Source organism: Methylosinus sp. LW4, assembly GCF_000379125.1.
GTDB lineage: Bacteria > Pseudomonadota > Alphaproteobacteria > Rhizobiales > Beijerinckiaceae > Methylosinus.
This window is the reverse complement of the sequence record NZ_KB900626.1, coordinates 1,136,378-1,191,708: the sequence shown is the minus strand read 5'-3', so window position 1 is coordinate 1,191,708 and position 55,331 is coordinate 1,136,378. Positions and strand designations below refer to the sequence as shown.

Sequence of the window (55,331 nt, the reverse complement as noted above, 5' to 3'; positions counted from 1 at the left end):
GGAGGCGCTCGAACATTACGCACGGGAGGGCGCGCGGACGCGCTATCCGAACGGCGTTCCCGAAAAGGTCGAGGCGCTGCTGCGCCATGAGCTGCAGCTGATCGCCGAGCTCGGCTACGCGGCCTATTTCCTCACCGTGCACGACATTGTGCGCTTCGCGCGCGCAAAGGACATTCTCGCGCAGGGGCGCGGCTCGGCCGCCAATTCCGTCGTCTGCTTCTGCCTCGGCGTCACCGAGGTCGATCCGGCGAAGCACGATCTCCTCTTCGAGCGCTTCGTCTCCGCCGCGCGCAACGAGCCGCCCGACATAGACGTCGATTTCGAGCATGAGCGGCGCGAGGAGGTGATGCAATATATCTACGCGCGCTATGGCCGCGAGCGCGCCGGCCTCACCGCGACGGTCGTCTCCTATCGCTCGCGCTCGGCCGTTCGCGAGGTCGGCAAGGCTTTCGGCCTTTCCGCCGATGTCGTCTCGCGGCTTTCCGGCAATGTGTGGGGAGGAACGGTGCAAGGAGAGGCGTCCCCACCTCCCCCTCGAGGGGGGAGGTCGAGCGCCGAAGGCGATCGGGAGGGGGTGAAACCCCGAGTCTTTGCCGTTGAACCCCACCCCGTCCGGCTATCGCCGGCCGACCCTCCCCCTAAAGGGGAGGGTGTGCGCGAGCCGCGTCTCGCCAAGGCCCTCGAGCTGACGCGCGAGCTGACCGGCTTTCCGCGCCATCTGTCGCAGCATACGGGCGGCTTCGTCATCACGCGCGATCGGCTGGACGAGATCGTCCCGCTCGCGCCCGCCGCCATGGAAGGCCGCACGACGATCGAATGGGACAAGGACGATCTCGACGCTCTGCGCATATTGAAGATCGATGTGCTGGCGCTCGGAATGCTCACCTGCCTGCGCAAGGGCCTCGCTTTGCTGGCCGAGCGCTACGGCGTCACGCATTGTCTGTCGTCGATCCCGCCGGAAGAAGCGGGCGTCTATGACATGATCTCGCGCGCCGACACGATCGGCGTTTTCCAGGTCGAGAGCCGCGCGCAAATGTCCATGCTACCGCGGCTGCGGCCGCGCGAGTTCTACGATCTCGTCATCGAGGTTGCGATCGTGCGCCCCGGCCCTATTCAGGGCGATATGGTTCACCCATATCTCCGCCGTCGCATCGGCAAGGAGGAGGTCTCCTTTCCCTCGGTGGAGCTCGAGCAAGTGCTGCGCAAGACGCTCGGCGTGCCCTTGTTCCAGGAGCAGGCGATGCGCATCGCCATTGTCGCCGGCGGCTTCACGCCGGACGAGGCGGACCGTCTGCGCCGCGCCATGGCGACCTTCAAGCGCGTCGGCACGATCGGAACCTTCCGCGCCAAAATGCTCGCGGGCATGGAGGCGCGCGGCTATAGCCGCGATTTCGCCGAGCGCTGCTGGAGCCAGATCGAAGGCTTCGGCTCCTATGGCTTCCCCGAGAGTCACGCGGCCTCTTTCGCCCTGCTCGTCTACGCCTCCGCCTGGCTCAAATGCCGCTACCCGGACGTGTTCTGCTGCGCCTTGTTGAATTCGCAGCCCATGGGCTTCTATGCGCCGGCGCAGATCGTGCGGGATGCGCAGGAGCATGGCGTCGGCGTGCATGAGGTCGACGTGAATTTCTCCGATTGGGATTGCGCGCTGGAGACGCGCGCGCAGACGACGCCGCCGCATTCGCGCCACGCCTGCATGGCCGGCGACATTCGCGCCACGCATGACGTGCGGCTCGGCTTCCGCCAGATCATCGGCCTGCGCGACACGGATATGAAGCGCCTCGTGGCGCGGCGCGGCGCCGGCTATGATTCCGTGCGCGATCTGTGGCTGCGCGGCGAGCTCGAGCCGGCGACGCTTGAGCGTTTGGCGGAGGCCGGCGCCTTCGCCTCGCTCGGCCTGCCGCGCCGCGACGCGCTCTGGGCCGTGCAGGCGCTCAACCGCGCCGGCGACAAGGACGAGCTACCCCTGCTGCGCGCGCTCTCCTTCGCGCCGCAGGAGGAGGACGCGAACCTTCCGCCCATGCCGCTCGGGGCGGAGGTGGTGGAGGATTATCGCTTTTTGTCGCTGTCACTGAAGGCGCATCCCATGGCGTTTCTGCGTGGGCGGCTGCAGGCGAAGGGGATCACGCCCTGCGCGATGCTCGGCGGCGGCCCTCTCCCCAACCCTCCCCCGCAAGCGGGAGAGGGAGCAGGCTCCGCGCTTCATCGAGATTCCGCGCAACGCCGGCCGCTCCCCTCTCCCGTGCAGCGGAGGGAAGGGGCAACGGGCCAAGGCGCGCGCGAGGGCGCGCGCGTGACGGTCGCCGGCCTCGTGCTGGTGCGGCAGAGGCCGGGCTCGGCGAGCGGCGTGATCTTCATGACGATCGAGGACGAGACCGGAATCGCCAATATCGTCGTCTGGCCGAAACTGTTCGAGCGGCAGCGTCCCGAGGTCATCGGCGCGCGGCTGGTGTCGGTCACGGGGCGCGTGCAGAATGAATCCGGCGTCGTCCATGTGATCGCGCAGAAGATCGAGGATCTGAGCGCCGATCTGCGCCTGCTCGAGCAATCGCGCGGCGCCAAGGCGCGCGAGCCCATTCCGAAGGGACGCAATTTTCAATGAGCCCAGATGATTTTCTCACCGCCTTCGACTCTCCGCCGGGCGCGCTGCAACGCGTTTCGCGGCTGACGCGCCGCATTGTCGCGCCCAATCCCGGCGCCTTCACCTATACGGGCACATGCAGCTACATCATCGGCGAGGGCGAGGTGGCGATCATCGACCCTGGCCCGGCGGATGCTTCGCACATAGAGGCGCTGCTCGCCGCGGTAGCGGGCGAGAGGCTGCGCTACGTGCTCGTCACCCATACGCATCGCGATCATTCGCCGGCCGCGCGCATTCTGGCGGAGAAGACTGGCGCGACCATCGCCGGCTGCGCGCCCTATGCGCCGCCGCCCGATCTCGCGGTCACAGGACCCGGCCTCGACGCCTCGCATGACAAAAGCTACGCGCCGGACCTTCTCCTCGCCGATGGCGGTCAGCTCAGTTTCGGCGGCCTCTCGATCGAAGCCGTCGCGACGCCGGGCCATACGACCAATCATCTCTGCTTCGCGCTGGCCGAGGAGGCGACGCTCTTCACCGGCGATCATGTGATGGGCTGGGCCACGACCGTCATCGCGCCGCCGGATGGCTCCATGAGCGAATATTTCGCCTCGTTGGAAAAGCTGCGCTGGCGCAACGATCGCCTCTACTGGCCGGCCCATGGCGGACCGGTGAAGGAGCCGCAGCGCTATTTGCGCGCCCTGCTCCACCATCGTCGGCAACGCGAGGCCGCCATCCTCGAGCGCCTCGAGGCCGGCGACGAGACGATCGCCGTCATTGTCGCGCGCATCTATGAGGGCTTCGACGCGCGGCTGCAAAGGGCGGCGGCGCTCTCCGTCTTCGCGCATCTCGAAGATTTGATCGAGCGCGGCCTCGCCCGCTGCGACGGTCCGGCGACATTGGAAGCGCGGTATTTCAGAGGGGAGCGAGTAGCGAATAGCGAGTAGAACCACGCTACCCATTACTCGCTACTCGCTCACTTCTCGTTCAGCCCCGCCTGCAGCTCCTCCGCGAATTGCCGGATACGCTTGGCGTTGGCGCCGAAATCATGGCGCCCGTAGCGCGAGGCGGAGCGCACGTCTATGCGCGTCTGGCCGGCGAGCGGACGCAGCCGCACGGCGATGTCGTCGGCGAAGCCCATCACCAATGTGCGGTCGAGAAAATCGAGATGGCCGACGCCGGAGCGGCCGCCGGGCGGGCGCTGGTCGATGACGCGCCAGCCGCGGCTCTGCGCCGTCTCCAGCACCAGCTGATAGGCCTCGTCCGGCTCGAGATCGACGACGATCGGCTCAATGTCGGGATAGCCGTCCCTCTGCCGCTCCGCAGTGTCGGCGTCGAAGCCGGCGGGCGTGAAGCCGGCGCGCGCCGCCACCGCCGCGCGCGAGGTGGAGAAGCGCGGCGGATCGGCCGTGTCGGTCGAGACGTCCGAGAGCACGGGCAGGCGCACGGCCTGGACGGCAAGATAGGCCGGATAGCCGAGCGTCGCCGCCGCGAGAAAGGCGCCGCCGAGCGCCTCGCCCAGCCCGCGCCGGCCCTCCTGCCAGATGACGACGCAAGCGGCGAGAAACAGCAGCAGCGCGACGAGCGCCACCACGATCGCGCCGCCCAGCACGGCGAGCGAGGCCTGCGGCTCCACCGCATTGGCGCGCGCGAGGATCACGGCGATCGCCGCGACCGGGAGAGAGAAAACGGCGAGCCGCCGGCACCAGACCGCGGCGTTGGAGACGGGCTCTTCTGGGATATGGCGCAGCATGGGGCGATCATAGCATCGATCGCGGCCCGGCTCATCCACAGCCGCATGCGGAAGATGCGCGGCGGGCTCCGCGATTTTACGAATAGTTTACCGGGGTAAGGGAGACTTTAAATCAAATGCACGCATTCCTCGAGCGTCCCTCAACCATTCAGTAGAGAGTAGCCGCCATGTCGAAGCTCGTCGCCACCGATTTCAGCGAAGCGCAATCTGCCGACCGTCCGCATGATCTGCTCGCCCGCCTCTATCGCGAGATCGGCATTTCGGCTGTCGCCGCGGCGCTCGAGGTGATGCATCCGAGCCAGGATGAGACCGAGGCCTCCGAGGATGCGCGCCTGCCGGCGATCCTCCTCGAGGAGCAGCTCGCGGCCTGACGGCCCGCAACTCTCTTCTCCCCGACTTGGGACCGCGAGCTATCTCGGCTCGCAGTCCCTTTTTTCGAAGCGAGCCCTAAAGGCTCGCTTTTTTATTCGATGATCGAAGCGACGACGCCGGCGCCGACGGTGCGGCCGCCTTCGCGGATGGCGAAGCGCAGCTTCTCCTCCATGGCGATCGGAACGATGAGGTTCACCTCCATCGCCACATTATCGCCCGGCATCACCATCTCCACGCCCTCGGGGAGCGTCACGATGCCGGTCACGTCCGTCGTGCGGAAGTAGAACTGCGGACGATAGTTGGTGAAGAACGGCGTATGACGGCCGCCCTCTTCCTTCGTCAGAATATAGGCTTCCGCCTTGAACTTGGTGTGCGGCTTCACAGAGCCCGGCTTCGACAGAACCTGGCCGCGCTCCACGTCCTCGCGCTTGGTGCCGCGCAGCAACGCGCCGATATTGTCGCCCGCCTCGCCCTGATCGAGCAGCTTGCGGAACATTTCCACGCCGGTCACGGTCGTCTTCACCGTCGGGCGAATGCCGACGATCTCGACTTCCTCGCCGACCTTGACGATGCCGCGCTCCACGCGGCCCGTCACCACCGTGCCGCGGCCGGAAATCGAGAACACGTCCTCGACCGGCATCAGGAAGGGCTGATCCTTCGGGCGCTCCGGCTGCGGGATATATTCGTCGACCGTCTGCATCAGCTTCAGGATCGCGTCATGACCGATCTCGGGCGTCTTATTCTCGAGCGCCGCCAGGGCCGAGCCCTTGGTGATCGGAATATCGTCGCCGGGGAACTCGTATTTCGACAGAAGCTCGCGAACCTCGAGCTCGACGAGCTCGAGCAGCTCGGGATCGTCGACCATGTCGACCTTGTTCAGGAACACGACCAGCGCCGGCACGCCGACCTGACGGGCGAGCAGGATGTGCTCACGGGTCTGCGGCATCGGGCCATCGGCGGCGGAGACGACGAGGATGGCGCCGTCCATCTGCGCGGCGCCGGTGATCATGTTCTTCACATAATCGGCGTGGCCGGGGCAGTCGACGTGGGCGTAGTGACGATTGGCGGTCTCATACTCGACATGCGCCGTCGAGATGGTGATGCCGCGCGCGCGCTCTTCCGGGGCCTTGTCGATCTGGTCATAGGCCGTGAAGGTCGCGCCGCCCGTCTCGGCCAGAACCTTGGTGATCGCCGCCGTCAGCGACGTCTTGCCATGGTCCACGTGACCGATCGTGCCGATGTTGCAATGCGGCTTCGTGCGTGAGAATTTTTCCTTGGCCATGCTTTCTGGTTCCCGGTTGCGGCGCGTCTCGCGCGCGCGAGCCTTTAAGGCGGTTGCCGCTTTTCTTCAAGAGCGTTCGCGATTCCGCCGGGCCGCCCAAACAAGATAGGGGAGGCGCCGCTGATCGCCGCCTCCCCCTTCGATAAAGAATATTCTCTTTTCTGTCTGAGCCTTAGCGCTCAGAACTTGACCTTGACGCCGCCATAGACCGAGACCGGCGCGCCCGGAACATAAGTGCGCGCATTGGTGAAGCCGCCGGCCGAGGCGGTCGCATTGCCGCTGTTGTCGAAATAGGTCCCGAAAGTATAGTAGCGCCGATCGAAGAGGTTCTGCGCGAGCGCATAGACCTCTATATTCTCGGTGACCTTATAGGAGGTCTTCAGATTGACGACGCCCCAGGAGGGCAGCGGCTTGTCGAGATTGGACTCGTCGCCGCGCAGCCGCACCCCGCTGGTGAAGATGTAATCGGCGCCGAACTTCCACTCGGGCGTGATGAAGTAATCAAAGCCGAGCTTCACGCGATGGCGCGGCACGCCCGGCATCACATTGCCCGGCCGCACATGGATGAGGCCATTGGCGTCGGCATAGGGATTGTTGCCCGACTCGACGTCGAAGGCGCTGCGGAAGGTGGCGTCGATCAGCGCATAATCGGCATAGAGGCTCAGCTGGTCGTTGCGCCAGGCGACGCCGGCTTCGAGGCCCTGGCGGCGGGTGGCGCCGACATTGGCGAAATAGCCCCTGCCCTGGATCACATTCGACGGCAGCGAGATGATGTCGTCGCTGTTCACGGCGCGGAAGATATCGACCTTCCACTCCAGCCGGCCGTGATCCGGCCCGATGTCGTGATAGCCGCGGAAGCCGATCTCGCCCGAGCGCGTCACCACCTGCTTCAGCGGCGGATCGGCGACGAGGAAGTTGTCGATGGTGCAGGGATGATTCGCGTCGGCACAGCCGTTCTCGAGCGCGGTCGGCGCGCGATTGGCCTCCGAATAATTGCCGTAGACCGTGAATTCCGGGATGAAAGTATAAGTGAGGCCCGCGACCGGATTGACGCGCTGATAGCTCTTGTCGCTGTTGAGGCGCACGCCGAGACGATCATAGAGCGTGATTTCCGCGCTGTTGAAGCGCAGGCCGGCGGTGAGGGTGAGCTTATCGGTCAGATCGAGCGTGTCGAGCGCATAGACGCCGTAATAGAGGTTGCGCGCGAAGACCGACGAGGGCTGGAAGCCGCCTTCCTGAACCGAGTTGAAATATTGCAGCCCGGTCGATGTCACATTGAAATCGCCCTGCAGAATGCCGAGCTCGGAATAGCCGCGGAAGTCGGTGAACTGGCGATCGAAGGAGCCGCCGACGATGAGCTTGTTCTTGAAGTCGGCGATCTTCTCGTCATAGGTCCCTTGGATCGCGCCGCCATAGGAGCGCGAATGGGTGCGCGAATAATCGATCGTCGCCGGCAGGCCCCCGGCGAGCACCGAGGACGGAATATAGGCCCCATTGGGTCCGATCAGACGACGCTGCGCATTGGTCGGCACATTGCCGATGAAGGGGTCGTTGTCCTGGCAGACGAAGGCTTTGGCGCTGCAGGTCTCCATATCGGCGATATTGCCGTCGATATGCGCCTGCTGATAGTCGCGGTAATAGAAGTTGCCGTTGAGCTTCAGCGCGCTCGAAACGTCGTAGGAGCCCTTCAGATTGAGGAAGTGCAGCTCATTGGTCGAGCTCTGCGGCGTCGTATAGACGGAGCTGTAGTCGCGCTGGAGCATTTCGACCGGCGTCGCCGCGGCGGCGCCGAGGCGCGTCGTGGCGCCGGTATAGTTCAGATGGAACTCGCTCTTGTCGCCCTTATAGCCGAGATCGAGATAGCCGCGCAGCAGCTCCGAGCCGGAGCGCTGGCGCCAGCCGCTGTCGCCGAGCGCCTCGAACGCCGAGTAGATGGCGAAATCGCCGTATTTCTGGCCGACCTGCGCCGCGCCATAGCGGCGGCCGAAGGAGCCGCCGCGTCCCTCCAGCTCATAGCCCTGCCAGGTGAAGCCGTTCTTCATCTCCAGCGTCAGAGCGCCGCCGAGCGCATTGAGGCCGAACAGCGGATTGCCGCTGACCAGCTCGCTATTGGCGATGGCGACCGTGGGAATGAGATCGAAATTGACGACGTCGCCGAAGGCCTCGTTGATGCGCACGCCGTCCTGATAGACGGCGAGACCCTGCGGCGTGCCGGACACCGGCGAGGCCGTGAAGCCGCGATAGGTGAGATCGGGCTGGAAAGGATTGCCCGCGACATCGACGATGGAGACCGAAGCGTTGCGGCGCTGCAGCGTGTCGGTGATGACGAGCGCGCGGTCGCGATCGAGATCGCTACGCTTGGTGGTGATGGGATTGGTCGGGACCTTCGACCTCTCGATTCCCGCGCCCGCCTCCGGGGCCGCCGCGATAATGTCGATGTCGGGCAGCGCCTCCTGGGCGCGCGCCTGCAGCGCAGGCGCCGCGGCCACCATCAGCGCGACGAGGGAAATTCGGGAACCAAGCATCGTTTCTCTTCCACATGACGGCCCGGCCGCTCGGGCGATTTTCTCGTCGAAGGCGGCGCGCCGCGGGAAAACGAACGCAGAATCAGGGATAACGCCCCGCCTTCGGTTTGCGGAAGTTACGGGCAGTTAACCTACGTACCTATTGCAAAGATTCACAATCTGCTTGCCGCTTTTTCCCGAAATTGGCGAAATCGCGGCGGCAAGACGCTTTTTTCGTTATTGCCCCGCTCTAGGCGTCCGGCCGCTCGAAGACGGATTCTCCCGCGACGAATGTCGATTTCACCCGACCTTGGAGGCGCGCCGTGTCGAAGGGCGTGTTCTTGCAGCGGGAATGCAATTCGGACGGATCGACGACGAAGGGCTCGTCCGGGTCGAAGCGGATGAGATCGGCCGGCGCGCCCTTGGCGAGACGCCCCTGCTCCAGGCGCAGAATCTCGGCCGGCCGCGTGGACATGGCCCGCAGCAGCGTCGGCAGCGGCACATCGCCCGAATGGACGAGCCGCAGCCCCGCCGCCAGCATGGTCTCGAGGCCGACGGCGCCGGCCTCCGCCTCGGCGAAAGGCAGGCGCTTCATCTCGACGTCCTGCGGGTCGTGATCGGAGAGAATGACGTCGATGAGCCCGCTCGCCACCGCCTCAACCAGCAGACGGCGCTCGTCCTCATGGCGCAGCGGCGGGCGCAGCTTCAGGAAGGTGCGGTAGTCGCCGATGTCGTTCTCATTGAGCGTCAGATGATTGATCGTGGTCCCGCACGTCACCGGCAGGCCGCGCGCCTTCGCCTCCTGAAGCGCCGCCAGCGACAGGCCATTGGCCACGATGGAGGCGTGGTAGCGCGCGCCGGTCAGCTCGACGAGGCGCAGATCGCGATCGACGATAATGGCCTCCGCCTCCTTGGGCACGCCGGCGAGGCCGAGCCGCGTCGCCAATTCGCCGTCATTCATGACGCCCTCGCCGACGAGATCGCGATCCTCCGGGAAATGGATGATGAGCGCGTCAAAATCGCGGGCGTAGGTCAAAGCCCGGCGCATGGTCTGGGCGTTGCGCAGCGAGCGCTTGCCGTCAGAGAATGCGATGGCGCCGGCCTCGCGCAGCAGGCCGAATTCGGAGATTTCCTTGCCCTCGCGCCCTTTGGTGAGCGCGGCCATGGGCAGGACGCGGACGCGGCCGGTGTCTCGGGCGCGGCGCAGGACAAAGTCCACGACCGCCGGATCGTCGATCGGCGGCGAAGTGCCGGGGGCGGCGACAATGGTGGTGACGCCGCCGGCCGCGGCCGCCGCCGTGGCGGTGGCGATGGTCTCGCGATGCTCGGCGCCCGGCTCGCCGAGAAAGGCCTGCATGTCGATGAGTCCGGGCGCGAGCACATCGCCCGCGCAATCGACGATTCGCGCGCCCTGCGGGGCGGTCTCGGCCTTCAGAGCCGGGCCGAGATCGGCGATTTTTCCGTCGAGGACGAGGAGCCCTCCGCGCGTCTCCACGCCAGAGGCGGGATCGACGAGGCGGGCGTTCACGAAAAGGAGAGGCGCATGCGTCGGCATGAGGCCTGCTTAGGCCATTTCGCGCGCCAAGGGAACGCGCTGAGGGAACGCGGCGCGGCTATCGCTCCGCTTTCTCCGCATCCTCGAGCGCGGCGAAGCGCACCTGCACATCGGCGCCATCGGCGGGCGGCGAGGCGAGGCGCGCGCGGAACTGCACGCTCTCCCCGGCCGCGAGCCGCACTTTCGGCGCGGCAGCGGTCCAGCTGTAGCGCTCGCGGCCGTCGGCGCCGCGAATGGCCAGCGCCATGGGCGGCACGCGATTGGCGGCGCGCCGCAGATTGACGATCTCGCCCTCGACGGTCAGCACCTTGCGCGTCCCTTCGGTGACGATCTTGGAGGTGACGCCGCGCAGATCGAGCCCGGCGGCGTTGACCTTCAGCCCCATGGCCGAATAGAGCGCCGTCGCGAAGGGCATGACCCGCACGATCTTCTCGCGCATGCCGATCAGCGCCATGGCCCCGAAAACGACGGCGATGATCGCCGCGATCAGCGGCAGCAGGCGCTGGCGCCGCTCGTCGACGAGATCGCTCTCATGCGGCGGCTCCCGCCACAGCGGGCTCTCGTCCAAGTCATGAGCCTTCGGGGCCGAGCCGACCGGGGAGTTGTGCGGGGCGAGGTCGTTGCGCATGGCCGGTCTCCGAACCGTGGGCGGCCGCTTTTGAATCGGCCGCCGACATGTCGTCGATTAGCCGCCGATATGGTTAATGGGCGGTGAACTGCTAATCTCCCGGCAGCGCGATTCTGAGCCCGCCAATGGATACACGCCTTTGCTGACCTTCGAGAACGTCGGCCTGCGCTATGGAAACGGCAGCGAGATATTGAGCGATCTCGCTTTTTCCATCACGCCGCGCTCGTTCCAATTCCTCACCGGACCCTCGGGCGCCGGCAAGACGACGCTTTTGAAGCTCGTCTTGCTGTCGCTGAAGCCGACGCGCGGGCGAATCACCCTCTTCGGCAAGGATACGGAGACGCTGGACAAGGACTCCGTCACCGACATTCGTCGGCGCATCGGCGTCGTCTTCCAGGACTTCCGCCTGCTGGAGCATCTCAATTTATACGAGAATGTCGCTTTGCCGCTGCGCGTCATCGGCCGCGAGGAGACGAGCTATCGCGCCGAGGTGCTGGAGCTCTTGCGCTGGGTCGGCCTCGACGAGCGCATCGCCAGCCGGCCGAGCGTGCTCTCGGGCGGCGAGAAGCAGCGCGCCGCCATCGCCCGCGCGCTGATCGTGCGGCCGGAGCTGCTGCTCGCCGACGAGCCGACCGGCAATCTCGACCCCACTCTGGCGCGGCGGCTGCTGCGGCTGTTCGTGGAATTGCACAAGAGCGGCACCTCGGTGGTCATCGCCACCCATGATCTCGCTCTGATGGATCAATATGAGAGCGCGCGCCGCCTGGTGCTCGCGGATGGGCGGCTGCATGTCTTCGAATGACGCCAAGCCTCGCCCGGAGCCCCGCCTCGGCCTGCGCCCCGCCGCCGCGGCGGCCAAGGAGGCCGCGCCCGAGGAGGCGCTCGGGCGGGAGACGCCGCTCGTTCCCACCTCCTCTATCGCCGGACGCTCGCTCGTCATCGTCATCGCCATCATGACCTTTCTGGCGGCGCTCTCGGCCGGGGCGGCGCTGATGGTCGCCGACGCCAGCGTCGACTGGCGGCGCGAGGTGGCGCGCGAGGCCAGCGTGCAGATCCGCCCTTTGCCCGGCCGCGACATAGAAGCCGACGTCAGCAAGGCGACCTCGGTCCTCGTCGCCGCCGAGGGCGTGCGCGACGTGCGCGTCTATACGAAGGCGGAGTCGGAGGCGCTGCTCGCGCCCTGGCTCGGCCAGGGCCTCGATTTCGCCGAGCTGCCGGCCCCGCGCATGATCGTCGTGAAGCTGGACGACAGCCGCCGCGCCGATCTCGACGCGCTGCGCCGCGAGCTGGCCCAGGCGCTGCCGAGCGCGGCGCTGGACGATCACCGGCTGTGGGTGGAGCGGCTCGGCCAGATGGCGCGCACAGTTGTGGCGGTCGCCGCGCTGGTCTTCGTGCTGATCGTCGTCGCCATGGGCCTCGCCGTCGCCTTCGCCACACGCGCGGCCATGGTCGGCAATCGCGAGATCATCGAGGTGCTGCATCTCGTCGGCGCGGCGGACAAATATATCGCCCAGCAGTTCCAGCGCCGCTTCCTGGTGCTGGGCCTGCGCGGCGGCCTCATCGGCGGCGCCTCGGCCATGGGCTTTTTTCTCTTCGCCGGCTATCTCGCCAGCCGCTGGACGGCGACGCCGGACGGCGATCAGCTGGAGGCCATGTTCGGCAGCTTCTCGCTGGGGCCGCTCGGCTTCACCGTCGTCGGCCTCATCTCGGCCGCGGCCGGGCTGCTCACCGGCTTCATGTCTCAGGAGATCGTGTTCCGCCAATTGCGGCGGCTGGACGGGGCCGAGTAAACTCTAACCGGGCATAAATTCCGCCCGGCCCTGGACGGCCTCGAGCGCCGCTTCCATCTTGTCGAGGATTCGCGGCCGGGGACGGCGACGAGACGGGGACCGGCGACGAGGTGGACGCTTGCGAGCGCATGCGCGATACGGGAAAGCAAGAGGATGGGCCGCGCCCGGACGCTGGCGCCTCGCGGTCCTCGCTCTTTTCTGCTTTCTGGCCTCCGCCTTCGTAGCCGGCTTCATCGGCTTCGCCCTCTCGCTGGAGCGGACCGAATCGACCCTGACCGTGCAGGCCGATGGCGTCGTCGTGCTGACCGGCGGCTCCGACCGCGTCTATGAGGCGGGCGGGCTCTTAGCTCGCGGCCAGGCGCGCCGGCTGCTCATCACCGGGGTCAATCGGGCGACGCGCGGCCATGAGATCGCCAAGCTGCTGCCGGTCTCCCGGGAGCTGTTCGAATGCTGCGTCGATCTCGGCTACCGCGCCCAGGACACGATCGGCAATGCGCGGGAGACGCGCGACTGGGCGCAGGCGCATGGCATCGGCAGAGGCTCGCTCATCATCGTCACCTCCAATTATCATATGCCCCGCGCTCTGGCCGAGCTCTCGGCGGCGCTGCCGGGGGCGGAACTCTATCCTTTCGCCGTGGTCAGCGACCATCTTCGCGTCGAGGACTGGCTCGGCGATCTCGCCGTGACGCGGCTCATCGCGGCCGAATATGTCAAATATCTCTATGTCCTGCTGCGCACCCGGCTGCTGGAGCCGGGTCTCTCCGCGACCGCTCTCGCCCCGGCCGAGACCGCCCGCCTCACGGCGCAAGCGCGCTGAATCGGTCGGCGCAGCGCCCGAGAAAGCGCGCCGGCCCGACCGAGCGGCGGTTCCGTTCGACGAAAAAGCGCATTAGAAGGCTTTCGCGTCCCACCTTTTCGCGAAACCCGACGGGCGACCAAAGCATGCTCTTCCTGCGCTCGCTGCTGTTCCACATCGCTTTCTACGTCAGCCTCATGACGCTGCAGATCATCTGGCTGCCCGCGCTGCTGATGAAGCGGCACGCCTCCATGACGCTCGGCCGCGTCTGGGGGAGAACGTCGCTCTTCTGGCTCGAGAAGATCGTCGGGCTGAAATTCGAGTTTCGCGGCCTCGAGAATATTCCGAAAGGGCCGGTCATCGTCGCCTGCAAGCATCAGTCGACTTGGGAGACCTTCGTCCTGCCGCTGCATTCGCCGGATTTCTCCTATATTCTCAAGCGCGAGCTGGTGTTCATCCCCTTTTTCGGCTGGTATCTGATGGGCGCCGAGCAGATCGGCATTGATCGCGCCAAGGGCGGCAAGCTGCTGCCGCAGCTGATCGAGAAGACCAAGGCGCTGTTCGCCCAAGGCCGGCAATTGTTCATCTTTCCCGAGGGGACGCGGCGTCCGGCGGGCGCGCCGCCGCTCTATAAGTTCGGCGTCGCGATGCTCTATCGCGAGACCGGCGCGGCCTGTCTGCCCGTGGCGCTGAATTCCGGCCTGTTCTGGGGGCGCCGCGCCTTCATCGTGCGGCCGGGAACCGTGGTCATCGAATATCTGCCGATCATCCCGCCGGGGCTCGAGCCGCGGGACTTCTTCGAGCGCATGCAGAACACGATCGAAAGCGCCTCCGACCGCCTCATCGCGGAGGCGGTGGCGCGAGATCCCTCGCTCGCCGCCGTCGTCGAGCGCGGCCGCAAGACGGCGCCGGCGAGCGCCTGAGCCTACCGGCCGTAGGCGGTCAGCTCGCGAGCGCCGGCGGAAAGCGCCTTGCGGTCGCGCAGCGGATAGTCGGCCTCGACGATGTAAGGCCCGCCGCCGACCGAATCGCGCGAGGAGAACAGCACGAAGCGCGCCGCCTCGAAGCGCATGGGCGGAAAATAGCCGCGCGCGCCGAGATAGGCCGCGACTGAGGAGCTGGACGCCCCGCGCAGGCGCGCGAGCGTCACATGCGGCACGAATTTGCGCGGCTCGGGCGGAATGCCGATGCGCCGCAGCAGGCGCTCCTGCTCCGCCTGTAGCTCGGCCAGCGCCGAATCGGCGCGCGCCTTCACCACTATGGCGCGCGGCTTGTCGCCACCGAAGCTCGACAGCTCTTCCAGCGTGATCGAGACGGGAGGACGGCGGATGGCGGCCAGCGTCATGGCCGCGTCATGGCCGAGCGCATCGTCCACATCGCCGATGAAGCGCAGCGTGATGTGATAATTTTCCGCGTCGATCCAGCGGGCTCCCGGAACGCCTCCGCGCAGAGCGGCGAGATCGCCGGCGACGAGAGGGGGGATTTCGAGGGCGGTGAACAGTCTGGGCATCGCAGGTCCTCCATCCTGGCCTCGCAAGGCGCTCGGGGAGTGGGAAAGGCGAAGTCGCTGTCTGCTCGCTCGGCCCCTTGCCCGGCCGCGAATACGGCGGAGCGACGGGGCCGTTGTCGGCGCCTCCTCGCGGATCGGCGCGCCGCAATGGCGCGCGCTAAGGATGGTGTCGGCACTATATCGAGAATGCGACGGCTGTAACGAAAATCCGGCGTGTGAACGGATTTTTTCTCACGGCCTCGCTCGCGGCCTCGCTCAGCGCTGCGCGGCGCCCTGACGCGTCGATCGCAGGGAATCGAGGCGCTTCTCCACCAGAGGCGCGACGCCGGCGACGATCCGCGCCACGCCGGCCCGGCTCGGATGCAATCCGTCGACGAGGGTCATGCCCTTCTCTCCGACGACGCCCTCGAGAAAGAAGGGATAGAGCGGCAGGCCGCGCCGCGCCGAGAGATCGGGGAAAATGGCGTCGAAGGCTTTTTTCTGCTCCTCGCCGAAATTGGCGTTGGCCAGCATTCCGGCGAGCACCACGGCGAGCCCCTTCTCCTCGGCGGCGGCGATGATTTTTTCCAGATTGCCGCGCGTCGTCGCCGGATCGAAGCCGAGCAGCATGTCATTGGCGCCGAGCTCGAGAATCATCAGATCGCCGCCGTCGCGCAGCGCATAGGAGACGCGCGCGAGCCCGCCTCTCGTGGTGTCGCCGGAGACGCTGGCGTTGACGACGCGGGCGTCATAGCCGTCATTTTTCAGCCGGGCCTCGAGCTGCGCCGGAAAGGAGGCGTCCGCCGGCAGCTGAAAGCCGGCGCTGAGACTGTCGCCGAAGGCGATGATGCGCAGCGGCTCGGCCGCGGCGGGCAGAGAGATCATGGTGAGAAGCGCCAAAATCGCGGCGGCGCAGAGCAGCGCCACCGGGCCGAGCGGACGAAAGCGCGGCCGCGCACTGGAAACCGGCGGCGCCTTCGCATATGTCGGGGCGGGCGTCTTTGCCGGCTCGCGAGAGCGGCGGCGGGCGCAGCGGCAAACCATTAGGACCTCCAAAGTGCAGCGGCCGGTCATCGAGCTCGAGGACGTCGATCTCACCCTCGGAGCGGGCGCGGCGCGCGTCCATGTGCTCAAGAACATAAGCCTCGCCGTCGCGCCCGGCGAGGCTGTCGGCCTCGTCGGACCCTCGGGCTCGGGGAAATCCACATTGCTGATGACGCTAGCTGGCCTCGAGCGGCCCGATTCCGGCAAGGTGCTGGTCGACGGCAGCGACCTCGCCCGGCTCGATGAAAATGCGCTGGCGCGGTTCCGTGGAGGGAAGATAGGGGTCGTCTTCCAGTCTTTCCAGCTCATCGCGACGATGACGGCGCTGGAGAATGTCGCCATTCCGCTGGAGCTCGCCGGCCGCGCCGACGCTTTCGAGCGCGCCGCGCAGGAGCTGGAGGCCGTGGGCCTTCGCCATCGCCTCTCCCATTATCCGGCGCAAATGTCCGGCGGCGAGCAGCAGCGCGTCGCCATCGCCAGGGCGCTCGCGCCCGACCCCGTGATTCTCGTCGCCGACGAGCCGACCGGCAATCTCGATTCGGAGACCGGCGCGGCCATCGTCGATCTCATCTTCGCGCAAAAGGCGCGGCGCTCGGCGACGCTGGTGCTGGTGACGCACGACCCCTCCCTCGCCGCCCGCTGCGACCGCGCCGTGCGATTGCGCTCCGGCCGCATAGAGGACGAGGCGCCGGCGTCATGAGGGCGAGATTCATCTCGCGCCTGCCGCTGGCGCTGCGTTTCGCCCTGCGCGACCTCTCCGGCGATCTGCGCGGCTTTTCCGTCTTCATCGCCTGCATCGTCATCGGCGTCGCCGCCATTTCCGGCGTCGGCGCCGTGTCGCGCTCGCTCGCCGACGGCCTCGCCCGCGAGGGGCGCACGATTCTGGGCGGCGACGTCTCCGTCGCCACCACAATGCGGCGGCTCTCGCCGCAGGAGCGCGAGTTCTTGGAGCGCGACGGCCGCGTCTGCGAGATCGGCCTGATGCGCGCCATGGCCCGCTCGGCGAGCGGCGAGGCCGCGCTGATCGAAATAAAGGCCGTCGATTCGGCCTATCCCGGCCAAGGCGCGGTCGGGCTCACTCCCGCGCAGCCGCTCGCCGAGGCTCTGGCGCCGCGCGGCGGCGGCTTCGGCCTCGTCGCCGACGCCGGACTTATCGCCCGGCTCGGCCTCGAGATCGGCGACTCTGTGAAGATCGGCTCCGGCTCCTTCACGCTCACAGCCGAGCTTGCGAGCGAGCCGGACAAGCTCGCCGGGGCCTTCGGCTTCGGCGCGCGCGTGCTGATGAGCCAGGAGGCGCTGAAGGCGACCGGGCTGATGCAGCCGGGCGCCGTGGTGCGCTGGCTGACACGCGTCTCGCTCGGCAAGACCGAAGCCGTCGCCAGCGACGCCGAGGTGAAGCGTTTCATCACGGCGCTGACCGCGGCTTTTCCCGACGCCGGCTGGGATTTGCGCGAGCGGGACGCGGTCTCCCCGCAATTCTCGCGCAGTCAGGAACGCTTCACCCAGCTGCTGACGCTGGTGGCGCTGACCGCGCTGGTCGCGGGCGGCGCCGGCGTCGCCAACGCCGTTTCCGGCTTCGTCGCCAGAAAGCGCGACGCTTTCGCAATTTTAAAAGCGCTGGGCGCGCCGGCCTCGCGCGTCTTCGCAATGGCGCTCGTCGAGGTGCTGCTGGTCGCCGGCCTCGCCGTCATCGGCGGCCTCGCCATTGGCGCGACCTTTCCCTATCTCGCCGACCTCTCTCTTTCGGCCTCCATTCCCCTGCCCTTCGCGCCGACGCTCGACGCGCGCTCGCTCGCGGTTGGAGCGGCCTATGGGCTGCTGGTGGCGCTGATCTTCGCCTTGCCGCCGCTCGGCCGCGCCTATGGGACGCCCGTCGCGCGGCTATTGCGCGACGAGGCCGAGGAGAAAGCCCCTCCCCGCGTCTTTCTGCTCGCAGCGCTCGCCGCCGCGGCTGTTCTCGTGGCCCTGGTCATGCTCACCGCCGCCGACAAGAAGCTCGCGGCGACCTATATCGCCGCCACCGCCACGGCCTTCGTGCTGCTGCGCGGCGTCGCGGCTCTCGTCGTCCGTGCGGCGCGGCGCTTCGCCCATGCGCCCGGCGCGCGGCTGCGCCATGCGATCGGCAATATTCGCCGCCCCAAGAGCCTCGCCGCGACATTGATCGTCTCGCTCGGCGTGACTCAGACGCTTCTCGTCGCGCTGGCGCTGATCGAGGGCTCGATTCACGCGGAATTGTTCCAGGCGCAGAAGAGCCGCACACCGAGCTTCTATTTCGTCGACGTCGCCAAGGAGCAGGCGGACGAATTCGCCGCCTTCCTCTCCTCCTTCTCCCCCGACGCCCGCATCGAGCATGTGCCGATGATGCGCGGCCGCATCGTCGCCGTGAAGGGCGTGCGCTCCGAGAATCTGAAGCCCCCGGACGATATCGCCTGGGCGCTGGAGGGCGACCGCGGCGTCACCTTCGCCGCGACGCCGCCCAAGGGCTCGGAGATCGTCGCCGGACAATGGTGGGAGGATGGACGCAGCGGCCCGCCCCTCGTCTCGCTGGAGGCGCGCGTCGCCGAAGGGCTCGGCCTCGCAGTCGGCGACGAGATCGTCGTCAATGTGCTCGGCCGCGATCTCACCGTCCGCATCGCCAATCTGCGCCGCGTCGACTGGCGCAGCTATGGCATTAATTTCATGATGGTGTTCTCGCCCGACGCCTTCGCCGATGCGCCCTTCTCGGAGATTTTCACCGTCGCCTTCGCCGATCGCGACGATCCGCAGCGCGACAAAAGGCTGACGCGCGAGGCGGCGACGCGCTTCCCGCAAGTCGCGGCGCTGCGCGTGAAAGATGCGCTGGAGGCGGTGGAGAAGATCGCCGATCAGCTGACCTTCGCGGCGCGGGCGGCCGCGGGCCTCGCCATTGTGACGGCGGCGCTGGCGCTGGGGAGCGCGGTGGCCGCGAGCCAGCGCGGACGCCAGCGCGACGCCATAATATTGAAGACGCTGGGCGCGACGCGCGCTTGGCTGACCGGCGCCTTCGCGCTGGAATTCGCTCTGCTCGGCCTCGTGGCCGGCCTCTTCTCTGTCATCGCGGGCGCCGGCGCGGCGGCCTTCATATTGGAGGCGCTGATGCGGATGGATTTCGTCTTCCGCCCGTGGCCGGTCGCGCTGACGACGCTCGGCGCTCTGGCCTTCGCCGTCGGCCTCGGCCTCTTGGGCAGCTGGCGCGTGCTCGGCGAGAAGCCCGGCCCGGCTCTGCGCCGCCAATAAAGGCGAAAAACGCCGCTCCGGCGACGTTTTCGGCTATACGAAGCGGGTTTTTCGCGCTTCCACCCTTGCCGGGAGAGATCGCTCGCCTTAAAAGGCGGGCTTCGCCGGCGTTCAGGGGGCTGGACGCGAGATGATCGCGCTCGCCCTCGAACAAGCGTTGAGCCCATGCCCCAGCTTCTACCCGAACGCAAGAAACTGCCCGTTCCCGACAACGGCGACTTTTCGTTCTCGCAGATCTTCGCCTCCATCGGCGGCGGTCTCGCGGGCGCGGCCGTGTTCGCCGTCCTCACCAAGGGCACTTCGGCGTCGGTTCTGTTCGCCTTTCTCGCGCCGCTGCCGATTTCCATCGTCGCGCTCGGCTTCGGCCTGCGCCATGGCGCGACCGCGGGCCTCATCGCGACCGGCCTGCTGTCGATCTGGCCCAATCCGATCTTCGGCCTCGTCTACGCTTTTCTGGTCGCGCTGCCGGCGCTCGCCGCCGCCTATGTCGTCTCTGGAGCCAATTGGCGCGGCCGCGAGCTGGTGACGTCCCATGCGCCGGCCTGGGCGGTGCTCGCCGCCGGCGGCGCGGTCGCAGCCGCCGTTTCGGCGGCGGTCGCCATAGCGGCGATTCGTTTCGGCAGCCTCGACGAGGCGCTGAACCCGCTGCGGGCGCGCGCCTTCATGGCGATCGAGGATCTCATCCGCACGCAGGACCTCGGCGACAAGCTCGACGCCAGCCAGCTTTCGGCGCTCGTCGTCTTCGCCTTTCCGGCGACGCTCGCCGCGCTCACTCTGTTCAGCCATGCGCTCAATCTCTGGGGCGCAGGCCTGCTCGCCCGCGCCTCGGAGGCGCTGCCGCGGCCCTGGCCCGACATTGCGCAGGAATTCGTGCTGCCGCGCGCGGCGGCCGGGGCCTTTCTCGCCGCCTGCGCCCTCGCCTTTCTCGGCGACCTCCCGGGCGAGATCGGTCTGGTGCTCGCCGAGACGCTCGGCCTCGCTCTCGCGATGCAGGGCCTCGCCGTCGTTCACTTTCTGCTGCGCGGCACGCGCATCGGCGGAGTGACGCTCACCGTCATCTATATCGTCATCGGCCTGTTCGCCTGGCCGATCGTCCTATTCACCGTCATCGGCGTCGCCGATGCGGCGTTTTCGTTCCGAAGCCGCAGGCAAGCGGCGCAGGCGCGGCGCGGCTGAGATCGCCGCGGCATCAATTCGAGAGACACGAGGAGAGAGAACCCATGGTCGATGTCATTCTGCTGGAGCGCGTGGCCAAGCTCGGCCAGATGGGCGACACCGTTCGCGTGCGCGACGGCTATGCGCGCAACTTCCTGCTCGCGCGCGGCAAAGCGCTGCGCGCCACGGAAAGCAACAAGAAGCATTTCGAGACGCAGCGCGCTCAGATCGAGGCGCGCAACCTCACCGCCCGCAAGGAGGCCGAGGCCGTCGCCGAGAAGCTCGAGGGTCAGAGCTTCGTCATCATCCGCCAGGCCGGCGAGAGCGGCCATCTCTATGGCTCCGTGGCCCCGCGCGATATTTCCGACGCGGCGACCGCCGGCGGCTTCTCGCTCAATCGCAATCAGATCGAGCTGCAGCATCCGATCAAGGCGCTCGGCCTGCATAATGTGCCGGTGCAGCTGCATCCCGAGATCGAGGTGAAGATCATCGTCAACGTCGCCCGCTCCGCCGAGGAGGCCGAGCGTCAGGCGCGCGGCGAGGCCGCCGCCGTCCGCGAGGAGACGACGCTGGACGATCTCGGCCTCGAGGTCGGCGCCGCTCTGGCCGAGGCCGGCGACGTCGAGCTCTGATCGCTCGCGACCGATTCGTTCTATCGAAAAAGGCCGAAGACGCCCGCGTCTCCGGCCTTTTTCATGCGCCAGCGATTCGCCGTGGCGAAATTGTCACACTCAAATGATTTCACGCAGATACGCCACAAGCTGAGCTGTAGCATGTGGAAATGACTCACAAAGTCGCTGCGCGCCGTCCGATCGGCCTTCGCGCGATCTTTGTCATTGGCGCCGCTCTCTCCTTCGGGCAAATTCGCCGCCGTTCTCGAGTGCCTGTCGCAACGCGTTCACGAGCATCGAAGACATCCATCAGAGGCAATGAGGCGAAAGGCCGGGCGGACGTTCCCGCGATTCGGGGGAGCAGTCGACCGGCCGCCTATGGCGCTCGACTCCCTCGCGCGGGAGCGGAGCTCCGGTCCTTCGGCGATGTTCTTCGCGTCGTGATGACCATGCTCCGTCCCGTTTCAGAGAGAGAGATGCTCGACCAGCCCGCCTATCGCACGCCGCCACATAACATCGAAGCCGAGCAGGCGCTGCTCGGCGCCATATTGGTCAATAATGACGCTTTCGATCGCGTCTCCGATTTCCTGCGCTCCGAGCATTTTTCCGAAGAACTGCACAGGCGCATCTTCGAGGTCGCGTCGCAGATCATTCGCGCCGGCCGCGTCGCCACTGTGGTGACGCTGAAGACGCATCTGGGCGATATGGAGCTGCCCGGCGGCGTCACCATGCAGGCCTATCTCGCGCGGCTCGCCCGCGAGGCGACGACGATCATCAACGCCGAGGATTACGGCCGCACGATCCATGATCTCGCCGTGCGGCGCGAGCTGATCGTCATCGGCGAGGATATCGTCAATTCCGCCTTCGACGCGCCGGTCGATCAGGCGCCGCGCCAGCAGATCGAGGAAGCCGAGCGCAAGCTCTATGCGGTGGCCGAGACCGGCCGCTATGACGGCGGCTTTCAGCGTTTCGCCGACGCGCTCTCCACCGCCATGGATATGGCGAGCAGCGCCTATCAGCGCGATGGGCATCTCTCCGGCGTCGCCACTGGTCTCGTCGATCTCGACGAGAAGATGGGCGGGCTGCAGAAGTCCGATCTCATCATCGTCGCCGGCCGTCCCGGCATGGGCAAGACGGCGCTCGCCACCAATATCGCCTTCAACATCGCCAAGGCCTATGTGCCGGAGCAGTTGCCGGACGGCTCGATCAAGGCGGCGAATGGCGGCATCGTCGGCTTCTTCTCGCTCGAAATGTCGGCCGAGCAATTGGCGACGCGCGTCATCGCCGAGCAATCCGGCGTGCCCTCCTACAAGATCCGCCGCGGCGACATAAACGAGGACGATTTCCGCCGCATCGCCGAGGCGGCGCGCGAGATGCAGAGCGTGCCCTTCTTCATCGATCAGAGCGGCGGCATTTCCATCGCCCAGCTCACCGCGCGAGCGCGGCGCTTGAAGCGCCAGCGCGGGCTCGATCTGCTCGTCGTGGATTATCTCCAGCTGCTCTCCGGCTCCAAATCGCGCGGCGACAATCGCGTGCAGGAGCTGACCGAGATCACCACGGGCCTCAAGGCGCTGGCCAAGGAGCTGGCGGTGCCGGTCATCGCGCTCTCGCAGCTCTCGCGTCAGGTCGAGAGCCGCGACGACAAGCGCCCGCAGCTCTCCGACCTTCGCGAATCGGGCTCGATCGAGCAGGACGCCGACGTGGTGATGTTCGTCTATCGCGAGGAATATTATCTGCGCAATCGCGAGCCGCGCGAGGGCACGGAGGAGCATATCGCCTGGCAGAACGAGATGGAGCGCGTGCATGGGCGCGCCGAGGCGATCCTCGGCAAGCAGCGTCACGGCCCCACGGGAACGGTGACGCTCGCCTTCGAGGCGGAGGTGACGCGCTTCTCCAATCTCGCCGAGGAGGACAAGCTGCCGGCGCGCATGTGAGCCGGACTCACGCTAGGCGACGCGCGTCGCATCGAAGGCCGGAACCTCGCGCGAAAATGCGTCGAGCCAAGCGAGGAGCGCGGGATATTTCGCGCGCCAAGCGCCTTCGAAACGCAGATCGAGATAGCCGAGCGCGGCGGCGACGGCCACATGGCCGATCGTTGTCGGGCCGGCCGGCGGCGCAGCGTCCAGCGCAGCGAGCGCGCGGTCGAGCTTGCCGCTCTGCAAGGCGATCCAATCGGCGGAGCGCAGCGCCTCCGACCGTGTGATTTCGTAACGGATCAGCAGCGCGGCGTCGTTCATGCCGTCGCCGAGCGCCTGCAGCGTCAGCGCTGCGATTCGCGCGGCGGGATCCTGCGGAATGAGCTTGCCGCCGGCGAGAAGATCGAAATATTCGCAGATCACGCGGCTGTCATAGATGGTCTCGCCGCTGTCGAGGATGAGCACGGGCACCTTGCCGAGCGGGTTTTGCGCGCGCAGCGAATCGGCAGGATTTGTCGTGTCGGCGCCGACGAGCTCGACGCTCGCGCCGAGGCCGAGCAGCTCGGCGACGATGCGGCACTTGCGGGCGTAGGGCGAAGCCGCGGAATAGCGTAGAATGGGCATAGGCTCCCTCACGTCGAAAAAGGCGTCGTCGAGCAATAGGACGTAACGAAGATGACCGCCAGTCCCGAAGAGATCGCCGCCGGCCAAGCCGTCTACACGCCCTCGGTTCTGCGGCTCTACGATCTTCTGGTGCTCGGCCTCTCCAACCGCTTCGTCTGGAAATGTCCGACGCCGCGCCTACGCGCGCTCTATGACGCGCATGTGTCGGGCAATCATCTCGATGTCGGCGTCGGCACGGGCTATTACCTCGACCATTGCCGCTTTCCCGCCGCCGCGCCGCGCGTCGCGCTGATGGATTTGAACGCGGACGCTCTGCGCTTCGCGGCGGCGCGCATCGCGCGCTATTCGCCGGAGAGCTACCGGCGCAATGTGCTGGAGCCGATCGCTTTCGACACGCCGAAATTCGACTCTGTCGGCGTCAATTATCTGCTGCATTGCCTGCCGGGCGCGATAGTGGAAAAGGCCGTCGTCTTCGACCATCTGAAGGCGCGGACGAATGAGGGCGCCGTCTTTTTCGGCTCGACCTTGCTGCAAGGCGGCGTCGAGCGCTCCGGCGCGGCGCGGCGGCTGATGGAATTCTACAATCGTAAAGGCGTGTTCTCGAACAGGGACGACGATCTCGTTGGATTGCGCGATGCGCTCCGGGAGCGCTTCCGCAATGTCGAGATCGACGTTGTCGGCTGCGCCGCCGTGTTCGTCGCGCATGATTGACGGATCGCGCGAGCCTTTCGGCTCGCGCCTCCGACGCCGTCACTCGTAGATCGCGCTCAGCACCACATGGAACTTCGCGACCGAATTGCCGATATTCTTGACCTCGTAATGAATCTCGGTCTCGTCCTTCGTGTCGACTGTCTGCGACTGCGGGAAAGGCTTGACCTCCGTCACCGTGTAATGACGCCAAACGCGCGTCACCTCGAGCGAGGTGTCCTGGTTGAAGCCGGTCGCCGTGCTGCCGGTGGCGAAAGGCACGGCCTGCGCGTCCCACACCGCATTGAAGGGCGAGGCGTTGTTCCACCAGCCATGAACGGTCGCGCCCGGCGCGAGGGTGAGCTCGGTCTTGGTGTCGATGAAAAGCACTTTGGACATTTTCAATCTCCTATCTGAAACCGTCGCGTGAAATCATTGCGATCGGATGCAGAGGAGATTAGTCGCGGCGCGCCTTCATCGCCGTGCGTGCGAGCACAGAGCGCGCTTCAACGAGTCTCGCCATAGAGCGCGGACAGCGGAAAGACGAGGCCAGGCGGATCGAGCGTGATATCACCGTCACGAATGATGCGCGTCAGAATATCGCTCCCCTCCCCGCGACGATGATGAATGACGAGCGGCGAATCTGGATCGACGATGAGATAATGCACGACGCTCTCTATGCGAAAATATCCGACGAGCTTGCCGAGAGCGTCATTGCGCCCCGTGGTGGATGACAGCGCCTCGACGATGATGAGAGGAGTCTCGATCAGCATCGTGTCCGGCGGCAGCTCCGGTCCGCAATAGAGCTGCGCATCCGGCTCGAAGACCGTCGTCGCATCGACCCGCACCGCCATTCCGTCCGGCAGCACATGGCACGGCGCACTTGCGCGACGCACAGCGTCCTGCAGCGCGACCAAGACGGCAAGCTTCGCTTTTGCATGCGCGATTCTCTCCGCCGCCTGGACGAAGACCTCGCCGTCGACGAGCTCGTGACGGCCTGATCGTCCTTCGGCCCAGACCACGAACTCTTCGGCGGTCATTTTCGTCTTCGGCGGAACGCTCATGGAAACATCCTCGTCGCCGAGCGCCATTCGGAGCGTCACCCCTTCAGATCGTCGAAGGGCACCATCACATGCTGGCGATAGGCCGGCCGCTCGCACAGACGCGCATACCAAGCCTCGACATTGGGGAGCGACGGCCGCTCTATGTCGAGCGAGAAATAGCGAAACAGCGTCGTTCCGGCGGGAATATCGGCGAGCGTCGGCTCGTCGCCGGCGAGGAAAGGACGATCCGCCAGCCAGCTGTCGAGGAAGCGATAATGCTGCGCGCAGCGCGCGACGGCGGCGTTGATCGCCGGCCAGTCGCGCTTTTCCTCCGGCGTACGGTAATAGCCCATGAACACGCCGTCGACGAAGGCCGGCTGCAGAGTCGTCTGCGCCCAATCCATCCAGCGATCGGGGAAGGAGCGCGTCGCCGGATCCGCCGGCCAGAACGCCTCGCCGCCATGGCGTGCGGCGAGATAGCGCAGAATGGCGTGAGATTCCCACACCACCACGCCCTCGTCGTCGATGACCGGAATGCGGCCATGCGGATTTTTCGCGCGAAATTGCGGATCGTCCAGCCCGCCGAAAGCGCCGCCGAGCGGCACATGGGCGTGATCGAGCGCGAGCTCGCCGACGAGCCACATGACCTTCTGCACATTGAAGGAGTTGCGCCGTCCCCAGATCGTGAGCATGCGTTCGTCTCCTTCTTCGGCAATCTCGGCGTTGCGGCAATCTAGCCCGAGGCGTGGGCGCGCGCCATTGACGTGGGGTTGCGTTTATCGAAGCGGCGTCGCTGCGCGCAGCGAGAGCAATTCATGAAAGCAAATTGCGTTTCGCCGAAAATCCCCCGGCGAAATGCGTCTTCGGCCGCGACGAAGGCTCAGGCTGTCTCGCCGCCCGCGTCGCCGGCCGCCTCGTCCTCGCCAGCGTCGGCCAAATGCTCGACCGAGACGACGCGCTCGCCCTCCGCCGTGTCGAAGACGATGACGCCCTGCGTGCCGCGGCCCGCAATGCGTATGCCTTCCACCGGGCAGCGGATGAGCTGGCCACCATCCGTCACCAGCATGATCTCATCGCCGCGCCCGACGGGGAAGGAGGCGACGAGCTTGCCGTTGCGGGCGTTCACCGCCATGGCGACGATGCCTTTGCCGCCGCGGCCGGTGATGCGATATTCGAACGAGGAGCTTCGCTTGCCATAGCCGTTCTCGGAGACGGTCAGGATGATCTGCTCGGCCTGCTCCATCTCACGATAGCGCGCCTCGGTCAGCTCGATCGCCGTCGAGGCCTCCTCGGTCTCCGCCGCGCCCTCCTCCGCGCCGTCCGCTCCCGCATTGCGGCGCTGCGCGGCGGCTCGCTTGAGATAGGCGGCGCGCTCGTCGCCGACGGCCTCGAAATGCCGCAGGATCGATAGTGAGATCACGCGGTCGTCGCCAGCGAGCGCTATGCCGCGCACGCCCATCGAGGTGCGGCCCTGGAAGACGCGCACGTCGCTGACCGGGAAGCGAATGCACTGCCCCTCGCGCGTCGTCAGCAGAATATCCTCCTGCTCCGCCGCTGTGGCGACATCGACGATGGCCTCGCCTTCATCGAGCTTCATGGCGATGATGCCGGAGCGCCGCACATCGGAGAAGTCCGAGAGCTTGTTGCGGCGCACCGTGCCGCCCGTCGTCGCGAAGATAGCGTCGAGCGTCGCCCAGCTCGATTCGTCCTCCGGCAGCGGCATGATGGTGGTGATGCGCTCGTCCTGCTCCAGCGGCAGCAGATTGACCAGCGCCTTGCCGCGCGCCTGCGGCGCCGCCAGCGGCAGACGCCAGACCTTCTCCTTGTACGCCCTGCCGAGCGAGGAGAAGAACAGCACCGGCGTATGCGTCGAGGCGACGAAGAGGCGCTGAACGAAATCTTCTTCCTTCGTCTGCATGCCGGAGCGGCCCTTGCCGCCACGCCGCTGCGCGCGATAGGTGGAGAGCGGCACGCGCTTGATATAGCCCGCGTGCGAGACGGTGACGACCATATCCTCTCGCGCGATGAGGTCTTCGTCCTCCACATCGCCGTCGCCATCGACGATCTGCGTCCGGCGAGGCGTCGCATAGGCCTCCTTGACCGCGATCATCTCGTCCTTGACGATTCCGAACAGCTTCTCACGCGAGCGCAGAATCTCGAGATATTCGGCGATCTCGGCGGCGAGCTTGTTCAGCGCCTCGGCGATCTCCTCGCGGCCGAGCGCGGTGAGGCGCTGCAGGCGCAGATCGAGTATCGCGCGCGCCTGCGCCTCGGAGAGGCGGATGGTTCCATCCTCGCTGAGCACATGGCGCGGATCGGCGATCAGCGCCACCAGCGGCGCCATGTCCTTGGCGGGCCATTCGCGCTCCATCAGCGCCTCGCGCGCGGCGGCGGCGTCGGCCGACGTGCGGATGAGGCGAATGACCTCGTCGATATTGGCGACGGCGATGGCGAGGCCGACCTGCAGATGCGCCGCGTCGCGCGCCTTGGCGAGGCGGAATTTGGTGCGCCGCGTGACGACGCTCTCGCGGAAATCCACGAAGGCGACGAGAACGTCCTTCAGCGTCAGCAGCTCGGGCCGGCCGCCATTGAGCGCGATCATATTGACCGGGAAGCTCGATTGCAGGGCCGTATGGCGCCAGAGCTGATTGAGCACCACATCCGCCACCGCGTCGCGCTTCAGCTCGACGACGATGCGCATGCCTTGGCGATCGGATTCGTCGCGGAGATCGGAGATGCCCTCGATCTTCTTCTCGCGGACCAGCTCCGCGATGCGCTCGATCAGCGCGGCCTTGTTCACCTGATAGGGAATCTCGGTGAAGATGATCGCCTCGCGCTCCTTGCGGAGCGTCTCGATCTCGGCCTTGGCGCGCATGATGATCGAGCCGCGCCCGGTCGCATAGGCGTTGCGTATGCCGCCGCGGCCGAGAATCGTCGCCGCCGTCGGGAAGTCCGGGCCGGGCACGATCTCCATCAGCTCGGCGACGCCCATGTCGGGCCGGTCGATCAGCGCTATGGCGGCGTCGATCACCTCGCCGAGATTATGCGGCGGAATATTCGTCGCCATGCCGACGGCGATGCCGCCCGCGCCATTGACGAGGAGATTCGGGAAGCGCGCCGGCAGGACCGTCGGCTCCATCTCCTTGTCGTCATAGTTGGGCTTGAAGTCGACCGTGCCTTCGTCGATGTCCTCGAGCAGGGCCAAAGCCGGCTTGGCGAGGCGCGACTCGGTATAGCGCATGGCCGCCGGCGGGTCGTTGTCGACCGAGCCGAAATTGCCCTGGCCGTCGATGAGCGGCAGCCGCATGGAGAAGGGCTGCGCCATGCGCACCAGCGCGTCATAGATCGCGGCGTCGCCATGCGGGTGATATTTACCCATGACGTCGCCGACGATGCGCGCCGATTTCACATAAGGCTTATCGGGCGTATGGCCGTTCTCGTGCATGGAGAACATGATGCGGCGATGCACGGGCTTCAGCCCGTCGCGCACATCGGGCAGCGCGCGGCTCACGATCACGCTCATCGCGTAATCGAGATAGCTGCGCTTCATCTCGTCGGCGATCGAGACCGGGCGAATGTCTGAGCCGTGCGTCGGAGGCTGCGTGTCGTCTGTGTCGTTCTCGGCCAATGGCTCGCCAATCCGCTTCGATCGTCCCGCGCTCCGCGGCGAAATCCTGCCGCGGCAATGTTGCGCCGGCTCTGGGGAAGAGCGCTTCTCGTCGTCGTCCCGTCTCGCCGACGAAGGCGAGGCGGCTTCAGAGTCCGCCGCCTGGGAGAGCGGCGGGACGCGGAGATCGCGCTCGCGGGACGTTTCGAGCGAAGCGCGCCGAGGCAGGCCTGGCGGCAGCCGTCGGCGACGCTCGAAACCGCCGTTTTTCTATAGGCGATTCTCGGCGGCGACGCCAGTTCGCCCCGGCGCGGCGCGCCGCGGTTCTGCTCGAAGAAACACGGGTTTAGAAAAGCTCTTCAAATCTCTTTCGATTCATTTTCGATTCCGGCGTCAGCTCTGCGCCGCGCGCAGCCTGCGTCGCGCGTTCATGACGATCGTCCGCGCGCTGGCGTCGCCGGGCTCCAGCAGTTCCAGCCCGTCGTCCTCGCTCGACTCCCAGGAGTCGGCCACACGTCCCCGAGCCTCGGAATCGACGAGCGCGATCACGCGATTGGACTGCGCCGCCGCCGGCTCTCCCGCGGTCTTGCCGCCACCGAATCGCGCGCGCAGAGCGGCCGCGACCTCGGTCCAGTCCATCGTCTTCGGCTTTTTGGACGCCGCCTTCTTGGCCGCTTCCTGCGGCGCAGCTTCGGCCTTGGGCGCGGTTTCCGCGGCCTTCTTGGCGCGCAACGCGGCAAATTTGGCGAGGAGCGGCTCGAGTTTCGCGCGTGCGGCGGCGAGCATGATGGCGAAGCGGCCAGCCGGCGCCGCTTCGCCCTCTCGCGGGGCGGCGGCTTGGGAGGCGACCGGCTCGGCCGCCTTGGCGACAGCAGGACCACGCCGCAGATATTTCATCACGAGCAGGCCGGCGAGCGCGACAGCGGCGACCAGCGCCTGCCAGAGGGCGAGCGGCGATTCGCTTTCCTCCTGGGCGGGCGGCGCCGCTTCGGCGATCGGCGCGGGAACGGCCTCTGCGGCGGGCGCGTCGCCCTTGGACGCAATAGCGTCGGACGCATCGGCTTTGGGCGCCTCGACGCCGGCCTCGGGCGCGACAATTCGCTCGGCCGAAGGCTCCGCCTGGGGCGCGACGGCGGGCTCCTCTGCCACGACAGGCGATGCGATCCGAGCGGCCGGCGCGGCGGCGCTTTCCGCCTGGGGCGCTGCAGCGGGGGCCGGCTCGGGAGTCTTCGCGGCGACCGGCTCGCTGTCCAAGATCGGAAGCGGCTCGCGCAGGAAGACCGGAACGACCGGCGCCGGCTTCGCCGATTCGGCCGGGGCCGCGACAGCGATCTTGGGCGCCTCGACGGCGGGAGCGGGAGCCGCGGGCCGTTCGGCCGGACGCGCCTCTTTCCCGGGCTTCGCGGCGACGAGCGGCGCGAGATTCACGATGATGTCGTCATAGCCTTTGCCGCTGGGAGCGCCCAGCTCCTCGATTCGCGTGGTTTCGGGCGCAGGGCGCGCATGGGAGCGGCGCGGCTCGGCGGCGGCGCATCCTATATCGGCGGCCGCGGCCGCCAGCATCAGGCCGCCGGCCGAAAGGCGCGTGAACGGCGTGAAATTCGACCTCATCTGCGAGCTCCGCTGGAATGACGAGGCTTCAGCTTGCCTCGCGGAGTTGAACAAAGCCTTAGCATTGCGATTAACAAAGGGTTGCCGCGCTCATTTTGCGACTCGTTCACGACTGGTTCACTGGCTTTGGCCAATGCTCTCGCCCTCGCTTCCCAGTCCGACAGGAGGAAACAAATGAAGCTGAAGCTCGCTTTCATCGCCGTGCTCGCGCTCGCCGGCGTCGCCGCGCCGGCCGCCATGGCCATGCCGCTCGCGCCGCTGTCCGAGGGCGTCGCCATCGCTCCGCTGACCCAGGAGGCCGGCTGGCGCTGCGGCCCCGGCTGGCACGCGGATCCGTGGGGCCGTTGCGTGCCGAATCGCCGCCCGCCGCCGCCCGCCTATGGCCCGCGTCCCGGATACTATCCGCCGGCCTATGGCCCGCGTCCGGGATATGGTCCGCGTCCGGGATTCCGTTGCGGCCCTGGCGCGCATCCCAATCAATGGGGCCGCTGCGTTCCGAACCGCTGGTGACCCGCCGCGGCGCGCAGCGCAAGAAAGCGTTTACCAGCCTCTTGCCGCGCGCCGCGCGAGGTCTTCCCGTCTCACGCGCAAAGTCTTGCCGTTCGTCGGCAAGTCCTGTATGAGCGGCCTTCTCACGTCGACGTCGAGCTTTCGGCGCCGACGTTCGGGGCCTCGTGGCGGAGTGGCTACGCAGAGGACTGCAAATCCTTGTACGGGGGTTCGATTCCCTCCGAGGCCTCCAGCCCCACCCTTCGCTCTTTTCGGCCGGTAAGACGTCTCTTCGGGCCGCTCCAGCAGGAGCGGATAAGCCTCAGAGACGCTCGACGATCAGCGATTTCTCGAGAGCGCCGAGCTTCTCCGGCAGATCGGCGACCGTATCGGCGAGAGCGGCCGCCAGCAGGCTCTCCGCCACCTCGTGCTTATATTCGTCGAACACCAATTCCAGCGCGTCATAGGAGTCGTCCTGAATCGGCCGCGTCAGCGCGATGCTGGCGTGATCGTCGACCGATTGCGCGAGGCGGTCGAAACGCGCGCGGGTCGTCTCCGGCAACATCGATAAGACCGCCCGCTCATAAGCGCCGTCGAACATGTCGCGCAACGCGAGCAGCTCGCGCATCAGCCGATAGAGCTCTATGACCTCGGGGCTGCTGGACGCTCGGAAAAGTTGATCCATAGGAAATCCTACTCTCTTGAATTCAATAATTTCGAGTTCAACCCGGTTCGGAACGCTTGTCAAGGTTGCGTTTTTTCCGGCGCACGCGCATCACGGCGCGGTGACCGGCCGATGATGGCGGCGCTTGATCGCATCGATCTCCTTCAGCATCGCCTTCAGCGCGTCGATCGCCTCGCGTTCCTGTGCCGTGAGCTCGCATTGCGGATGAAAATGCGCGAGCAGAACGGCCATTGCGTCGCCGATGCGGCCGAGCTGCTTGCCATAGCTGCCGACGTCGGCGAGCACGTCCTCCTCCACCTGCGGCGCGCTCGAGCGGCCGAGATTGATGTTGATGAGGCCGAATTGGCCGCCATAGGGGCTGAAGACGGCGGTCCAGGGGTTGATGGTCTGAGCGACGTCGCCCGACAGCGGGAGCTTGAAATTGGCCATGAGAAGCGGAGCCTCGTGAAAAGGAAAGGCCGAGCTTAGCTCTTTTTTACGAATCGGTCAGCGGATGCGTGAGCGGCTCGGCGCGCCGCCGCGATGCGATCCACAGCACCAGCGAGCCGAGCAGAATGGAGGCGGCGGAGCCCGCCAGCACGCCGATCTTGGTGGCGCGCATGGCCGCCTCATCCGCCTCGAAGGCGATCTGGCCGATGAACAGGCTCATTGTGAAGCCGACGCCGCAGAGCACAGAGACGCCATAGAGCTGGACCCAGCCGGTCTTGGGCGGCCGCGAGGCGATTCGCGTCGCCAGGGCCAGAGCGATCGCCGTGAAGACTCCGAGCTGCTTGCCGAGAAAAAGGCCGAGCCCGACGCCGAGCAGAATGGGCGCGCCCGCTGTCGCGAGATCGCCGCCGCCGAGCGCCACGCCCGCATTGGCGAAGCCGAACAGCGGCAGCACGATGAAGGCGACGAATGGCCCGAGCGCATTCTCGAGCCGGTGCAATGGCGTATGCTCCTCCGGGTCCGGCCCGGAGAGACGCAGCGGAATCATGGTCGCCAGCAGCACGCCGGCGAGCGTCGCATGGACGCCGCTGAGCTGCACGAAATGCCAGAGCGCTGCGCCGAGCAGGAGATAGGGCGTGAGAATCGTGACCTCGAAGAGATTGAGGCCGAGCAGCAGGAACAAGGTGACGCCCGCGCCGAGCATGGGCGGAGCCGCCGGATCGCCGGCGTAGAACACGGCTATGATGACGATGGCGCCGAGATCGTCGAGAATGGCGAGCGCGGTGAGAAACACTTTCAGCGCGCCCGGCACGCGGTCGCCCAGCAGCGCCAGCACGCCGAGCGCGAAGGCGATGTCGGTCGCCGAGGGAATCGCCCAGCCGCGCGCCGCCGGCGAATCGGCGTTAAAATAGGCGTAGATCAGCGCCGGCGCGGCCATGCCGCCGAGCGCGCCGACGCCGGGCAGCACGCGCGCGGACCAATGGCGCAAATGGCCGTCGAGCAGCTCGCGCTTGATCTCGAGGCCGACGAGCAGAAAGAAAACCGCCATCAGCCCGTCATTGATCCAATGCAGCAGCGAATGGCCGGCGATCGGCGTCTCCAGCAGGCTGTGATAAGATTCAGCGAATGGCGAGTTGGCCAGCGCGAGCGCCACAGCGGCGCTGGCCATCAGCACGACGCCGCCCGCCGCCTCGCTGGCGAGGAAGCGACGCAGAGTCGAAGGCGCAGCGTGATGCGGATGCTGTTTCATGGCGAGCGCCGCCCAAGATGAGAAGAACGCGCCACACTTGAGCGATTTGTATTGCTCTGGCAAGAAAATCCGGCTCCGCGCGCGAGCCGCCCGAATATGCGTAGGCAGGAGACACAAATGACTCTCTTTCGCGCCATCGGCCTCATGTCGGGCACCTCCATGGACGGCGTGGACATCGCGCTGCTGGACACGGATGGCGAAAAGCGGCTCGACTTCGGCCCGACTAGCTTCCTTCCCTATTCCGAGCAGGATCGTGAGCTGCTTCGCGCCGCCCTCGCCGAGGCGGCCCGCCTCACGGACCGCGCCGCCCGCCCCGGCGCGGTCGGCGCGGCGGAGCGCCTCGTCACGGAGCGTCATGCGGAGGCGGTCGAAGCCTTTTTGCGCGCGGAGAGCCTCGATCCGGCGAGCGTCGATATTCTGGGGTTTCATGGGCAGACGGTTCTGCATCGGCCGCAGAGCCGGCTCACGGTCCAGATCGGCGACGCGCCGGCGCTCGCCGAGCGGCTCGGCGTCGATGTCGCCTATGATTTTCGCGCCGCCGATGTCGCGGCCGGCGGCGAGGGCGCGCCGCTCGTGCCGGCCTATCATCGCGCTCTGGTTGCAGCGAGCGGGATCGATGGGCCGGTCGCCGTCATCAATATAGGCGGGGTCGGCAATGTCACTTTCGTCGATGGCGACGCCGAGCCCCTCGCCTTCGACACCGGTCCCGGCAATGCGCTGATCGACGATTTGATGCTCGCCCGCACCGGCTCGCCAGTCGACCGCGACGGCGCGACCGCCGCCGAGGGCCGCGTCGACGAGGCGATCCTGCAATCCGTGCTGCTTCATCCATATTTTCATAAAACTCCGCCAAAGTCTTTAGACAGAAATGATTTTTCATTTCGTGCGACAGATGAGCTCTCGCTTCGGGATGCGGCCGCGACGCTCACCGCCTTCACTGCGGCGTCCCTCGCCCTCGCCTTCTCGCAGACGCCCTCGGCGCCGCGGCGGGCGATCGTCTGCGGCGGCGGCGCGCATAATCCGACGCTGATGCGCGCGCTCGCCGACCGCCTGCCCTGCCCGGTCGCCACGGCGGCGGAAGTCGGCTGGATGGGCGATGCGATCGAGGCGCAGGCTTTCGCCTTTCTCGCGGTGCGTGTGCTGAAAGGCCTGCCGCTGACCTTCCCTGGAACCACCGGGGCGCCCGGGCCGACCAAGGGCGGCGAGATCGCCGCCGCGCAGCGCAGCCGCCGCGCCATCGGCCGAGGCAACAGATAGCTCCGGCTTTAGTCGCCTCTTTCATTCCGCCTTGAGGGTTTGATCTTCAAATGCGCGATGGGAGAAGGAGCGAAAAATGACCGAGACGATTCAGCGTGACGAGGACGCCGCCGCCTGGCCGAGCCGGCGCAATCTTCTTCTCGGAGCGCTCGGGGCCGTCTCCGCCGGCGTCGGGGCCGCGGTCGCCGAGCAGGTCTGGAAGCGCAAGGACCTCTCGGCCCGCTTCTTCAACACACTGTCGATCGAGGCCTTCGATCTGCCGCCGACGCCGGGGCTGACCTTCGCGGACGGGCGCCCCATGCCGGGCTTCGGCGCCGCCGATCTCGCGAGCAAGCGCTCGCTCCTCTATCTCTGGGCCTCCTACTGCCCCAGCTGCCGCGCCGAGCATCACCTTTTGATGGCGCTGGCGCAAAAAGGCGTCGCCATCTACGGCGCCGATGTGAAGGACGATCCTGCAAACGCCCGCAGCTTTCTCGCCGAGCATGGCAATCCTTTCGTCGCCGTCGGCCAGGACCAGCGCGCCTTTCTGCAGCGGGCGCTCGGCGCGCGCGGCGTTCCGGCGAGCTTCGTGGTGGCGCCCGGCCCCAAGATCGACGTCGCCATCCTCGGCCCGATAGACGAGAGCGCGATCACGACGCGAATTTTGCCGGCGCTGGCGAAAAACGCCTGAGGCGCGCGCGGCGAGCGAAGGCTCTGAGCACATTGCCGAAATTTCATAATATTAAATTTTGTTAACAAGTAGATTTTTCGACTCTTCTACTATATTGCCAAAAATTAACTTGAGATCGGACCGCATAGAGCAGAGCCTTCGCTCGCTCCCGCCGGTTTGCGGCTCGTGTTTTTCGAGAACCGCCCCCGCCTTCCGGCCCGCCCCGGCCCCGTCTCAGCGGATCGTGGGGACGGCGGGAGCGCTATCGAAACCGAGGTCCTGTCCCATGACGAAATCCATCGTCGTGGCGAGCGCGCTCGCGCTCGCCTGCGCTGTCGGTCCGGCTATCGCGGCCGACCTTCCCTCCACCAAAGCGGCGCCCGCCTTCATTCCGCCGCTCGCTCCGCCGCCGCTCTGGACCGGCTTCTACGTCGGTCTCAACGCCGGCTATACATGGTCCAACAGCGACACTGTCGCCCAGAGCTATTGGGACACAGACGCGGCGGGCCTCGGCGCCAATGCGCTCATTGGCAATTTTCCCGCCTCGATCAACGCCAATGTCTCCGGCTTCATCGGCGGCGGCCAGATCGGCTATAATTCCCAGGTCTCAGATAAATTCCTCTGGGGCGTGGAGGCGGACATTCAGGGCGTCGCCACCAGCAGCTCCACGGCCGCGCTCACCGGCGCCTCGGCCTACACCACGCTCTCGCGCGGGATTGATTATATCGGCACGGCGCGCGGGCGGCTCGGCTATCTCGTCACGCCGACTCTGCTCGCCTATGCGACGGGCGGTCTCGCCTATGGCCAGACCAATCTCTCCGCGAGCTATCTCGGCGCGCCGACCATCGTCGCCTCCGATTCCTATTCCGATCTTCGCATCGGCTATGCGGTCGGCGGCGGCCTCGAATGGCTGTTCGCGCCGCGATGGAGCGCCAAGGTCGAATATCTCTATTACGATCTCGGAACCGCCTCGACGCCCGGCGCCGTCTACGCCTACACATCGGCGCTCGGCTCGCAGATCTCGGGCGCGCAATCCTCGACGCGCTTCGATGGCCATATCGCCCGCGCCGGGCTGAACTATCATTTCGACTGGCTCAAGCCGGCGCCGATCGTCGCCAAATTCTGAGCATAAAAAAAGCGCGGCGCCCAGCGCCGCGCTCCGCCGTCGCAGATAGTTCCCGCGATCAATCGCCCCGCGCGGGAATGGCGATGCGGGGCGGATTGCCGAGACGCTTGTCGAGATAGGCGTCGACATGGGCGATCAGCGGCTCGATGCGGTTCTCGAAGAAGTGGTTGGCGCCCTGCACCACCGCATGCTCGATGACGATGCCCTTCTGAGTCTTCAGCTTCTCGATGAGCCCGGTCACTTCCTTCAGCGGCGCGACGCGATCGATGTCGCCGTGAATGAAGAGGCCCGATGACGGGCACGGCGCGAGAAACGAGAAATCGAAGCGATTGGCCGGCGGCGCGACCGAGACGAAGCCCTCGATCTCCGGCCGGCGCATCAGCAATTGCATACCGATCCAGGAGCCGAAGGAGACGCCGGCGATCCAGCAGGCGCGCGCCTCGGGATTGACGGCCTGCGCCCAATCGAGCGCCGCGGCCGCGTCGGAGAGCTCGCCCGCGCCATGATCGAAAGAGCCCTGGCTGCGGCCGACGCCGCGGAAATTGAAACGCAGGACGGAGAAGCCGCGCTCGGCGAAAGCGTAATAGAGGTTGTAGACGATCTGATTGTTCATCGTGCCGCCGAATTGCGGATGCGGATGCAGGATGATGGCGATCGGCGCGCCGCGCTGCGCCGATTGATGAAAGCGGCCTTCGAGCCGGCCGGCGGGGCCGGTGAAAATGACCTCGGGCATGAAGTTCCTCGTCTCCCCCGCGCGAAAAACGCGCTTTTTTCGTCGGGCTGTTTTCGCCGGCGCCGAAAATGCGTTATGCTCCAGCTGGAGCGCCCCTTGCCGGGCGTCCACGCGTCCGGCGCGCGCCGAACCCGCGGCTCATTTTCGGCCGAGCGGGCCTTCTAGCATGTGTGACGGCGCTCATTGCAAGAGTTTTGAAGGGTCGCGGCGCATTCTCGCCCCGCCGATCCATAGCTCGGCTGCATGCGGCGTTTCGCGAAGGGTCGAGAATTCTTGGTCGATGTCGTTCCTTGTCCCGCTCCGCTCGAGATCGAGGCTTCGCTGGCGAGGACGGCCAAAAGCCGCGATCCGGGCCTCGACTTCATCAAAGGGATTTTGATCCTCCTCGTCGTCTTCGGCCATTCGATCCAATGGATCGTCCATGCGGGAACGGAAGACTATTGGGACGACGGGCTGTTTCGGGCCATCTATCTCTTTCATATGCCGGCCTTCATCGCCGTCTCCGGCTATCTCGCCGCGCGACGGATCGACGCCGCGACGCGTCTCGAGCAACTCCTCTTTCGCCGCACGTTGCCTCTGCTCCTCGCAATGGCGGTCTGGGCGGGAATTTTGGCCTGGCCCAACCTCGCGCGCGCCTACGTCGGCCTAGAGACCCATTTCCGCTCGGATGTGTGGAGGGATTTTCGCGGCTCCTTTTGGTTCCTATGGGCTGTCGTCGTCGGCTCCGCCGGAGCCTTCGCCGCGACGCGGTTCGGAGCCTATGAGCGCGCGGCGCTGCTGCTGATCGCGGCCGCGCTGCTGCTGGCGCCGCTGCCCGACTTTCCGCCCTCGGCCATTCGCTACACGGCCGCCTTCTATCTTATCGCCTTTCTCGCCGGACGCGCCGGCGTGACGATCCGCGCTATCCCGCCCCACGTCGCCGTAGCGGCCGGGGCGGCGGCTGCAGTCGGATGGCTGTTCTGGACGCCGGACACCTACATCTACAACAATGGCTTCGCCTATTGGCGGCCCGGCGTCGCCGGCCAATTGGCGCTGATGCTGCCGGTCTCTGTCGCAGCGACGCTGGCCTTTCTGCGCGGGGCGGTCGCCCTGCACGACAGGATCGCGCCATCGGCGGCGGCGCGGATCGTGATCGCCATCGGCGGAATGACGCTGGAAATCTATCTCGCGCAGACAGTGGCGTTTCGCGCGAGCTCGCTGCTGCCCGAATTCGCCGCCGGCTATCTCGACGCGGCGGCGGCGACCGCGGTCATCGTCGCGGGGACGGCGACGCTCGTCGCCCTCTCCCGGCGCCTTCCGGGCGGCGAGCTGCTATGGGGACGCCTGCCGGCTCTCCCATTCCGCGCGCGGAACGATTAGCTTCACATCATGTCCGCCCTGCGCGCCTATCTCGACCATAACGCCACCACGCCGCTGCGACCCCAGGCGCGCGACGCCATGCTCGCGGCGCTGGCGACGCTCGGCAATCCCTCCTCCATCCATGCCGAAGGCCGCGCCGCCCGGGCGCTGATCGAGGCTGCGCGCGGGCAGATCGCCGCGGGACTTGGGACGAAATCGCGCAATGTCGTCTTCACGTCCGGCTCGACCGAGGCCGCCAATCTGATTTTGACGCCTTTCTTACAACGAGACCAAACTACGGCGGAGATCGATCTGCTGCTCCTCGGCGCCGGCGAGCATCCGGCGGTTCTGGCCGGCCATCGCTTCCCCGCCGCGCGCGCCGAGACCATAGGGCTCGACCCGGAGGGCGCGCTGTCGCTCGACGCGCTGGCCGATACGCTGCAGCGCAACAAAGGCAGACGAATTCTGCTCGCCCTGCAGGCCGCCAACAATGAGACCGGGGCCATTCAGCCGGTCGCCGCGGCGGCCGATCTCGTCCATGCGGCCGGCGGGCTTCTCGTCTGCGACGCCACGCAGGCGGTCGGCCGGCTGGAGACCACATTCGCGGCCCTGCGGGCCGATGCATTGTTCTTTTCCTCACATAAGATCGGGGGCCCCATGGGCGCCGGCGCTCTGGCGCTCGCGGAGGACCGCCTCCATATCAGAGAGGCGCTTCTGCGCGGCGGCGGCCAGGAGGGCGGACGCCGCGCCGGCACCGAGAATGTGGCCGCCATCGCCGGCTTCGCCGCGGCTTTCGCAGTCGCGAAAGACAGCATGGCGGTGGAGGCCGAAAGGCTCGGCGCGCTGCGCGACCGGCTAGAGGCGAAAATCGCGGAAATCTGGCCGGAAGCCCTGTTTCTCGGCGCAAAAGGCCCGAGGCTCGCCAATACCTCGGCCTTTCTGACCCCAGGGCAGAAGGCGCAGACCTTGCTGATGGCGCTGGACGTCGAAGGGGTCGCCCTCTCCTCCGGCTCGGCCTGCTCCTCGGGCAAGGTGAAAGCCTCCCATGTGCTCGCCGCCATGGGGCTAGAGGACAAAGCCGCGCTCAGGGCGAGCTTGGGTTGGAGTTCGACCGCGGAGCATGTAGATTTGTTTGGTATCGCTTTTGCAGGGGTCGCGAAGAGGATCAGGGCGCGGCGGACGGCCGCCTGAAGGGCGGCTTCGGCGGCTCTAATTTCGGCCGGCGGGCCTTGAACCCGTCGAGACGAGGAGAGGACACATGGCGGCTCGCCAGGAGACGGTGGCGCGCGTCGAAGAAATCGACGTCGACGCATATAAATACGGCTTCACCACCGATATCGAATCCGAAAAGGCCCCGAAGGGCCTCAGCGAGGATATCGTCCGCTTCATTTCGGCGAAGAAGAACGAGCCAGAATGGCTGACCGAGTGGCGGCTCGAGGCCTATCGGCGCTGGCTGACGATGGAGGAGCCCAAATGGGCTCGCGTCGACTATCCCGCGATCGACTATCAGGACCTCTATTACTATTCCGCGCCGAAATCGACGCCCGGCCCCAAGTCGCTGGACGAGGTCGATCCCGAACTGCTGCGCACCTATGAGAAGCTCGGCATTCCGCTGCGCGAGCAGGAGGCGCTCGCCGGCGTCGAGCAGCGCAAGGTCGCCGTGGACGCGGTGTTCGACTCGGTCTCGGTGGCGACGACCTTCCGCGAGGAGCTGTCCAAGGCCGGCGTGATCTTCTGCCCGATCTCGGAAGCGGTGCGCGAGCATCCCGAGCTGGTGCGCAAATATCTCGGCTCAGTCGTGCCGGTGACGGATAATTTCTACGCCACGCTGAACTCCGCCGTCTTCTCGGACGGGTCCTTCGTCTACATCCCGCCGGGCGTGCGCTGCCCGATGGAGCTGTCGACCTATTTCCGCATCAATGAGAAGAACACGGGACAGTTCGAGCGCACGCTCATCATCGCCGACGCCGGCTCCTATGTCAGCTATCTCGAAGGCTGCACGGCGCCCAAGCGCGACGAGAACCAGCTGCACGCCGCCGTGGTCGAGCTCGTCGCTCTCGACGACGCCGAGATCAAATATTCGACGGTGCAGAACTGGTATCCGGGCGACAGCGAGGGCAAGGGCGGCATCTACAATTTCGTCACCAAGCGTGGCGATTGCCGCGGCAAGAACTCGCATATCTCCTGGACGCAGGTGGAGACGGGCTCTGCGGTGACGTGGAAATATCCGTCCTGCATTCTGCGCGGCGACAATTCGCAAGGCGAGTTCTATTCGATCGCAGTGTCGAACGGCTATCAGCAGGTCGACAGCGGCACGAAGATGATCCACCTCGGCAAGAACACCAAGAGCCGCATCATCTCCAAGGGCATCTCCGCCGGCAATTCGCAGAACACCTATCGTGGTCAGGTGTCGGCGCATCGCAAGGCGGAAGGCGCGCGCAATTTCACAAATTGCGACAGCCTGCTCATCGGCGACAAATGCGGCGCGCATACCGTGCCCTATCTCGAGTCGAAGAACGCTTCCGCCGTGTTCGAGCATGAGGCGACGACGTCGAAGATCTCCGATGACCAGCTGTTCTACTGCATGCAGCGCGGCCTTTCCGAAGAAGAGGCGACGGCGCTCATCGTCAATGGTTTCGTGCGCGACGTTCTGCAGAAGCTGCCCATGGAATTCGCAGTGGAAGCGCAGAAACTGATCGCAGTCAGCCTCGAAGGCAGCGTCGGTTGACGTATCGATGAGCAAAGAGGCGCTCTGCGTTTTTTGAGCGCCTCTTTACGAGGCAGGCGAGCGACGAAACGGCCCACAAAGAGCGGCCCCCGAATTGCAACGTCCCTCGCAAGACAGCGAACAGCCAACAGGACGAGACCATGATCGAAATCAAGAATCTCCACGTCTCCATCGGCGAGCGCAAAATTCTCGACGGGCTGAACCTCACGGTGAAGGACGGCGAGGTGGCGGCCATCATGGGGCCGAACGGCACCGGCAAATCCACGCTCTCCTATGTCATCTCCGGCCGCGAGGGCTATGACGTCACCGAGGGCGAGGTGCTGCTCGACGGCGAGAATATTCTGGGCCTCGAGCCGCATGAGCGCGCCGCCAAGGGCGTGTTCCTCGCTTTCCAATATCCGGTCGAGATTCCGGGCGTCGCGACGATGACCTTCCTCAAGGCCGCCGTGAACGCGCAGCGTCGCTCGCGCGGCGAGGAAGAGCTGCAGACGCCGGACTTCATGAAGCTGATCCGCGAGGCGTCCACCAAGCTCGGCATCAACATGGACATGCTGAAGCGCGCGCTGAACGTCGGCTTCTCCGGCGGCGAGAAGAAGCGCATGGACATTCTGCAGATGAGCCTGCTGCAGCCCAAGTTCGGCATTCTCGACGAGACCGACTCCGGCCTCGACATCGACGCTCTGCGCATCGTCTCCGAGGGCGTGAACGCGTTGCGCTCGCCGAACCGCGGCTTCCTCGTCATCACGCATTATCAGCGCCTGCTCGACTACATCAAGCCGGACACTGTGCATGTGATGGCCAAGGGCAAGATTCAGAAAACCGGCGGCCCGGAGCTCGCGCTCGAGCTCGAGAAGAGCGGCTATCGCGATTATGTCGGCGAAGCGGCGTGAGGGTGAGATCATGACCGTGCAGGCGATCGACAAGAAGAGCGAGGCCGAGACGGCCTTCGCCGGCGCCTTCGAGGCGATGAAGGGCAAGGGCGCGCCCGCGTTGCGCCAGGCCTCGTGGGAGTTCTTCACGCGTAAAGGGTTGCCGACGCGTCGCGTCGAGGCGTGGCACTACACCGATCTGCGCGCCTCTCTGCGCACAGTGGCTCCTCTCGGAGCGCCGGGCGCCGTCACTCTGCCGCCGGCGAGCCTCGGCCGCGTGCGTCTCGTCGTCGCCGACGGCGCTTTCCGTCCCGATCTGTCCGATGTCGCCTCTCTGCCGGCCGGCGTCGAGCTCGCCTCTCTCGCCGACGTCCTCACCAAGGAGGACGCTTCCGTCCTCACGGCGCTGGGTCTGCCGGAGAACGCCGGCGCCGATGCGGTGGTCGCGCTCAATGCGGCGCTGATGCAGGACGGCGTGGTTCTGCGCGTCGCTCCGGCGACGGAAGTGGCGAAGACGATCGAAATATTGCTGGTCTCCACCGGCGACGAGGCGCGCTCCTCCTTCACACGCTCTCTGGTCGTCGTCGGCGACGGCGCCAAGGCGAAGATCGTCGAGACGTCGCTCGCCCTCGCGCCTTCCGGCGCGCAGGAGAATCACGTTCTCGCTTTCGCGATCGGCGCCGGCGCCGAGGTCGAGCATATCGCCGACGTCGGCCCGCAGTCGGAAGCGGCGATACGGCTGTTCAGCCTGCTCGTCACCGCGCAAGCGAAGGCGTCGTTCAAATCACTCGGCTTCGTCGAAGGCGGCGGCTTGGTGCGCCGGCAAATCTTCGCGCGGCTCGCCGGCGAGGAGGCGAGCGTCGCGCTCGACGGAATTTCCCTGCTCGGCGGCAAGGACCATGCGGATACGACGCTCGTCGTCGAGCACGCCGCGGCCCATTGCCAGAGCCGTGAGCGTTTCCGCAGCGTGCTCGACGGCCAATCGACCGGCGTGTTCCAAGGCAAGGTGGTGGTGCGCCCGGGCGCGCAGAAGACTGACGGCTCCATGCAGTCGCGGGCTCTGCTGCTCAGCGAGAACGCCACGATGAACAATAAGCCGGAGCTGGAGATTTTCGCCGACGACGTCGTTTGCGGCCATGGCGCCACTTGCGGACGTCTCGACGCCGACCAGCTCTTCTATCTGGTGGCGCGCGGCCTGCCCAAGCATGAGGCCGAGGCGCTGCTGATCGAAGGCTTCGCCGGCGAGATCGTCGAGGCGCTCGGCGAGGAAGCGGTGCGCGACGTCTATTTCGAGCGCATCCGCAGCTGGCTCGGCAAGCGAGGGGGAGCGAAGTGAACCAGCCGCTCTTGGCCGAGGCCACGCCCGCCTATGACGTCGAGGCGATCCGCCGCGACTTTCCGATCCTGGCCGAAAAGCCCTATGGCAAGGATCTCGTCTATCTCGACAACGCCGCCTCGGCGCAGAAGCCGCGACAGGTGATCGAGCGCATCTCCCAGGTCTACGAGCACGAATACGCCAATGTGCATCGCGGCCTGCATTATCTCGCCAATGCGGCGACCGACGCCTATGAGGGCGCGCGCGAGACCTTGCGCCGCTTCCTCAACGCCGGCGAGCGCGAGGAGATCATCTTCACGCGCGGCGCGACGGAGGCGATCAATCTCGTCGCCTCCTCTTTCGGCCTCGCCAATATCGGCGAGGGCGACGAGATCATCCTCTCGATCATGGAGCATCACTCCAACATCGTGCCCTGGCATTTCCTGCGCGAGCGCAAGGGCGCGGTGCTGAAATGGATCGAGACCGACGATGACGGCGTCTTCTCGCTCGAGGATTTCGAGAAGCTCATCACGCCGAAGACGAAGATCGTCGCGCTGACGCATATGTCCAATGTGCTGGCGGCGCCGACGCCGATCGCCGATATCGTGCGCATCGCTCATTCTCATGGCGTGCCGGTGCTCGTCGACGGCTCGCAGGGCGCGGTGCATCTCGATGTCGACGTGCGCGCGCTGGACGTCGATTTCTACATCATCACCGGCCATAAGCTCTATGGGCCGACCGGCATCGGCGCTCTCTATGGCAAGCGCGAGTGGCTGGAAAAGCTGCCGCCCTTCGCCGGCGGCGGCGAGATGATCGAGACGGTCACGCGCGACTATGTGACCTACAACACGCCGCCGCATCGCTTCGAGGCCGGCACGCCGCCGATCGTGCAGGCGGCGGGGCTCGGCGCGGCGCTCGAATATATGCAGAAGATCGGCCGCCCGGCGATCCGCGCCCATGAGGCCGATCTCACCGCCTATGCGCATGAGCGCCTCTCGGTTATACCGGGGCTTCGAATCTTCGGTCACGCCAAGGACAAAGGACCGATCGTCGCTTTCGACATGCCGGAGGCCCATGCCCACGACATAGCGACCGTCATCGACCGCTCTGGCGTCGCTGTGCGCGCCGGAACCCATTGCGCCATGCCGCTGTTGCAGCGCTTCAACGTCACCTCCACCTGCCGCGCCTCTTTCGCAATGTATAATACGCGCGACGAGGTCGACCGCCTGGCGGAAGCGCTGCTGAAAGCGAAGGCGCTGTTTTCTTGATAAGGAGACAGAATCGTGACCAAGACCGATGACGCGGTGGAGCCGCAGGAAGTCGTGACCGGTCGGGAGCTGACGCGGGAGGAGCATCAGCCCCTGCCCGCGGGCCGGTCCAAGGAAGATGTCGAGCGGCTGACGCAAGGCATCATCGCCGCGCTGAAGACCGTGCAGGACCCCGAGATTCCTGCCGATATTTTCGAGCTCGGCCTCATCTACAATATCGATATCACGCCCGAGGACGTCGTCTATATCGACATGACATTGACCGCGCCGGGCTGCCCCGTCGCTGGCACGATCGTCGAGCAGGTGCAGAGCTCGGTGAGCTTGGTGCCGGGCGTGATGGCCGTGATCGTCAAGCTCGTCTTCGAGCCGCCATGGGATCAGAGCCGCATGTCGGACGAAGCCCGCATGACGCTCGACATGTGGTGAGAATGAGGAGAGCCGATGGAAGCGCCCGCGCCGAAAATCGACGGGTGTCTCGAGACGGCTCTCTATGTCGAGGATTTGGCGCGCGCCTCGCGTTTTTATGAGGATGCGCTGGGCCTCGAGCCCATGTTCTCCGATCCGCGGCTGATCGCCTATGATTGCGGACCGCGCAGCGTGCTTCTACTGTTCGCGCGGGAAGCAATGGGCGAGGCGGTGGTTCTGCCGGGGGGCGAAATACCGCCGCACGAAGGTCGCGGGCGCTTGCATTTCGCGCTCGCGATCCGGCCCGAGGATTTCGGCCTGTGGGAGCGACGGCTCGCGGAGAAGAATGTGCCGATCGAGGCGCGGATGGAGTGGCCGCGCGGCGGGCGGAGCCTCTATTTCCGCGATCCAGACGACAATCTCGTCGAGCTGGCGACGCCGGGCATATGGAAGAATTATTGATCGCGACGTCGAGCCGCGCATCCACGCGGCGGACGAAGGGATGTAGGGAGCGAACAGATGAACGTCATGAGCCTCAGCGACTCCGCGGCGGAGCGCGTGCGCGGCCTGCTCGCCGGCGCCGAGAACCCCAATATCGGCCTGCGCATCTGGGTGGAGAAGAGCGGCTGCGCCGGCATGGCCTATAAGATGGAGCTGGCCGAGCCCGCGCCCGGCGACGAGGTGATCGAGGAAAAAGGCGCGCGCGTCATCGTCGCCGGCCAGGCGGTCATCTATCTGCTCGGCACGCGCATGGATCTCGACGTGCAGCAATTCTCGTCGAGCTTCGTGTTCCAGAACCCGAACCAGACCTCGGCCTGCGGCTGCGGCGAGAGCGTCGAGCTCAACCCGGTCGATCCGAGCGTCGCGGAAAAGCATGTGGCCGGCTGAGCCCGGGAATCAGATGCGAGCCTGAAGGCTCGCGGTCCAATGTGCGCCCTGGACCGTGAGCCTTCAGGCTCTCTATCGGCCGGCCGGTCCGCAAAACGGATTGCGCCGGGCCGCGTAAGGCGCTAGGCCGCAGGCTCGAAATCGAGCGCGGGATATCGCAATGGCGGCAGGACAAAAAGGTCTCACTTACGCCCAGGCCGGCGTCGACATAGACGCCGGAAATCGGCTGGTGGACCTCATCCGTCCCGCCGTGCGCGCGACGCGCCGTCCGGGCGCGGATGGCGAGATCGGCGGCTTCGGCGGCCTCTTCGACCTCAAGGCGGCGGGCTTTTCCGATCCGGTGCTGGTCGCCGCCAATGACGGCGTCGGCACCAAGATCAAGATCGCCATAGAATCGGGCCTCCACGGCACGATCGGCGTCGATCTCGTCGCAATGTGCGTCAACGATCTCGTCGTGCAGGGCGCCGAGCCCCTGTTCTTCCTCGACTATTATGCGAGCGGCAAGCTCGAGCCGGATGCGGCGGCCGCCGTCGTCTCGGGGATCGCCGCCGGCTGCGTCGAGGCCGGCTGCGCGCTGCTCGGCGGCGAGACGGCGGAAATGCCGGGTCTTTACTCCAAGGGCGACTATGATCTCGCCGGTTTCGCCGTCGGCGCCGCCGAGCGCTCCCGCCTGCTGCCGCGCGCCGAGGTGAAGGAAGGCGATCTCCTCTACGGCCTGCCCTCCTCCGGCGCCCATTCCAACGGCTTCTCGCTCATCCGCCGCATCGTCGCCGAGTCGGGCCTCGCCTGGGACGCCCCCGCGCCCTTCGCCGCCGGGCAGACGCTGGCCGAGGCGCTGCTCACGCCGACGCGCATCTATGTGAGGCCGCTGCTGGCGGCGCTGAAGCGCAGCGAGAAAATCCTCGCCCTCGCCCATATCACTGGCGGCGGCTTTCCCGACAATCTGCCGCGCGTGCTGCCCAAGGGCCTCGGCGCCGCGCTCGATCTCGGCGCATTTCGGCCGCCGCCTGTCTTCTCCTGGCTCGCGCTGACGGGCGGCGTCGCGGAAGCCGAAATGCTGCGGACCTTCAACTGCGGAATCGGCATGGTCGTGGTGGTGGCCGAGGATGGCGCGGAGGAAGCCGTGGCGGCGCTGCGCGAGGCCGGCGAGACGCCGATCGCCATTGGCGAGATCACATCGGCGGGCGACGGGCCGCGCGTCGTCACGCGCGGGACGCTGCCGCTGTGAGCCGGCGGCAGCGCACAGCGATCCTCATTTCCGGGCGCGGCTCCAATATGGACGCGCTGATCGAGGCGGCCCGCGCGCCGGATTTTCCGGCCGAGATCGCGCTGGTCGTCTCCAATCGCCCGGAGGCCGCAGGCCTCGCCAAGGCCAAGGCGGCGGGAATCGCCGTCGCCGCGGTCGATCACAAAATCTACGCCGGCCGCGAGGAGTTCGAGCGCTCGCTGCAGATCGTGCTGGAGACGCACAGAATCGAATTTCTCTGCCTCGCCGGCTTCATGCGGCTGCTGACGCCATGGTTCATCGGCCAATGGCGTGGGCGCATGCTCAATATTCACCCGGCGCTGCTGCCGTCATTTCGCGGCCTGCACACGCATGAGCGAGCGCTCGCCGATGGCGTGAAAATCCACGGCTGCACCGTGCATTTCGTGGTTCCAGAAATGGACGAAGGGCCGATCGTCGCCCAATCCGCGGTCGCCGTGCTCGATTCCGACACGCCCGACAGTCTCGCGGCGCGCGTGCTCGAGCAGGAGCATCTGCTCTATCCGCGCGCCTTGCGGCTCGTCGCCTCCGGCGCCGTCAGAGTCGAGGGCAATCGCGTTGTCGGCGCGAGCGCGTCGCCACAGCCGGCGCTCGCCGTCCCCTCCCCCGGCTGATCCTGCCGCGGACATCCGGCGCCCGGGCGAAAGCCATGGCCGAAGGGATAGGACGCGCCGCCCTTGCAGGGGCTCGGAAGCGCGAACCAGCAGAGATAGACGCCGATAGCCAAAAGCTTTGCGAGGCCGAGCGCGCCGTCGAAGGGCGTCGCTACGAGCAGAATCGTGAGCGCCAGCAAGCCTGCCGCCATCGCCCCCCAATAGACCCAGCGTTTCGTCATCAGATTGCCCTTGCCGCCGTCATGCGGATCAGCCCCAATGTTAACGCAAAGATACGAGACTTACTAATCTTTGTCGGTCACGAATATGATCTTTGCAGTTTCTCGATCATATTCTCGAAGCGGCTTCCGCAGAGAGGTTTCGACAATGATAAAATTATACTCGTTCGGCCCTTATTTCGGCCTCCCGGATGCAAGCCCCTTTGTGCTCAAGACCATGGCGCTACTGAAATTCGCCGGACTTCGCTATGTCGAGGATCATTCCGGCTTCGGCCGCGCGCCCAAGGGCAAGCTGCCCTTCATCGACGACGAGGGGACCATCGTCGCCGATTCCACCTTCATCCGCCTCTATCTCGAAAAAACCTATGGCATAGATTTCGACGCCGGCCTCACGCCCGAGCAGCGCGCCGCCGGCTGGGCGATCGAGAAAATGCTGGAGGAGCATTATTACTGGCTGCTGGTGCAGGCGCGCTGGATCGACGACGGCAATTTCGCGCGCGGGCCGGCGCAATTCTTCTCGCGCGCGCCAGCGATCGTGCGACCGCTGGCCAAAGCGCTGATCCGCAAGAAGATCGCCCGCACGCTCACGGCGCAGGGACTCGGCCGTCATACGAATGAGCAGCTCGCCGAGCTCGGGCGGCGCGACATAGACGCGCTCTCCACCCTGCTCGGCGACAAGCCCTATCTCTTCGGCGCGGCGCCGAGCGCGGCGGACGCCGCCGCCTTCGCCATGGTGACGGAGACGCTGGTGTCCGAGCTCGTGTCGCCGCTCCGCGATGCGGTGGCGAGCAAGCCAAATCTCGTCGCTTATCGCGACCGGCTGCTCGCCGCCTATTTTCCGAGCTATGCCGCCGGCTGACTCAGCCGACGATCTCATTGCCGGAGAAGAACTGCGGGATCTCGATCGCCGCCGTCTCCGGCGCGTCGGAGCCATGCACGGAATTCTCGCCGATAGAGACGGCGAATTCCTTGCGGATCGTGCCCGGATCGGCGCTGGCCGGATTGGTCGCGCCCATGACGGCGCGATATTTGGCGATGGCGCCCTCGCCTTCCAGAACCTGGACGACGACCGGGCCGGAGGTGATCGATTCGATCAGCTCGCCGAAGAAGGGGCGCTCCTTATGGACGCCATAGAAGGTCTCGGCCTGCGCGCGCGTCAGCTGGATGCGCTTCTGCGCCACGATGCGGAGCCCAGCGTCCTCGATGAGGGCGTTGATCTTGCCGGTAAGATTACGCTTGGTGGCGTCCGGCTTGATGATGGAGAATGTGCGTTCGATCGCCATGGGCGCGTCGTCTCGTCGAGTTCGAGGATGGGATTTTAGATCGCGGCGCTTATAGCCGTCGGCCGGACGCCCGGCAACCCGGCGCGAACGGCGACAATTTTCCATTCGGCCGCAACCGCGCGGCCTCGCGGCGAATTGCCCCTGGCGGCGAGCGCTGATATGGCCAGAATTGCTCGCTTCATCGCTTCTATTTGAGAGGAACGCCCGGACATGCCTTTCACGCCGCGCCCGCTCGTCGCCGGAAATTGGAAAATGAACGGGCTTACGGCGTCGCTCGGCGAGATCGAAACCATCGCCGCGCGCTATGACGCCGCCTTGCGCGACAAGGTCGAGCTGGCGATCTGCCCGCCCGTCATTCTGCTGGAGCGCGCGGCCCGCATTCTCGCCGGCGCGAAAATCGCGCTCGGCGGGCAGGACTGCCACGAAAAGCCGAGCGGCGCGCATACGGGCGATATTTCCGCCGAAATGCTAGCCGACGCCGGCGCGTCTTACGTGATCGTCGGCCATAGCGAGCGGCGCGCCGATCATGGCGAGGGCGATGCGCTCATCCGCGCCAAGGCGCAGGCCGCTCTGCGCGCCGGGCTCACGCCCATCGTCTGCGTCGGCGAGACGCGCGCCGAGCGCGACGCCGGCCGCGCATCCGCGATCGTCGAAGCGCAGCTGGGCGGCTCGCTGCCGCAAAGCGTCGCGCCGGATCATATCGTCGTCGCCTATGAGCCCGTATGGGCGATCGGCACCGGCCTCACGCCGACGCCTCTCGACGTCGCGCAAATGCACGCCGCCATCCGCGCCCGGCTCACCGCCCTCTTCGGCGCCGGCGCAGAGGCGACGCGCATTCTCTATGGCGGCTCGGTGAAGCCCGCCAACGCCGCCGAGCTGCTACGCGTGAAAAATGTCGATGGCGCGCTCGTCGGCGGCGCCTCTTTGACTGCGAAGGAGTTTCTGGAAATCGCCGAAATCTATCGCTGACCGGCGATAGTCTCGCAATCGTTTCGCGATAGAGTCTCGGCGCGTAAGGGCGTCTTCGTCACTTTTTCATTCGCCTTTCATTGCTCGCGAGGAGATTTTCAATGTCCTACACGCTCATCGTCGCGACCTTCGTCGTCACCACATCGCAGGCCGCCGGCGCAGTGGCGACCAACGCCATTCCCGGCTACGCCACGGAGGAGAAATGCGTCGAGGCCGCGCGCAAGCTGCAGCCGCGCGCTTCTCTCGGCATAGCCGCGGAAGGCAAGGAAAACGGCACGCCGCTGAACACGCGCATGACCGGATATTCGGGACTTTGCGTGCCGGCGCCGTGAGGCCGTCAAGGGCGCGCCGCGAACCGCGGCGACGTGAGGAGTAAGAGAAAGCAATGGTCTCCTGTCCCTTCTGCTCGACGCATTCGCTCGCGCTCCTCGGCGAGAACGGGCTTGCTTTCGCGATTCGAGACAAGTTCCCGGTGCGCCCTCTCCATTCGCTGATCGTCACGAAGCGGCATGTCTCCGACATTTTCGAAGCGACCTCCGACGAACGTGAAGCGTTGCATCGGCTCGCCGCCGAAGTCCGCGCAGCGATCCGCCTCGAAGATCCGACAGTCGAAGGATTCAATTTCGGCTCGAATATCGGGATCGCCGCGGGGCAGAAAATCTTTCATGCGCACATCCATTTGATTCCTCGACGCTCGGGGGATACGCCGCCGCCTGCGGCGCAACCGGCCAATAGAACGCCGGCGCATCGCGGTTGACACCCTGCCCCGCTCCGCTTAACTCTGCCGCCATGACCCTCGTCCGCACTGCGCGCTACTACTGGTATTTTAGCTATCCTGCGCCGGCGGCGACGGGAGGCGAGCGCGTGTGAGCAAAAGACGCGAAGCCTGAAAACCCCGAGAGCCGCCAGTCCCGCTGGCGGCTTTTTTGTTCCGCCGGCGTGACGCAAAATAAAAAAAGGAACCCGCCGTGCCGACAGAGACCGACGACCTTCGCATCGTCAAGATCACCGAATTGAGCCCGCCCGCCGAGATCATGCGCGAGCTTCCGCGCAGCGAGAAGGCGAGCGCCGTCGTGCTCGGCGCGCGCGCCGCCCTGCGCGAGATTTTGCGCGGACGCGACGATCGCCTCGCCGTCGTCATCGGCCCCTGCTCGGTCCATGACCCCGACGCCGCGCTGGAATACGCCCGCCTGCTCGCCGAGGCCAAGCGCGAGCTCGGCGACCGGCTCGAGATCATCATGCGCGTCTATTTCGAGAAGCCGCGCACCACGGTGGGCTGGAAGGGCCTCATCAATGATCCGCGTCTCGATGGCAGCTTCGACATAGAGGCCGGCCTGCGCCTCGCGCGGCGGCTGCTGCTCGAGGTCAATGAGCTCGGCCTGCCCGCCGGCTGCGAGTTCCTCGACATGACGACGCCGCAATATATCGCCGATCTCGTCGGCTGGGGCGCGATCGGCGCGCGCACCACCGAGAGCCAGGTGCATCGCGAGCTCGCCTCCGGCCTCTCCTGCCCGGTCGGCTTCAAAAACGGCACCGACGGCAATGTGCGCATCGCGCTCGACGCCGTGCTCTCCGCGTCGCAGCCGCATCATTTCCTCGCCGTCACCAAGGACGGCCGCTCCGCCATCGCCTCCACCAGCGGCAATGAGGACTGCCACATTATTCTGCGCGGCGGAAAGACGCCCAATTACGACGCCGCCAGCGTCGACACCGCCGCCAAGGAGGCGGAGAAATCGCGCGTCTCCCCCTATCTGATGATCGACGCCTCCCACGCCAACAGCAGCAAGAAGCCCGAGAATCAGCCCGCCGTCGTCGAGGATGTGGCGCGGCAGATCGAGGCCGGCGAACGGCGCATCATCGGCCTGATGATCGAGAGCCATCTCGTCGCCGGACGGCAGGATATCGTCGCCGGCAAGCCGCTGGTCTATGGCCAGAGCGTCACCGACGGCTGCATCGACTGGGCGACCTCGCTCGCCGCGCTGCGCCGGCTCGCCGCCGCCGTGGGGCAGCGGCGCGCCTCGGGCGGAGCGTCCACGGGTCTGGCCGCGAGCGCCTGACCCCGCGACGATCCGCCGCAGCGCCCTGGGACCGCCCCATATGCGACACAATTAGGGCGCGACGGCGGGAGCGGGGCTCGGCCCGCCTGCGAGAGGAGTTGACGTCATGGAAATTTCTCTGGAACAGGCCGTCGAGATACATGCGCGCGCGCTCACCCGCCGGCTACGGCGGGACGCGCCCACCAATGCGCGCGCGCGCGCCGCCGATCTGCAAACGGCAGGCGACAGCGACGGCCATGGCGTTTGGCTTCGCGTCGCCGAGACCGCCGAGCGTCTGCTGAGCGAGAAGGACCGCGCCGAGGCTGCGCTGAATAGGTAGATTCCACGATAGGAACTGTCACAAAAGGTCATCGTCGTCGGTTTAGCGCTCTGCGGCAGAAACGAGTCGTGGAGCCGACCGATGATGCAGATCGCCGAAATGCTGGCGCCGAGCGGCCTCGATCCCTTGCCGCTCGCCCGGGTCGCCCCTTCGAAGGCGCATGAGCGGACGCTGGCCAGCTATCTCCTCAACCGCCATCGCGGAGCCGCCGCCGTGCGCGATATTCTCATCGCGGATATTCGCGGCTTCGTCGATCTCGGCCAATCGCGCGCAGCCGCCGATCTTCTGGTCGTGCTGAGCATGCTGCTGGCGCGCTGGCCGGAGACGCGCCGGCGCGCGCCGCGTCCGCTGGCCTGGGACGCGACGGCGCCTTCGCCCCACGACGTCTGAGCCCGAGCCGGCGAATCAGGCGCGCGGCTCCGCTTCGAGCGCGCGCGTCAGCTCGCCGATGATGCGCTCGACCAGCGCATTCTCGGCGTCGAAATAGGCGCGCTCCTCGCGCTCCAGCTCATCGAACTCGTCGGGCTCGCAAATCTCCTTGCGAATGTCGCAGAGCCGCTCGAAGCGTCGGCGCAGGCTACCGACCAGCGCCTCGGCGTCGCTGCGCGCCAGGGTGAGCATGATATCCCGCTCCATCTCCTCCTCCCCTCTCGTCGCTCCCGCCCTCTCGCCAGAAATGGCGTGCGACGCGCGGGCGCGCAATGAAACGTCGCGCCCGCGCGCGGGAAAAGGATTGAAGCTTCTGCGGTCAACGCCAGTTAGAGCAAAACTTTTCTCGCCCGCCGGACTCGGGCCGAAGCGAAAGGATGGCTCCCCATGGAACGTCGCGAATTCGTCGCCGCCGCCGTCGGCGCGGCCGCCGCCCTCTCCGCCACGCGCGCGCTGGCCGAGGATCGCACCGCCGATCCGCATGCCGGGCACATGATGCACGGGCCGAAATTTCAGGCGCTGATGAAGACCAGCGCCGAATGTGTCTCCACCGGCAATGAATGCCTGCGCCATTGCTTCGGCATGTTGTCGATGAACGACGCCAGCATGGCCGGCTGCACCAAGGCCGCCTATGATCTCGTCTCCGCCTGCGCCGCGCTCGAATCGCTGGCGGCGGTGAACTCGACCTTCACGCCGACGCTGGCGAAGGCGGTGGGCGATATTTGCATGGCCTGCAAGAAGGAATGCGACCGCTTCCCGCAATATTCGGAATGCAAGGCCTGCGGCGACTCCTGCAAGGCCTGCGCGGACGAATGCCGCAAGGTCTCCGTCTAGAGCGCTTTCCGATCGAACGGAATCGTTCGATCGATCAGAATTCGCTCCCACGCGAGAATCGAGAGCGCTATCCGATCCAATCGGATTGGATAGCGCTCTAAAGTCTCAATAGCGGATGAGCGTGCGCAGGCCGACGACCAGAGCGTTGCGCAGGCTCCTGACGCCATTCGGATCGCGCGGATCTGCGATATTGCCGCCGGGGCGGCGGATATATTGCAGATCCGGCTGCAGCGTCCAGCCGGGAATGAGGCTCGCTATATAGGTCGCCTCGACCAGCGCCTCGCCGGAGCGAATGGGCGCGAATTGATTGCCGAAAGCCGCCGTATCGCGATCGAGCCCACGCGCGCCATTCGAGACGCGCGCATAGCCGACGGCGACGCCGAAGAGATCGTCCGGCCGCGCCGGCGCGCCACGGAAAGAGACGCCGGCGTCGGCGTAGAAATTCACCAGGTTGCGATCATTGGGCGCGACCTCGGCGCGCGCGAAAGCGCCGGCGCCGCCCGCCTCCGATTTGAAGATCTGCTGATCGACCAGCGCATAGAGGCCGAAATTGCCGCGACGGCGCAATGGAACGCCGACGCTCGCAGGATCGGCGAGCGAAAGTCCGTCGGCGCCGAAACGCTCATCGGCGAACACGCCGAAATGCCGCCAGCCGCCGATCTTGGCGACGCCCGGCAGATCGTCCACCGCATATTTCCACTGCCCCTCGCCGATGACGAAAGGCGCGTCCTTCAGACGAAAGCGCAAGCCGTCGGCATTGCGTCGCTGCGGATCGGGAGACTCGAAAGCGCCTTGCGGCCCGGCGGGATCGCCGTCGAAGACCGCGGCGAGAAGAGCGAAACGCTCCGTCTCCCATTTCGCGCGCGCGCCGAGATTGGACAGCGGAAAAGCGGCGCCGCCGGCCGGCAGATCGACGATCGTGAGCGCCGGCCAGCCGAAGCTGTTGTTGACGAAAATCTTCGCCGATGCGCGCGTCATGAATTCCTGATCCGCGCCCATCTGGCCGAGGCGAATGGAGCCGCCCTCGGCGACGCTTTGCTCGAGCCAGGCCTCGAAGAGACGCGTCGTCGGCGTCGCCTCTATATTGCTGACGGGCATCAGCGCGCCCGTGTAGAATTGATCTATGCCGCGCCCATGCAGCTGCGAGGCGTTGGCGTGGAAGACGAGGCCCGTGAAGCCGAATGCCTTGTCGAGATCGGCGTCCAAGGCGATGCGCAGCTTGCCGTCATAGATCGTTCCGCGCCGCAAGCCGCCGGAGACGTCCGAGAAAGTCTCGCCGATATATTTGAGGCCGAATTCGAAGCCGCGCGCGGCGAGCGCGTCGCGCGCCGCCGCGGGCTGCGCCAGAGTGTCGGGAAGGCTCGTCGCGACAGTCGGCGGATTGTCGCTCTGCGGCGTCGGATCATGATGATCGCCGCCGCGCGCCGCAGCGACCTGCGCGAAGACCAGCGCTGCGCATGTCGCGCCGAAGCCGATGATGATCCGAAGCGCCTGCATTCTCGTCCTTCGCCTATTCCCCCCGCCGCAGCGTAAAGGCCGCGACGCGGGAAATCAACGCGAGCGCGGCCGCTACTGCGTGAGATGCGAGGCGGAGGAAACGGCGTTCAGGAAAAGGGTCG

The 55,331-nt window shown here is 66.4% G+C and carries 57 protein-coding genes and 1 tRNA gene (2 of these 58 running past the window's edge); 37 read left to right on the top strand and 21 right to left on the bottom strand.

Annotated elements, in window-relative coordinates; translation table 11 throughout:
• Together dnaE and METLW4_RS0106070 are read left to right on the top strand one after the other, a co-directional pair.
• Positions 1-2,599 carry the 3' portion of a DNA polymerase III subunit alpha gene (gene dnaE / locus METLW4_RS0106075; protein ID WP_018265315.1) on the top strand. 812 nt of this gene lie to the left of the window's left edge, so the window shows 2,599 of its 3,411 coding nt (coding positions 813-3,411); its start codon lies beyond the left edge, outside the window; the stop codon is at positions 2,597-2,599.
• A complete protein-coding gene (locus tag METLW4_RS0106070; RefSeq protein ID WP_018265314.1) occupies positions 2,596-3,522 on the top strand; it encodes an MBL fold metallo-hydrolase in 927 nt (308 codons plus the stop codon). The genes dnaE and METLW4_RS0106070 overlap by 4 nt, the downstream gene beginning before the upstream one ends.
• Positions 3,523-3,551: 29 nt before the next feature.
• On the opposite strand, the gene METLW4_RS0106065 is transcribed toward METLW4_RS0106070, so the two are convergent.
• Positions 3,552-4,328, bottom strand: a complete 777-nt coding sequence (locus METLW4_RS0106065; protein ID WP_026191294.1) for a DUF1499 domain-containing protein — start codon at positions 4,326-4,328, stop codon at positions 3,552-3,554.
• 167 nt (positions 4,329-4,495) lie between these two features.
• Here METLW4_RS0106065 and METLW4_RS0106060 point away from each other — a divergent pair, with 167 nt between their 5' ends.
• A complete protein-coding gene (locus METLW4_RS0106060) occupies positions 4,496-4,699 on the top strand; it encodes a hypothetical protein (RefSeq protein WP_018265312.1) in 204 nt (67 codons plus the stop codon).
• Positions 4,700-4,791: 92 nt separating this feature from the next.
• Here METLW4_RS0106060 and tuf read toward each other — a convergent pair whose 3' ends face one another.
• The 4 genes from tuf to METLW4_RS0106040 all read right to left on the bottom strand — a co-directional run bounded on the left by tuf (position 4,792) and on the right by METLW4_RS0106040 (position 10,669).
• Positions 4,792-5,982, bottom strand: a complete 1,191-nt coding sequence (tuf, locus tag METLW4_RS0106055) for an elongation factor Tu (RefSeq protein ID WP_018265311.1) — start codon at positions 5,980-5,982, stop codon at positions 4,792-4,794.
• Between the two features lie 179 nt (positions 5,983-6,161).
• Positions 6,162-8,507 carry a TonB-dependent receptor gene (locus METLW4_RS0106050; protein ID WP_026191293.1) on the bottom strand — a complete coding sequence of 782 codons (2,346 nt, stop codon included), beginning with the start codon at positions 8,505-8,507 and terminating at the stop codon, positions 6,162-6,164.
• Positions 8,508-8,736: 229 nt separating this feature from the next.
• Positions 8,737-10,041, bottom strand: a complete 1,305-nt coding sequence (locus METLW4_RS0106045) for a dihydroorotase (protein WP_018265309.1) — start codon at positions 10,039-10,041, stop codon at positions 8,737-8,739.
• Between the two features lie 58 nt (positions 10,042-10,099).
• Positions 10,100-10,669: a hypothetical protein gene (locus METLW4_RS0106040; protein WP_018265308.1), complete on the bottom strand. Its 570-nt coding sequence runs from the start codon at positions 10,667-10,669 to the stop codon at positions 10,100-10,102.
• A gap of 139 nt (positions 10,670-10,808) precedes the next feature.
• Between METLW4_RS0106040 and ftsE the strand changes: the two genes are divergently transcribed.
• The 4 genes from ftsE (at position 10,809) to METLW4_RS0106015 (ending at position 14,178) form a co-directional block, all read left to right on the top strand.
• The gene (gene ftsE / locus METLW4_RS0106035; protein WP_018265307.1) at positions 10,809-11,471 is read left to right on the top strand and encodes a cell division ATP-binding protein FtsE; all 663 of its coding nucleotides are present in this window, start codon (positions 10,809-10,811) and stop codon (positions 11,469-11,471) included.
• Entirely contained in the window at positions 11,458-12,459 is a 1,002-nt protein-coding gene (locus METLW4_RS0106030) for a cell division protein FtsX (RefSeq protein ID WP_157234930.1), read from the top strand. The genes ftsE and METLW4_RS0106030 overlap by 14 nt, the downstream gene beginning before the upstream one ends.
• 118 nt (positions 12,460-12,577) lie before the next feature.
• Positions 12,578-13,276: a YdcF family protein gene (locus METLW4_RS0106025; RefSeq protein ID WP_018265305.1), complete on the top strand. Its 699-nt coding sequence runs from the start codon at positions 12,578-12,580 to the stop codon at positions 13,274-13,276.
• A 125-nt stretch (positions 13,277-13,401) separates the two neighbouring features.
• On the top strand, positions 13,402-14,178 hold the full coding sequence (locus METLW4_RS0106015) for a lysophospholipid acyltransferase family protein (RefSeq protein ID WP_018265303.1): 777 nt from the start codon (positions 13,402-13,404) through the stop codon (positions 14,176-14,178).
• Positions 14,179-14,180: 2 nt separating this feature from the next.
• Here METLW4_RS0106015 and thpR read toward each other — a convergent pair whose 3' ends face one another.
• Positions 14,181-14,765, bottom strand: a complete 585-nt coding sequence (gene thpR, locus METLW4_RS0106010; protein ID WP_018265302.1) for an RNA 2',3'-cyclic phosphodiesterase — start codon at positions 14,763-14,765, stop codon at positions 14,181-14,183.
• Positions 14,766-15,020: 255 nt separating this feature from the next.
• Positions 15,021-15,629 (bottom strand): arylesterase, encoded by a 609-nt coding sequence (locus tag METLW4_RS0106005; RefSeq protein WP_157234928.1) that lies wholly within the window; start codon positions 15,627-15,629, stop codon positions 15,021-15,023.
• 172 nt (positions 15,630-15,801) lie between these two features.
• Here METLW4_RS0106005 and METLW4_RS0106000 point away from each other — a divergent pair, with 172 nt between their 5' ends.
• From METLW4_RS0106000 to METLW4_RS0105975, 5 genes are all read left to right on the top strand, one after another.
• Positions 15,802-16,488 carry an ABC transporter ATP-binding protein gene (locus tag METLW4_RS0106000; protein ID WP_018265300.1) on the top strand — a complete coding sequence of 229 codons (687 nt, stop codon included), beginning with the start codon at positions 15,802-15,804 and terminating at the stop codon, positions 16,486-16,488.
• A complete protein-coding gene (locus METLW4_RS0105995) occupies positions 16,485-19,043 on the top strand; it encodes an ABC transporter permease (protein WP_018265299.1) in 2,559 nt (852 codons plus the stop codon). The genes METLW4_RS0106000 and METLW4_RS0105995 overlap by 4 nt, the downstream gene beginning before the upstream one ends.
• Positions 19,044-19,208: 165 nt before the next feature.
• Positions 19,209-20,219, top strand: coding sequence for a DUF2232 domain-containing protein (locus tag METLW4_RS0105990; RefSeq protein WP_018265298.1), 1,011 nt, complete (start codon positions 19,209-19,211; stop codon positions 20,217-20,219).
• Positions 20,220-20,263: 44 nt separating this feature from the next.
• Positions 20,264-20,830 (top strand): 50S ribosomal protein L9, encoded by a 567-nt coding sequence (rplI, locus tag METLW4_RS0105985; protein WP_018265297.1) that lies wholly within the window; start codon positions 20,264-20,266, stop codon positions 20,828-20,830.
• A gap of 422 nt (positions 20,831-21,252) precedes the next feature.
• Positions 21,253-22,743 carry a replicative DNA helicase gene (locus METLW4_RS0105975; RefSeq protein WP_018265295.1) on the top strand — a complete coding sequence of 497 codons (1,491 nt, stop codon included), beginning with the start codon at positions 21,253-21,255 and terminating at the stop codon, positions 22,741-22,743.
• Positions 22,744-22,755: 12 nt separating this feature from the next.
• Here METLW4_RS0105975 and METLW4_RS0105970 read toward each other — a convergent pair whose 3' ends face one another.
• Entirely contained in the window at positions 22,756-23,349 is a 594-nt protein-coding gene (locus METLW4_RS0105970) for a glutathione S-transferase (protein ID WP_026191291.1), read from the bottom strand.
• Between the two features lie 51 nt (positions 23,350-23,400).
• Between METLW4_RS0105970 and METLW4_RS0105965 the strand changes: the two genes are divergently transcribed.
• Positions 23,401-24,060 (top strand): class I SAM-dependent methyltransferase, encoded by a 660-nt coding sequence (locus METLW4_RS0105965; protein ID WP_018265293.1) that lies wholly within the window; start codon positions 23,401-23,403, stop codon positions 24,058-24,060.
• Positions 24,061-24,099: 39 nt separating this feature from the next.
• Here the strand turns inward: METLW4_RS0105965 and METLW4_RS0105960 are convergent, their stop codons facing one another.
• From METLW4_RS0105960 to METLW4_RS26325, 5 genes are all read right to left on the bottom strand, one after another.
• Positions 24,100-24,435 carry a hypothetical protein gene (locus METLW4_RS0105960; protein ID WP_157234926.1) on the bottom strand — a complete coding sequence of 112 codons (336 nt, stop codon included), beginning with the start codon at positions 24,433-24,435 and terminating at the stop codon, positions 24,100-24,102.
• Between the two features lie 107 nt (positions 24,436-24,542).
• Entirely contained in the window at positions 24,543-25,100 is a 558-nt protein-coding gene (locus tag METLW4_RS0105955) for a Uma2 family endonuclease (RefSeq protein ID WP_026191290.1), read from the bottom strand.
• Positions 25,101-25,135: 35 nt separating this feature from the next.
• Positions 25,136-25,771: a glutathione S-transferase family protein gene (locus METLW4_RS0105950; RefSeq protein ID WP_018265290.1), complete on the bottom strand. Its 636-nt coding sequence runs from the start codon at positions 25,769-25,771 to the stop codon at positions 25,136-25,138.
• A gap of 188 nt (positions 25,772-25,959) precedes the next feature.
• Entirely contained in the window at positions 25,960-28,707 is a 2,748-nt protein-coding gene (gene gyrA, locus METLW4_RS0105945; RefSeq protein WP_018265289.1) for a DNA gyrase subunit A, read from the bottom strand.
• A 372-nt stretch (positions 28,708-29,079) separates the two neighbouring features.
• Positions 29,080-30,297: a hypothetical protein gene (locus tag METLW4_RS26325; RefSeq protein WP_018265288.1), complete on the bottom strand. Its 1,218-nt coding sequence runs from the start codon at positions 30,295-30,297 to the stop codon at positions 29,080-29,082.
• Positions 30,298-30,471: 174 nt separating this feature from the next.
• Between METLW4_RS26325 and METLW4_RS28255 the strand changes: the two genes are divergently transcribed.
• Positions 30,472-30,807, top strand: coding sequence for a GCG_CRPN prefix-to-repeats domain-containing protein (locus METLW4_RS28255; protein ID WP_018265287.1), 336 nt, complete (start codon positions 30,472-30,474; stop codon positions 30,805-30,807).
• Between the two features lie 158 nt (positions 30,808-30,965).
• A tRNA-Cys gene (locus tag METLW4_RS0105930) sits at positions 30,966-31,039 on the top strand.
• A 69-nt stretch (positions 31,040-31,108) separates the two neighbouring features.
• Here the strand turns inward: METLW4_RS0105930 and METLW4_RS0105925 are convergent.
• The 3 genes from METLW4_RS0105925 to nhaA all read right to left on the bottom strand — a co-directional run bounded on the left by METLW4_RS0105925 (position 31,109) and on the right by nhaA (position 33,149).
• Positions 31,109-31,471 carry a hypothetical protein gene (locus METLW4_RS0105925; RefSeq protein WP_018265286.1) on the bottom strand — a complete coding sequence of 121 codons (363 nt, stop codon included), beginning with the start codon at positions 31,469-31,471 and terminating at the stop codon, positions 31,109-31,111.
• Positions 31,472-31,561: 90 nt separating this feature from the next.
• Positions 31,562-31,900: a hypothetical protein gene (locus METLW4_RS0105920; protein WP_018265285.1), complete on the bottom strand. Its 339-nt coding sequence runs from the start codon at positions 31,898-31,900 to the stop codon at positions 31,562-31,564.
• Between the two features lie 46 nt (positions 31,901-31,946).
• Complete coding sequence (gene nhaA, locus METLW4_RS0105915; RefSeq protein ID WP_043331736.1) at positions 31,947-33,149, bottom strand: Na+/H+ antiporter NhaA; 1,203 nt, start codon at positions 33,147-33,149, stop codon at positions 31,947-31,949.
• A gap of 117 nt (positions 33,150-33,266) precedes the next feature.
• On the opposite strand from nhaA, the gene METLW4_RS0105910 reads away from it, so the two are divergent.
• The 3 genes from METLW4_RS0105910 (at position 33,267) to METLW4_RS0105900 (ending at position 36,181) form a co-directional block, all read left to right on the top strand.
• Entirely contained in the window at positions 33,267-34,406 is a 1,140-nt protein-coding gene (locus METLW4_RS0105910; RefSeq protein ID WP_018265283.1) for an anhydro-N-acetylmuramic acid kinase, read from the top strand.
• Between the two features lie 76 nt (positions 34,407-34,482).
• Entirely contained in the window at positions 34,483-35,076 is a 594-nt protein-coding gene (locus METLW4_RS0105905) for a redoxin family protein (protein WP_018265282.1), read from the top strand.
• A 265-nt stretch (positions 35,077-35,341) separates the two neighbouring features.
• Positions 35,342-36,181: an outer membrane protein gene (locus METLW4_RS0105900; RefSeq protein WP_018265281.1), complete on the top strand. Its 840-nt coding sequence runs from the start codon at positions 35,342-35,344 to the stop codon at positions 36,179-36,181.
• Between the two features lie 58 nt (positions 36,182-36,239).
• Here the strand turns inward: METLW4_RS0105900 and METLW4_RS0105895 are convergent, their stop codons facing one another.
• Positions 36,240-36,914 carry an alpha/beta hydrolase gene (locus METLW4_RS0105895; RefSeq protein WP_018265280.1) on the bottom strand — a complete coding sequence of 225 codons (675 nt, stop codon included), beginning with the start codon at positions 36,912-36,914 and terminating at the stop codon, positions 36,240-36,242.
• Between the two features lie 273 nt (positions 36,915-37,187).
• Here METLW4_RS0105895 and METLW4_RS0105890 point away from each other — a divergent pair, with 273 nt between their 5' ends.
• The 12 genes from METLW4_RS0105890 (at position 37,188) to METLW4_RS0105830 (ending at position 48,680) form a co-directional block, all read left to right on the top strand.
• Positions 37,188-38,273, top strand: a complete 1,086-nt coding sequence (locus METLW4_RS0105890) for an acyltransferase family protein (RefSeq protein WP_157234924.1) — start codon at positions 37,188-37,190, stop codon at positions 38,271-38,273.
• Between the two features lie 9 nt (positions 38,274-38,282).
• Entirely contained in the window at positions 38,283-39,443 is a 1,161-nt protein-coding gene (locus METLW4_RS0105885; RefSeq protein WP_018265278.1) for a cysteine desulfurase family protein, read from the top strand.
• A 67-nt stretch (positions 39,444-39,510) separates the two neighbouring features.
• Positions 39,511-40,980, top strand: coding sequence for a Fe-S cluster assembly protein SufB (gene sufB, locus METLW4_RS0105880; RefSeq protein WP_018265277.1), 1,470 nt, complete (start codon positions 39,511-39,513; stop codon positions 40,978-40,980).
• Between the two features lie 140 nt (positions 40,981-41,120).
• Positions 41,121-41,870 (top strand): Fe-S cluster assembly ATPase SufC, encoded by a 750-nt coding sequence (sufC, locus tag METLW4_RS0105875; protein ID WP_018265276.1) that lies wholly within the window; start codon positions 41,121-41,123, stop codon positions 41,868-41,870.
• Positions 41,851-43,185: a Fe-S cluster assembly protein SufD gene (gene sufD, locus METLW4_RS0105870; RefSeq protein WP_018265275.1), complete on the top strand. Its 1,335-nt coding sequence runs from the start codon at positions 41,851-41,853 to the stop codon at positions 43,183-43,185. The genes sufC and sufD overlap by 20 nt, the downstream gene beginning before the upstream one ends.
• The gene (locus tag METLW4_RS0105865; protein WP_018265274.1) at positions 43,182-44,432 is read left to right on the top strand and encodes a cysteine desulfurase; all 1,251 of its coding nucleotides are present in this window, start codon (positions 43,182-43,184) and stop codon (positions 44,430-44,432) included. Before sufD ends, METLW4_RS0105865 begins: the two co-directional genes overlap by 4 nt.
• Before the next feature lie 15 nt (positions 44,433-44,447).
• Positions 44,448-44,858: an iron-sulfur cluster assembly protein gene (locus METLW4_RS0105860; protein WP_018265273.1), complete on the top strand. Its 411-nt coding sequence runs from the start codon at positions 44,448-44,450 to the stop codon at positions 44,856-44,858.
• A gap of 15 nt (positions 44,859-44,873) precedes the next feature.
• Complete coding sequence (locus METLW4_RS0105855; RefSeq protein ID WP_018265272.1) at positions 44,874-45,299, top strand: VOC family protein; 426 nt, start codon at positions 44,874-44,876, stop codon at positions 45,297-45,299.
• Between the two features lie 57 nt (positions 45,300-45,356).
• Positions 45,357-45,725: a HesB/IscA family protein gene (locus tag METLW4_RS0105850; RefSeq protein ID WP_018265271.1), complete on the top strand. Its 369-nt coding sequence runs from the start codon at positions 45,357-45,359 to the stop codon at positions 45,723-45,725.
• 160 nt (positions 45,726-45,885) lie between these two features.
• Positions 45,886-46,953, top strand: coding sequence for a phosphoribosylformylglycinamidine cyclo-ligase (gene purM / locus METLW4_RS0105845; protein ID WP_018265270.1), 1,068 nt, complete (start codon positions 45,886-45,888; stop codon positions 46,951-46,953).
• Positions 46,950-47,603: a phosphoribosylglycinamide formyltransferase gene (gene purN / locus METLW4_RS0105840; protein ID WP_018265269.1), complete on the top strand. Its 654-nt coding sequence runs from the start codon at positions 46,950-46,952 to the stop codon at positions 47,601-47,603. Before purM ends, purN begins: the two co-directional genes overlap by 4 nt.
• 366 nt (positions 47,604-47,969) lie before the next feature.
• On the top strand, positions 47,970-48,680 hold the full coding sequence (locus tag METLW4_RS0105830; protein WP_018265268.1) for a glutathione S-transferase family protein: 711 nt from the start codon (positions 47,970-47,972) through the stop codon (positions 48,678-48,680).
• A 1-nt stretch (position 48,681) separates the two neighbouring features.
• Here the strand turns inward: METLW4_RS0105830 and ndk are convergent, their stop codons facing one another.
• A complete protein-coding gene (gene ndk, locus METLW4_RS0105825; protein WP_018265267.1) occupies positions 48,682-49,104 on the bottom strand; it encodes a nucleoside-diphosphate kinase in 423 nt (140 codons plus the stop codon).
• A gap of 210 nt (positions 49,105-49,314) precedes the next feature.
• On the opposite strand from ndk, the gene tpiA reads away from it, so the two are divergent.
• The 6 genes from tpiA to METLW4_RS24115 all read left to right on the top strand — a co-directional run bounded on the left by tpiA (position 49,315) and on the right by METLW4_RS24115 (position 52,839).
• Complete coding sequence (gene tpiA / locus METLW4_RS0105820; protein WP_018265266.1) at positions 49,315-50,073, top strand: triose-phosphate isomerase; 759 nt, start codon at positions 49,315-49,317, stop codon at positions 50,071-50,073.
• A 101-nt stretch (positions 50,074-50,174) separates the two neighbouring features.
• Positions 50,175-50,405 (top strand): hypothetical protein, encoded by a 231-nt coding sequence (locus tag METLW4_RS0105815; RefSeq protein WP_018265265.1) that lies wholly within the window; start codon positions 50,175-50,177, stop codon positions 50,403-50,405.
• Between the two features lie 53 nt (positions 50,406-50,458).
• Positions 50,459-50,830, top strand: a complete 372-nt coding sequence (locus METLW4_RS0105810) for an HIT family protein (protein WP_018265264.1) — start codon at positions 50,459-50,461, stop codon at positions 50,828-50,830.
• A gap of 211 nt (positions 50,831-51,041) precedes the next feature.
• Positions 51,042-52,130 carry a 3-deoxy-7-phosphoheptulonate synthase gene (locus METLW4_RS0105805; RefSeq protein ID WP_018265263.1) on the top strand — a complete coding sequence of 363 codons (1,089 nt, stop codon included), beginning with the start codon at positions 51,042-51,044 and terminating at the stop codon, positions 52,128-52,130.
• A gap of 106 nt (positions 52,131-52,236) precedes the next feature.
• Positions 52,237-52,449: a hypothetical protein gene (locus tag METLW4_RS0105800; protein WP_018265262.1), complete on the top strand. Its 213-nt coding sequence runs from the start codon at positions 52,237-52,239 to the stop codon at positions 52,447-52,449.
• Positions 52,450-52,530: 81 nt separating this feature from the next.
• Positions 52,531-52,839, top strand: a complete 309-nt coding sequence (locus METLW4_RS24115) for a hypothetical protein (RefSeq protein ID WP_018265261.1) — start codon at positions 52,531-52,533, stop codon at positions 52,837-52,839.
• Between the two features lie 15 nt (positions 52,840-52,854).
• Here METLW4_RS24115 and METLW4_RS0105790 read toward each other — a convergent pair whose 3' ends face one another.
• Positions 52,855-53,085 carry a hypothetical protein gene (locus METLW4_RS0105790; RefSeq protein WP_018265260.1) on the bottom strand — a complete coding sequence of 77 codons (231 nt, stop codon included), beginning with the start codon at positions 53,083-53,085 and terminating at the stop codon, positions 52,855-52,857.
• Between the two features lie 180 nt (positions 53,086-53,265).
• Here METLW4_RS0105790 and METLW4_RS0105785 point away from each other — a divergent pair, with 180 nt between their 5' ends.
• Positions 53,266-53,712 carry a four-helix bundle copper-binding protein gene (locus tag METLW4_RS0105785; RefSeq protein WP_018265259.1) on the top strand — a complete coding sequence of 149 codons (447 nt, stop codon included), beginning with the start codon at positions 53,266-53,268 and terminating at the stop codon, positions 53,710-53,712.
• Positions 53,713-53,817: 105 nt separating this feature from the next.
• On the opposite strand, the gene METLW4_RS24110 is transcribed toward METLW4_RS0105785, so the two are convergent.
• On the bottom strand, positions 53,818-55,209 hold the full coding sequence (locus tag METLW4_RS24110) for a carbohydrate porin (protein WP_018265258.1): 1,392 nt from the start codon (positions 55,207-55,209) through the stop codon (positions 53,818-53,820).
• A gap of 72 nt (positions 55,210-55,281) precedes the next feature.
• Positions 55,282-55,331: the final stretch of a TadE/TadG family type IV pilus assembly protein gene (locus METLW4_RS0105770; RefSeq protein ID WP_018265257.1), read on the bottom strand. Its footprint extends 1,387 nt past the window's final position; 50 of the gene's 1,437 nt are visible here — the last part of the coding sequence; its start codon lies off the right edge, out of view; it ends in the stop codon at positions 55,282-55,284.

Coding starts and splice junctions, on each gene's coding strand:
- METLW4_RS0105895 (WP_018265280.1), bottom strand. CDS start 36,914: ATGCCCGAGGTCATTTTCACCGGCCCCGCCGGCCGGCTCGAAGGCCGC.
- METLW4_RS0105800 (WP_018265262.1), top strand. CDS start 52,237: ATGGAAATTTCTCTGGAACAGGCCGTCGAGATACATGCGCGCGCGCTC.
- METLW4_RS0105905 (WP_018265282.1), top strand. CDS start 34,483: ATGACCGAGACGATTCAGCGTGACGAGGACGCCGCCGCCTGGCCGAGC.
- METLW4_RS0105885 (WP_018265278.1), top strand. CDS start 38,283: ATGTCCGCCCTGCGCGCCTATCTCGACCATAACGCCACCACGCCGCTG.
- METLW4_RS28255 (WP_018265287.1), top strand. CDS start 30,472: ATGAAGCTGAAGCTCGCTTTCATCGCCGTGCTCGCGCTCGCCGGCGTC.
- METLW4_RS26325 (WP_018265288.1), bottom strand. CDS start 30,297: ATGAGGTCGAATTTCACGCCGTTCACGCGCCTTTCGGCCGGCGGCCTG.
- METLW4_RS0105790 (WP_018265260.1), bottom strand. CDS start 53,085: ATGGAGCGGGATATCATGCTCACCCTGGCGCGCAGCGACGCCGAGGCG.
- sufC (WP_018265276.1), top strand. CDS start 41,121: ATGATCGAAATCAAGAATCTCCACGTCTCCATCGGCGAGCGCAAAATT.
- METLW4_RS0105955 (WP_026191290.1), bottom strand. CDS start 25,100: ATGAGCGTTCCGCCGAAGACGAAAATGACCGCCGAAGAGTTCGTGGTC.
- METLW4_RS0106060 (WP_018265312.1), top strand. CDS start 4,496: ATGTCGAAGCTCGTCGCCACCGATTTCAGCGAAGCGCAATCTGCCGAC.
- METLW4_RS0105975 (WP_018265295.1), top strand. CDS start 21,253: ATGACCATGCTCCGTCCCGTTTCAGAGAGAGAGATGCTCGACCAGCCC.
- METLW4_RS0106050 (WP_026191293.1), bottom strand. CDS start 8,507: ATGCTTGGTTCCCGAATTTCCCTCGTCGCGCTGATGGTGGCCGCGGCG.
- sufD (WP_018265275.1), top strand. CDS start 41,851: ATGTCGGCGAAGCGGCGTGAGGGTGAGATCATGACCGTGCAGGCGATC.
- METLW4_RS0106040 (WP_018265308.1), bottom strand. CDS start 10,669: ATGCGCAACGACCTCGCCCCGCACAACTCCCCGGTCGGCTCGGCCCCG.
- tuf (WP_018265311.1), bottom strand. CDS start 5,982: ATGGCCAAGGAAAAATTCTCACGCACGAAGCCGCATTGCAACATCGGC.
- METLW4_RS0105965 (WP_018265293.1), top strand. CDS start 23,401: ATGACCGCCAGTCCCGAAGAGATCGCCGCCGGCCAAGCCGTCTACACG.
- METLW4_RS0105900 (WP_018265281.1), top strand. CDS start 35,342: ATGACGAAATCCATCGTCGTGGCGAGCGCGCTCGCGCTCGCCTGCGCT.
- METLW4_RS0105950 (WP_018265290.1), bottom strand. CDS start 25,771: ATGCTCACGATCTGGGGACGGCGCAACTCCTTCAATGTGCAGAAGGTC.
- tpiA (WP_018265266.1), top strand. CDS start 49,315: ATGCCTTTCACGCCGCGCCCGCTCGTCGCCGGAAATTGGAAAATGAAC.
- METLW4_RS24115 (WP_018265261.1), top strand. CDS start 52,531: ATGATGCAGATCGCCGAAATGCTGGCGCCGAGCGGCCTCGATCCCTTG.
- METLW4_RS24110 (WP_018265258.1), bottom strand. CDS start 55,209: ATGCAGGCGCTTCGGATCATCATCGGCTTCGGCGCGACATGCGCAGCG.
- purM (WP_018265270.1), top strand. CDS start 45,886: ATGGCGGCAGGACAAAAAGGTCTCACTTACGCCCAGGCCGGCGTCGAC.
- METLW4_RS0105920 (WP_018265285.1), bottom strand. CDS start 31,900: ATGGCCAATTTCAAGCTCCCGCTGTCGGGCGACGTCGCTCAGACCATC.
- rplI (WP_018265297.1), top strand. CDS start 20,264: ATGGTCGATGTCATTCTGCTGGAGCGCGTGGCCAAGCTCGGCCAGATG.
- METLW4_RS0105815 (WP_018265265.1), top strand. CDS start 50,175: ATGTCCTACACGCTCATCGTCGCGACCTTCGTCGTCACCACATCGCAG.
- METLW4_RS0106065 (WP_026191294.1), bottom strand. CDS start 4,328: ATGCTGCGCCATATCCCAGAAGAGCCCGTCTCCAACGCCGCGGTCTGG.
- METLW4_RS0105970 (WP_026191291.1), bottom strand. CDS start 23,349: ATGCCCATTCTACGCTATTCCGCGGCTTCGCCCTACGCCCGCAAGTGC.
- METLW4_RS0105995 (WP_018265299.1), top strand. CDS start 16,485: ATGAGGGCGAGATTCATCTCGCGCCTGCCGCTGGCGCTGCGTTTCGCC.
- METLW4_RS0105850 (WP_018265271.1), top strand. CDS start 45,357: ATGAACGTCATGAGCCTCAGCGACTCCGCGGCGGAGCGCGTGCGCGGC.
- METLW4_RS0105960 (WP_157234926.1), bottom strand. CDS start 24,435: ATGTCCAAAGTGCTTTTCATCGACACCAAGACCGAGCTCACCCTCGCG.
- sufB (WP_018265277.1), top strand. CDS start 39,511: ATGGCGGCTCGCCAGGAGACGGTGGCGCGCGTCGAAGAAATCGACGTC.
- METLW4_RS0105910 (WP_018265283.1), top strand. CDS start 33,267: ATGACTCTCTTTCGCGCCATCGGCCTCATGTCGGGCACCTCCATGGAC.
- METLW4_RS0105855 (WP_018265272.1), top strand. CDS start 44,874: ATGGAAGCGCCCGCGCCGAAAATCGACGGGTGTCTCGAGACGGCTCTC.
- METLW4_RS0106030 (WP_157234930.1), top strand. CDS start 11,458: ATGTCTTCGAATGACGCCAAGCCTCGCCCGGAGCCCCGCCTCGGCCTG.
- METLW4_RS0105925 (WP_018265286.1), bottom strand. CDS start 31,471: ATGGATCAACTTTTCCGAGCGTCCAGCAGCCCCGAGGTCATAGAGCTC.
- METLW4_RS0105990 (WP_018265298.1), top strand. CDS start 19,209: ATGCCCCAGCTTCTACCCGAACGCAAGAAACTGCCCGTTCCCGACAAC.
- METLW4_RS0105810 (WP_018265264.1), top strand. CDS start 50,459: ATGGTCTCCTGTCCCTTCTGCTCGACGCATTCGCTCGCGCTCCTCGGC.
- METLW4_RS0106045 (WP_018265309.1), bottom strand. CDS start 10,041: ATGCCGACGCATGCGCCTCTCCTTTTCGTGAACGCCCGCCTCGTCGAT.
- METLW4_RS0105785 (WP_018265259.1), top strand. CDS start 53,266: ATGGAACGTCGCGAATTCGTCGCCGCCGCCGTCGGCGCGGCCGCCGCC.
- METLW4_RS0106015 (WP_018265303.1), top strand. CDS start 13,402: ATGCTCTTCCTGCGCTCGCTGCTGTTCCACATCGCTTTCTACGTCAGC.
- METLW4_RS0106070 (WP_018265314.1), top strand. CDS start 2,596: ATGAGCCCAGATGATTTTCTCACCGCCTTCGACTCTCCGCCGGGCGCG.
- METLW4_RS0105830 (WP_018265268.1), top strand. CDS start 47,970: ATGATAAAATTATACTCGTTCGGCCCTTATTTCGGCCTCCCGGATGCA.
- thpR (WP_018265302.1), bottom strand. CDS start 14,765: ATGCCCAGACTGTTCACCGCCCTCGAAATCCCCCCTCTCGTCGCCGGC.
- METLW4_RS0106005 (WP_157234928.1), bottom strand. CDS start 15,629: ATGATCTCTCTGCCCGCCGCGGCCGAGCCGCTGCGCATCATCGCCTTC.
- nhaA (WP_043331736.1), bottom strand. CDS start 33,149: ATGAAACAGCATCCGCATCACGCTGCGCCTTCGACTCTGCGTCGCTTC.
- ndk (WP_018265267.1), bottom strand. CDS start 49,104: ATGGCGATCGAACGCACATTCTCCATCATCAAGCCGGACGCCACCAAG.